Annotated in this window: 23 protein-coding genes and 5 tRNA genes (1 of these 28 only partly in view); 15 read left to right on the top strand and 13 right to left on the bottom strand. The window is 60.1% G+C overall.

Annotation, left to right across the window (positions count from 1 at the left end; genetic code table 11):
* Positions 1-190: 190 nt before the first annotated feature.
* The gene (locus ACYCCG_RS22505; RefSeq protein ID WP_003247100.1) at positions 191-1,402 is read right to left on the bottom strand and encodes a pyridoxal phosphate-dependent aminotransferase; all 1,212 of its coding nucleotides are present in this window, start codon (positions 1,400-1,402) and stop codon (positions 191-193) included.
* Between the two features lie 167 nt (positions 1,403-1,569).
* On the opposite strand from ACYCCG_RS22505, the gene msrB reads away from it, so the two are divergent.
* Both msrB and ACYCCG_RS22495 read left to right on the top strand, forming a co-directional pair.
* The gene (gene msrB / locus ACYCCG_RS22500) at positions 1,570-1,965 is read left to right on the top strand and encodes a peptide-methionine (R)-S-oxide reductase MsrB (protein ID WP_176685760.1); all 396 of its coding nucleotides are present in this window, start codon (positions 1,570-1,572) and stop codon (positions 1,963-1,965) included.
* 13 nt (positions 1,966-1,978) lie between these two features.
* Positions 1,979-2,467: a glutathione peroxidase gene (locus tag ACYCCG_RS22495; RefSeq protein ID WP_176685761.1), complete on the top strand. Its 489-nt coding sequence runs from the start codon at positions 1,979-1,981 to the stop codon at positions 2,465-2,467.
* Here the strand turns inward: ACYCCG_RS22495 and ACYCCG_RS22490 are convergent.
* Positions 2,457-4,814, bottom strand: a complete 2,358-nt coding sequence (locus tag ACYCCG_RS22490; RefSeq protein WP_209964345.1) for a hybrid sensor histidine kinase/response regulator — start codon at positions 4,812-4,814, stop codon at positions 2,457-2,459. The two genes, ACYCCG_RS22495 and ACYCCG_RS22490, sit on opposite strands and share 11 nt — an antisense overlap.
* 203 nt (positions 4,815-5,017) lie before the next feature.
* On the opposite strand from ACYCCG_RS22490, the gene ACYCCG_RS22485 reads away from it, so the two are divergent.
* Both ACYCCG_RS22485 and ACYCCG_RS22480 read left to right on the top strand, forming a co-directional pair.
* Positions 5,018-5,905 (top strand): ATP-binding protein, encoded by an 888-nt coding sequence (locus tag ACYCCG_RS22485; protein ID WP_459671813.1) that lies wholly within the window; start codon positions 5,018-5,020, stop codon positions 5,903-5,905.
* Entirely contained in the window at positions 5,906-6,388 is a 483-nt protein-coding gene (locus ACYCCG_RS22480) for a GAF domain-containing protein (protein ID WP_176685764.1), read from the top strand. It begins immediately after the preceding gene.
* 380 nt (positions 6,389-6,768) lie between these two features.
* Here ACYCCG_RS22480 and ACYCCG_RS22475 read toward each other — a convergent pair whose 3' ends face one another.
* The gene (locus ACYCCG_RS22475) at positions 6,769-7,536 is read right to left on the bottom strand and encodes a hypothetical protein (protein ID WP_209964349.1); all 768 of its coding nucleotides are present in this window, start codon (positions 7,534-7,536) and stop codon (positions 6,769-6,771) included.
* A 333-nt stretch (positions 7,537-7,869) separates the two neighbouring features.
* On the opposite strand from ACYCCG_RS22475, the gene ACYCCG_RS22470 reads away from it, so the two are divergent.
* The 5 genes from ACYCCG_RS22470 (at position 7,870) to ACYCCG_RS22450 (ending at position 8,431) form a co-directional block, all read left to right on the top strand.
* Positions 7,870-7,945 (top strand) — tRNA-Glu (locus tag ACYCCG_RS22470).
* Positions 7,946-7,947: 2 nt separating this feature from the next.
* A tRNA-Gly gene (locus tag ACYCCG_RS22465) sits at positions 7,948-8,023 on the top strand.
* Positions 8,024-8,115: 92 nt separating this feature from the next.
* Positions 8,116-8,191 (top strand) — tRNA-Glu (locus tag ACYCCG_RS22460).
* 3 nt (positions 8,192-8,194) lie between these two features.
* Positions 8,195-8,270: transfer RNA gene (locus tag ACYCCG_RS22455), tRNA-Gly, on the top strand.
* Positions 8,271-8,355: 85 nt separating this feature from the next.
* Positions 8,356-8,431 (top strand) — tRNA-Gly (locus ACYCCG_RS22450).
* 164 nt (positions 8,432-8,595) lie between these two features.
* Here the strand turns inward: ACYCCG_RS22450 and ACYCCG_RS22445 are convergent.
* The 4 genes from ACYCCG_RS22445 to ACYCCG_RS22430 form a co-directional block, all read right to left on the bottom strand.
* Positions 8,596-10,086: a hypothetical protein gene (locus tag ACYCCG_RS22445; protein WP_459671811.1), complete on the bottom strand. Its 1,491-nt coding sequence runs from the start codon at positions 10,084-10,086 to the stop codon at positions 8,596-8,598.
* 64 nt (positions 10,087-10,150) lie between these two features.
* The gene (locus ACYCCG_RS22440; RefSeq protein ID WP_339444331.1) at positions 10,151-12,343 is read right to left on the bottom strand and encodes an autotransporter outer membrane beta-barrel domain-containing protein; all 2,193 of its coding nucleotides are present in this window, start codon (positions 12,341-12,343) and stop codon (positions 10,151-10,153) included.
* A gap of 188 nt (positions 12,344-12,531) precedes the next feature.
* Complete coding sequence (locus ACYCCG_RS22435; RefSeq protein ID WP_459671810.1) at positions 12,532-14,541, bottom strand: hypothetical protein; 2,010 nt, start codon at positions 14,539-14,541, stop codon at positions 12,532-12,534.
* Between the two features lie 76 nt (positions 14,542-14,617).
* Positions 14,618-19,489, bottom strand: coding sequence for an RHS repeat-associated core domain-containing protein (locus tag ACYCCG_RS22430; RefSeq protein ID WP_459671808.1), 4,872 nt, complete (start codon positions 19,487-19,489; stop codon positions 14,618-14,620).
* A 195-nt stretch (positions 19,490-19,684) separates the two neighbouring features.
* On the opposite strand from ACYCCG_RS22430, the gene ACYCCG_RS22425 reads away from it, so the two are divergent.
* From ACYCCG_RS22425 to ACYCCG_RS22400, 6 genes are read left to right on the top strand one after another with little or no spacing between them, the layout of a single operon-like run.
* Positions 19,685-21,490: a hypothetical protein gene (locus ACYCCG_RS22425; RefSeq protein ID WP_209964363.1), complete on the top strand. Its 1,806-nt coding sequence runs from the start codon at positions 19,685-19,687 to the stop codon at positions 21,488-21,490.
* A 38-nt stretch (positions 21,491-21,528) separates the two neighbouring features.
* Positions 21,529-23,994: a hypothetical protein gene (locus ACYCCG_RS22420; RefSeq protein ID WP_459671806.1), complete on the top strand. Its 2,466-nt coding sequence runs from the start codon at positions 21,529-21,531 to the stop codon at positions 23,992-23,994.
* A 59-nt stretch (positions 23,995-24,053) separates the two neighbouring features.
* The gene (locus tag ACYCCG_RS22415) at positions 24,054-26,402 is read left to right on the top strand and encodes a hypothetical protein (RefSeq protein ID WP_459671804.1); all 2,349 of its coding nucleotides are present in this window, start codon (positions 24,054-24,056) and stop codon (positions 26,400-26,402) included.
* Between the two features lie 4 nt (positions 26,403-26,406).
* Positions 26,407-29,301 carry a hypothetical protein gene (locus ACYCCG_RS22410; RefSeq protein WP_459671802.1) on the top strand — a complete coding sequence of 965 codons (2,895 nt, stop codon included), beginning with the start codon at positions 26,407-26,409 and terminating at the stop codon, positions 29,299-29,301.
* Positions 29,298-29,792, top strand: coding sequence for a hypothetical protein (locus ACYCCG_RS22405; protein ID WP_209964375.1), 495 nt, complete (start codon positions 29,298-29,300; stop codon positions 29,790-29,792). Before ACYCCG_RS22410 ends, ACYCCG_RS22405 begins: the two co-directional genes overlap by 4 nt.
* A gap of 41 nt (positions 29,793-29,833) precedes the next feature.
* Complete coding sequence (locus ACYCCG_RS22400) at positions 29,834-33,697, top strand: RHS repeat domain-containing protein (RefSeq protein WP_459671800.1); 3,864 nt, start codon at positions 29,834-29,836, stop codon at positions 33,695-33,697.
* 48 nt (positions 33,698-33,745) lie between these two features.
* On the opposite strand, the gene ACYCCG_RS22395 is transcribed toward ACYCCG_RS22400, so the two are convergent.
* From ACYCCG_RS22395 to ACYCCG_RS22370, 6 genes are all read right to left on the bottom strand, one after another.
* Positions 33,746-34,840: a fimbrial protein gene (locus ACYCCG_RS22395; protein WP_459671798.1), complete on the bottom strand. Its 1,095-nt coding sequence runs from the start codon at positions 34,838-34,840 to the stop codon at positions 33,746-33,748.
* Positions 34,841-34,896: 56 nt separating this feature from the next.
* Positions 34,897-37,386, bottom strand: a complete 2,490-nt coding sequence (locus tag ACYCCG_RS22390) for a fimbria/pilus outer membrane usher protein (protein WP_209964386.1) — start codon at positions 37,384-37,386, stop codon at positions 34,897-34,899.
* A 33-nt stretch (positions 37,387-37,419) separates the two neighbouring features.
* Positions 37,420-38,172 (bottom strand): fimbrial biogenesis chaperone, encoded by a 753-nt coding sequence (locus ACYCCG_RS22385; protein WP_459671796.1) that lies wholly within the window; start codon positions 38,170-38,172, stop codon positions 37,420-37,422.
* A gap of 80 nt (positions 38,173-38,252) precedes the next feature.
* Positions 38,253-38,792, bottom strand: coding sequence for a fimbrial protein (locus ACYCCG_RS22380; protein ID WP_209964392.1), 540 nt, complete (start codon positions 38,790-38,792; stop codon positions 38,253-38,255).
* 218 nt (positions 38,793-39,010) lie between these two features.
* The gene (locus tag ACYCCG_RS22375; RefSeq protein WP_010952919.1) at positions 39,011-39,421 is read right to left on the bottom strand and encodes a PA2817 family protein; all 411 of its coding nucleotides are present in this window, start codon (positions 39,419-39,421) and stop codon (positions 39,011-39,013) included.
* Between the two features lie 69 nt (positions 39,422-39,490).
* Positions 39,491-40,843 carry the 3' portion of an acyl-CoA dehydrogenase gene (locus tag ACYCCG_RS22370; RefSeq protein ID WP_209964394.1) on the bottom strand. 1,095 nt of this gene lie beyond the right edge of the window, so only the last 1,353 of its 2,448 coding nucleotides appear in the window; the start codon falls outside the window, past its right edge — the gene reads right to left on this strand; it ends in the stop codon at positions 39,491-39,493.

Genomic DNA, 40,843 nt, shown 5'->3' with positions numbered 1-40,843 from the left:
GGCGCATGGCTCGATATCGCGTCGTACAAACAAGGCGATCGCGCGCGCCTGGCACAGGATGGACTGGCCCGAAACAAACGTAGGAGCGGGTTTACCCGCGAAGCGCCGCGCGGGCGGCGCTCGATCTACGCCCCACCATCAACCTTTCGTCGAACCCCTCGTCGAAACTCTCGTCGCCCCCCGTCGAACCCTACTGCGAATAACCCTTAAGGAAATTGCCGATCCGGCCAATTGCCGCTTCCAGGTCATCCACCCGTGGCAAGGTCACCACGCGGAAGTGGTCCGGCCACGGCCAGTTGAACGCCGTCCCTTGTACGATCAGCAGCTTCTCCGACAGCAGGAGGTCAAGGGCGAACTTCTCGTCGTTGAGGATCGGGCAAACCTTCGGGTCGATCCGCGGGAACGCATACAGCGCCCCCATCGGCTTCACGCAGCTGACACCGGGGATATCGTTGAGCAGTTCGTAGGTGCGGTTGCGCTGCTCCAGCAGGCGGCCCGGCGGTAGCACCAGGTCGTTGATGCTCTGGTAGCCGCCCAGCGCGGTCTGGATGGCGTGCTGGGCCGGCACGTTGGCGCACAGGCGCATGTTGGCCAGCATGTCGATGCCTTCGATGTAGCTGTGTGCGTGGTGCTTGGGCCCGGAGATGATCAGCCAGCCGGAACGGAAACCCGCCACCCGGTACGACTTGGACAAGCCGTTGAAGGTCAGGCACAGCAGGTCCGGGGCCAGCGAGGCGGTGCTGATGTGCACGGCTTCGTCGTACAGGATCTTGTCGTAGATCTCGTCGGAGAACACCACCAGGTTGTGTTGGCGGGCGAGTTCCAGCATGCCCAGCAGCAGTTCTTTGGAGTAGACGGCGCCGGTCGGGTTGTTCGGGTTGATGATCACCAGCGCCTTGGTGTTCGGGGTGATCTTGGCCTTGATGTCCTCGAGGTCAGGGAACCAGTCGGCCTGCTCGTCGCACAGGTAGTGCACCGGCTTGCCGCCGGCCAGGCTCACGGCGGCTGTCCACAGCGGGTAGTCGGGGGCCGGGATCAGCACTTCGTCGCCGTTGTTGAGCAGCGCCTGCATCGACATGACGATCAGCTCGGACACACCATTACCCAGGTAGATGTCCTCGATGGTGACGCCTTCGATTTCCTTCTGCTGGCAGTACTGCATTACCGCCTTGCGGGCGCTGAACAGGCCTTTGGAGTCGCTGTAGCCCTGGGCGGTAGGCAGGTTGCGGATCACATCCTGCAGGATTTCATCAGGCGCCTCGAAGCCAAACGGCGCCGGGTTGCCGATGTTCAGCTTGAGGATGCGGTGGCCTTCCTCCTCCAGGCGTTTGGCGTGCTTGAGCACTGGGCCGCGAATGTCGTAGCAGACATTGGCGAGCTTGTTCGATTTGCTGAACTGCATGATGGGATCCCGATTGAGAAAACGCGCTACGCCCCGCCGAAAGGTTTGAAAGGGCAGGAAGCGGGTGCCAGACTGAACGCCTGGCACACGAAGCCGACTAATATACGTGCCACCCGCGCCCCGGAAAAGACGGTGTGGGGTGAAATTCAGCCTGCCGAGGTCCCTACATGAAAAAGATCGAAAGAACCCTGGACGAATGGCGGTCGATGCTCGACCCCGAGCAGTACCAGGTATGCCGCCTCAAGGGCACCGAGCGGCCATTCAGCGGCAAGTACAACAGCGAGCGCCGCGATGGCATCTACCATTGCATCTGCTGCGGCCTGGCGCTGTTCGATGCGCAGACCAAGTTCGACGCCGGCTGCGGCTGGCCGAGCTTCTACGCGCCGATCGAGGACAGTGCGATGATCGAGATCCGCGACACATCCCACGGCATGATTCGCACCGAAGTCACCTGCGCCCGTTGCGATGCGCACCTGGGGCATGTGTTCCCTGACGGCCCACCACCGACCGGTCTGCGCTACTGCATCAACTCGGTGTGCATCGACCTTCGTCCGCGCGACTGACCGGAGCCCGATCATGGCTGCAACGATGCTGAACATACCCTGCGTGACCCTTGGCGGCGAGCACAAGACGCTCGGCGACTTCCCGGGCAAGGTGCTGTTGGTGGTCAATACTGCCAGCCAGTGCGGTTTTACCCCACAGTACAAGGGCCTGGAGCAACTGTGGCAGGCCTACCGCGACCGTGGCCTGGTGGTACTGGGCTTTCCGTGCAACCAGTTCGGCAAGCAGGAACCTGGCGATGCGCGGGAAATTGCGCAGTTCTGCGAGCGTAATTTCGGCGTGACTTTCCCGCTGTTTCGCAAGGTCGAGGTCAACGGCCCGGGCGCTCACCCTCTGTTCGTCGAACTCAAGCGGCGCGGCCCGGGCATTCTGGGTAGCCAGAAGATCAAATGGAACTTCACCAAGTTTCTGGTCGACCCGGCCAGTGGCCAGGTCAAGCGCTATGCCCCCACCACCAAGCCACAGGCCCTGGAGGCGGACATCGAGCGTTTGCTCAGCCGCTGAAGGGTACCCAGTGGTCGACCAGGGCCAGTAGCTCTTCGCGGCGGAATGGCTTGGCCAGGTAGTCGTTCATGCCCGCCGCCCGGCAGCGTTCGCGCTCTTCGGGCATCGCGTTGGCAGTGAGGGCGACGATTGGCAACGCGGGCCAGCGGCCGCTTTGGCGGATACGCCGGCTGGCCTCGTAGCCGTCCATCACCGGCATGTTGCAGTCCATCAGCACCAGGTCGAATTCCTCGCGCTCCAGCAGCTCAAGGGCCTCCGCGCCCTGGGTGGCCAGTTGCACCTGGCAGCCGAGCTTGGCCAGCATGCCCTTGGCCACCAGCTGGTTCACCGGGTTGTCCTCTACCAGCAGAATCCTCGCACGGCCTTGCTCCTGGGGAATGGACGGGATGGCCAGCGGGTGTTCGGGCTCATGGCCTCGCAAGGTGCGGCGCAGGGTCTGGTACAGGGCGTTGCGTGCCAATGGCCGGGCCAACTGGTGCAGCGGGGCCAAGGTCAAGGACTGCTCGTTGGGCAGGAAGTTGCCGTAGGCAGTCACCAGCAGAATCGGGGTATTCAATGCCGGGCGCAGCTCGAACAGGTGCTCGACGTCGTCGGTGATCAACAGGTCGATCGCTCCGGCATCCAGCGTGGCGCAACTGTCATGGCGCTGGTAGGTCAGGCCCCAGGCGGGCAGCAAGTGCTGCAACAGTTCACTGAGCCCGCTGCCGGCTGCGCTCAGTGCTGCCACGCGGCCATGCAAGGGCGCCGGCGGGATGGCTTCGGTGTGCACGGTCAACGGCAACTCGGCGGTAAAACAGCTGCCAAAGCCTGGCTCGGAGCGAATGTGCAGGTGGCCCTGCATGGCCTTGCACAGGTTGCGCGTCAGCGCCAGGCCCAGGCCGGTACCACCGTACTGGCGGGTGATGCCGGCACCGGCCTGGGTGAAGGGCTGGAAGATGCGCGCCTGGGCGTCTTCGGGGATGCCGATGCCGGTATCCCGTACCTCCAGACGCACACCGCCGACAATGGCCACCAAGCGCACATCGACGCGGCCAAAGCGGGTGAACTTCAGCGCGTTGGACAGCAGGTTGCTGACGATCTGCCGCACACGCGTGGGGTCGCCGAGCACGCTGCTGGGGAAGTCGCTGGCGATCAGGCAGGTCAGCTCCACGCTTTGCGCGGTGTTCTGCGACAGCAGGTTGGCGGTGTCTTCCACCATCGAGCCCATGTCGAACGCAATGCGTTCCAGTTCCAGTTGGCCGGCATCGAACTTGGACAAATCGAGAATATCGTTCAGCAGCTCTACCAGCACCTTGCCCGAGTCATGGGCGATCGCCAGTTGCTGGCGTTGCTCGCTGGGCAGCGGGTTGTCCAGTGCCAGGGCGATCATGCCGAGCATGCCGTTGAGCGGGGTGCGGATTTCGTGGCTCATGTTGGCCAGGAAGGCGGCGCGTGCCTGGGCCATGTCCAGCGCTCGGCTACGGGCTTGTTCCAGCTCCTGATTGGACAGGCTCAGGCTGCTGTTGCTGGCCTTGAGCTCGTTGGTGCGCGCCGACACGATGTCTTCCAGCTCGTTCAGATACTGGGTCAGACGGTTTTCCGCGGTGCGACGCTGTTCGATCTCGGTGGCCATGCTGACGAACTGCTGGTTGGCGACCTTCACCAGCACGCCGATTTCGTCATGCTCGTGTCCGTGTGGGCATTCCAGGCGAGTTTGCCGGGGTTTGCGCGGGTCGCTGCCGCTGAGTGCGCCGATCACCGTCACCAGCGGCTTGGTCAGCATCATGTAGAACAGCGCCAGCAGGATGCCGGTCAGCACCAGGCTGCGGGCAAAACCATTGAGCAGGGTGATGCCGGCACGGTCGAGAAAGCGGCTGCCGAAGGCGAAGGTGTCGATGTCCAGGTACAGGGTGCCCAGGTACTCCTCTGGCATGTGGGTCAGGTACAGGCGTTCCTTGAACTGGCGCTGCTCGCCGAACAGGAAGTCGCTGAGTGGCCGGTAGCGGTCCTGAAGCTTTGGCCGCTCGACATCGGCCAGTACCGTTTCGTTATTGTCGATCAGCCGTGCGCGGATGACGGCCGGCGACTGCAGCAGGCCGCGGGTCAGCTCCAGCGCCAGCTCCGAGTCGATGTTGTAGGCGATGCGTGAGGCCGGGTTTTGGCTGATTTGCAGCAACGCGCTCACTTCACGGTTGATGGACGCGTCTTCGCTGGCATAATCGATGCCGATCTGGATGAGACTGAGCAATGTTCCCAGGATGAAGCCGACCAGGACTGTCAACCGGGCTTGCTTGTATGACAGGCGATTGGTGAACTTGATATCCATGAGTCCCGAGCCGGTTTCCCGTTCCTTGCGCTGCGCAAGCATAGCCGAATAGCCCCGGCTGCTGGTGGGTCTGTCTGTTCATTTCAGTTGATCGCCAAGCGGGGGCCGCTTTGCGCCCCTTCGCGGGCTTGCCCGCTCCCACAGGTACAGCTTAGCCCCAGGCTGAACGCAGCCCTGTGGGAGCGGGCAAGCCCGCGAAGGGGCGCGCAGCGGCCCCCAAAAAACTGAAATTGTTAGGAGTCGTCATGGACGCTCGCTTGATCGCTTTTCTGGACCGCGCCGAATCGGTACTGGCGCGTCTTGAACCCCTGTTGCCGGCACAGCGCCCGCACATCGACTGGACCACCACACTGGCCGCGCGCTGGCAGCGTGATGGCCGCAGCGGCTACCTGCTGCCACTGGAGGTCAGCCTGGACATCCGTCTGACCGATCTGATCGGCGTCGACAAACAGCGCGACCAACTGGGCCGCAACACCCACCAGTTCATCAACGGCCTGCCAGCCAACCACGCGTTGCTGTGGGGCTCGCGCGGTACCGGCAAGTCGTCGCTGGTGCGTGCTTTGCTGGCTGAGCACGCCAGCGCCGGCCTGCGCCTGATCGAAATCGAACGTGACCACCTGGCCGACCTGCCGCGGGTGGTCGAGCAGCTGCAGAAGCTGCCGCAACGTTTCATCCTGTTCTGCGACGACCTGTCGTTCGAAGCCGGGGAGGGCGATTACCGGGTGCTCAAGAGCGTGCTCGACGGCTCGCTGGAGCAGGCCCCGGACAACGTGCTGCTGTACGCCACCTCCAACCGCCGCCATCTGGTGCCCGAGAAGGAAAGCGACAACGAGAACTGGAAGCGTGTGGACGGCGAGCTGCACCCCAGCGAAGCGGTGGAGGACAAGATTGCCCTGTCTGACCGTTTTGGCCTGTGGCTGTCGTTCTATCCGTTCACTCAGGACCACTTCCTGAATGTTGTGGAGCACTGGATTGACCAGTTGGCACAACCCGCGGGCCTTGTGTGGCAACGCACCGAAGAACTCGACATCCTCGCCGTGCGCTGGGCCACCGGCCGCGGTAACCGTAATGGCCGTTGTGCCTATCAGTTCGCCCGCTATTGGGTCGGGCTGCAATTGCTGGAGCAAAAGTAAATGATCGACCTCAATGCCAGTGGCGCCGGCCTCGACGGCTACAATCTGCTGGCGGCGCAAGTGCAGGCGCTGTTCGCCGACGAGCGTGACTTCATCGCCAACGCCGCGCAGTTTTCGGCGTTTCTGTATAACCAGGTGGACGACCTGAATTGGGCAGGGTTCTACCTCAATCGCAACGAAGAGCTGGTGCTGGGCCCGTTCCAGGGGCAGGTGGCGTGTGTGCGTATTCCGTTCAGTAAAGGTGTGTGCGGGGCCGCGGCGGCAACGCGACAGACCCAGCGGGTCGAGGATGTACATGCATTCCCGGGCCACATTGCCTGTGACAGCGCCTCCAACAGCGAGCTGGTGATCCCGTTGGTGAAAGACGACAGGTTGATTGGCGTGCTGGATCTGGACAGCCCGACGGTGGGGCGGTTCAGCGAAGCGGACCAGGTGGGGCTGGAGCGGTTGGCGGCGATCTTTCTGGCGTTGACTGACTGCTGATCGATGTTGCCTGTGCCGACCTCTTCGCGGGTGAACCCGCTCCTACGACGGCCTGTGTCCAACCAGGGATGTGTGTCCTCCCCGGTGTAGGAGCGGGTTTACCCGCGAATACGGTGGTGGCTGCAACGATGAATGCCCAGAAATATTGGCCAGCAGGCCCGGCCTCTTCGCGGGTGAACCCGCTCCTACGACGGCCTGTGTCCAACCAGGGATGTGTGTCCACCCCGGTGTAGGAGCGGGTTTACCCGCGAATACGGTGGTGGCTGCAACGATGAATGCCCAGGAATATTGGCCAGCAGGCCCGGCCTCTTCGCGGGTGAACCCGCTCCTACGACGGCATTGATACGCCAGTAGCGAAGAGGCCGGTACAGGTTAACCAATCAGTCGTAGATCACCTTCTTCTTCCAGGTCTCTTCCTCATCGGTCTTGAGCCCATCGGTCAATTCGTTGTGCTCGCCTTCCGCCGGGGCCATGCGGTCCATCACCTGGGCATTGGCCCGGGCCAACAGTTTCTCAAGATACGTCAGTTGCTCTTCATACACCTTCGGCTCGGGCTGCTTGCGCAGATATTGCACGCCGCGCTCGAAGGCCAGGCGCGCCTGGCCAGGCTGGCCTTTCTGCAGGGCCTGCTGGCCCAGGTTGTTGAAGAACTCGATATGCAACAACACCAGGATATGGCGGATCTCCTTGACCCAGTGTTTGGCCTCGGTCGTTGGCAAGAAGCCTTCCTGTGCAGCGCGGGTCACCTGATTGTGCAGCGCCTCCAGCAGGAAGCGTACGTCCTTGGCCTTGATCTCGGTGTGGATCGGGTTAGGGGGGTTGTTGACCGGGATCTTGTCGCCCAGGGCTATCAGCCCTTCCAGTTCGGCGATGCGCGCCTTGAATTCGGCATTGTGCTTGTCCACCGCCAGTAGGCGCTGGTTGAGGTTCAGCTCCAGGCGGGTCAGCAGCAATTTGAGGGCCGGGGTCATGAACTGGCCAGGGAACGTCTCGGTGATTTCGCCACAGCGACGCAGGCGGTCGGCGAACTCGATCTTCGTCCGGGCGCGCTCAAGCTTGCCATTTTCGACCACATTGTTGAGGTAGCCGATCACGATCAGCAACGCGATGCCCGCCACGATGAGCAGGGTGATCAGAAGTGGTGTCACCGTTAATGCCTCATGAATAGGTTTGCATGATTGAGTGTAGGAGCGAGCGTGCTCGCGAGAGGCCCTGACAGCCATTCTCTTTTTCTATCGGCAAACTGTGCCATGACTGGATGCTGGCACATTAATGCTGACTTGACGCCAGAAAATCAACGGCAAACCCCGGCAGGCGCACCAAAACAGCGCTGGGTGTACCCGGAAGTCATTGATTTAAATAAATTTCTACAAAGGGGTTGACGCCTTCCCGAACCATCCATAGAATGCGCGCCACTTGCAGCGTAAAGCACACAGCGAAACGCAGCAGGGAGTGAAAGCAGGCAGTAATGCCAGCAGCGTGTCCCCTTCGTCTAGTGGCCTAGGACACCGCCCTTTCACGGCGGTAACAGGGGTTCGAGTCCCCTAGGGGACGCCAATGCGGGAATAGCTCAGTTGGTAGAGCACGACCTTGCCAAGGTCGGGGTCGCGAGTTCGAGTCTCGTTTCCCGCTCCAGTTTCTCCGGCACTGCTTAGCGGCGGGGCAGGAAAAGAAAATCCAGGCTGAATCGTGAGGTTCATGTTCTGGTGCACTGAAAAGTGTTGTGTGTCCCCTTCGTCTAGTGGCCTAGGACACCGCCCTTTCACGGCGGTAACAGGGGTTCGAGTCCCCTAGGGGACGCCAAATGCGGGAATAGCTCAGTTGGTAGAGCACGACCTTGCCAAGGTCGGGGTCGCGAGTTCGAGTCTCGTTTCCCGCTCCAGTTTAAATACTGTGGCGTCTATGCGGTGCAGTGGTGGTGAAGGTCGTCAAGGCGCTTCACGCCGAAAGCGGTAAAGTTTCACAATGCGGGAATAGCTCAGTTGGTAGAGCACGACCTTGCCAAGGTCGGGGTCGCGAGTTCGAGTCTCGTTTCCCGCTCCAAATCAAGATTTACAACCTTCCACGGAAGTCTGTAGGTCCTCGAAAATAGACGCTTCGGCGTCTTTTTTCGTTTCAGTCAAAGCCATCGGGATGCATGGTCATCCCGACATTTGGCTTCAACTGCAAAAAACGCCACTCTTTCGGGTGGCTTTTTTTGCATTGGGCTAAGGCTTGTCTTCCAGATGGGCTGCCGCATCGGGAAATTTCAACCAGCTCAGCTTATCGTCGAACGACACTTCAACCGACACCCGGAACTGATAGTTGATTGCCAGCCTCAACAGCTCGGTTTTCGTGACGGTACCCAGCACCATTACCCCCGTTTCGCTGGATACAGGCAGCGCGGTGGCAATCGGCAGCCTGATTTCCCGAGTGACGTTGCCGCTCTCCACTCCGTCGATCCAGGCGTTGACGAATTGCGACGTATGCCGGAACGGCCAGCTTTCCAGGGTAAAGGTGGTGCTTTCGCCCAGTGTGCGCAGGTTCAGTGCGCGGTTGTGGATATCGCTGCACTGTACGATTGGCAGTCCTTCAATTTTCCGCACCGTGACATGGTGCGAAGGCGAGGGCGGCACGTCAGGGTTGTCGATTTGGTAATACAGTTCCACCCGGCCGTTCATGTGCGGCGGCACATATAGGCTGGGGATCAGGTATTCAAGTGCGCCTGGCGATATGGGCGTGTTGGTGGAGTAGCTGCCGAGCGTCCCGGGTTGGCCCCAGAATACGGTGACAGTTTCATTCGGCCTGATGTCGGCATTGTCGGGTATGACGAATGTGATGCCGTCGAATGCGTTGCCAGGTTCCAGCGTGCTGAAGTAATCGCTGCCCGTCGCCTCCTTGATGCGGGGCGGTGGCAATTCGCGTGGTGCCAGGGAAAGGTCGGACTCCAACGCGACCGCTAGCGCACGCTGGGGCTGTGTGCCAGCGCGGTCCTGCACTTCATAACGCACGTAACGCATGCCGTTGCCGGACTGGCGAATGAAAGCGCCCGGGAAGGTCAGCTCGAGCGGTTTGCTGGTGCCTCGCGGGCCCAGTGTTTCGATGTGCTCCTGGGTCAATGTCATCATGTCGACCATTTCCTGCCCGGCACCGTTTTCGCTGTAAAACCACTTCACGACATCGCCTGGCTCCGCACCAATGTACGAGGGGACTGTGCAGGCGAGCTTGTCGCCGTTGGCCGCGAGGTACTCCTCGGTGACACCTTCGCGAATAACGTAGTCGGGAAGCATCAATCGATCATCTGTGGGGAGCAGCGGCGGGGTCTTGTCGATGTAGATATCCAGTGGCCGTGAAGACACATGGGTATCGTTGTACAGCGTGACTGCGTAGTGCAGGCGGTGCGTGCCTTCAATAAGCTTGTCGACCGGTACCAATATGAACAGCTCTTCAGGTTCGATTGGCTTGCTGAAGGTCTTCTTGTCGACCAGTACGTCATTCCAGTAGAGAAAAAGGTATTCCTCATCTATTTCCGGGTGCGAATTTGCCCAAGGGTGGAACTCTACCCGCAGGGGGGAATAGGTTGCCCGGAACTCGACCGTGTTGGGTCTCCCCCCTTCAACATCGGGCACCACGCTTGGTACGGTTGGATGGACAAGAGGGGCCGAGTCCAGTTCAGGGGTTGGAGTTCTGCGGTTACCGGAGCGCTTGTTCTGTGTCATCGTCCTTCTCCATGTGTCACGCATGAATGCAAAAGGGAAGGCGCATTGGCCTTCCCTCGTTTTTTCACCAGTTGTAACGGACGCCGACGCTCACGCCCCATGGCTGTTCAAGCTTGCTGCCATGGCTATAGTCGAAGTCGGCGTGGGCCTGCCATTTTTCGCCCCAGGCGACCGCCACCCCTGCACCGAGTTCACCACGCGAACCGGCCAGGTTGTTGCCGAAGCGGTTGTCGTTGACCTTCACCTGGTTGTCGTTGACGAACTCATGAACTGCCGCCACCCGCAGGTAGGGTTGCACGCTACGGCCTGTGCCCGCGCTGAAGGTGCGCCCGACCGAGGTACCCACTTTGCCCAGCAGCGAGTGGGTACTGTTGCTGTTGGCGCGCATGCCGTTGTCCAGGCTGTAGTCCTTGCCCTGGACCACGAGCCCGGACAGTTGAGCGAACGGTTCGAGGAACCAGTCGTCGGCCAGGTTCAGATGACGCCCCACCTCCAGCGAAACGCCAGCACCCAGGTTGCTGTAGTCACCCTTGGTCTTGCTGCCGTCACTCAGGCGCACGTCGGCCTGGTTGCGGAAACGGTTGATGCGCGCCACGGTGTCGATGTAATAGCCGCTTTCGGGATCGAGCCAGGTGGCGTAGGCACCGGCGTGGTAGCTGTCGACGCTGGCCGACGAGCCGCGAGCGAGATTCAGGTCGGAATTGCTGTAGCCGGCCGTGATCCCCACCAGCCAGTTGCCGTCACCAGCTGCCAGGGGCGTATCTGCGCCGATCGACAGGCCTTGTTGCTGTTGCTGGTACGCCGCGCCAGACGTCGCCGAGACATTGAACCGGTTACCGTAGCTGCGTACCCAGCCACCGGCCTTGCCAGGGTTGCGGCGCACGTCGCCCATGCGGCTACGCAGCACGCCGAGCTCGCCGTACCAGATGGTCGGCACGACGTTGGCCAATGCCATCACCGTTTGTGTTCCGGGGCTGACCGTACGGGTGGTCGCGTCCAGGTACCAGTCGTTGTCGCCGCGTTGCACCAGGTCGTAGGAATAGGCTCCCAGGTCCACGGAGCCACCCAGCAGCGAGAATTGTGAATCGCCAGCAGCGGCATGTACTACATGCAGGCTGTTGTCTGTCAGCGGATCGTTGCCGCTGGCGCTGATCAGCAACTGGTGGTTGCCGCTGGCGGTGCCCGTCACGTCGAGAAAGTCCGACTGCGAGGTGCTGAAATCGGCCTCCATGATGAAGGTGCCGTTGCCGGTGAGGTTTTCTACGGAAAGGGTAAAGAATTCTCCTGGCCCGCCGAAGCGCACGGCACCGTCATCCAGAGACAGGTCGGTCACCTGGCTGTTGTCGACCAGGGTCCATTCGCCGCCGCTGTTGATTCCCAGGCTTGCAACGTTATCCAGCCGGCCTTTGAGGGTGGCGAAGTTTTCCAGCAGCACGTTGGCGGTGCCGCCGTTGGCGGCGACGATATCGCCCACCAGGTGGCTGTTGTTGACACGCAGGTTGGCGGCAGCATCCTCCGCCACCTGCAGCAGCACGCCGTTACCGCCATTGAGGCTGGCACCGTTGATGACGTCGATCTGCGCCGATGCTGCAAAGCCGGCCCCTCGGCCGACGGCGATCGCTGGCCCGTTGCGTCCCTCGATCAGGCTGTTGTCGACCACCAGCGTAGAGCCGCGGCCGTCGTCCTCAAGAATGCGCGCGCCATAATTGCCGCCGCTGATGGTGCTGCCGTCCCTGGCAATCAGGGTGCCGGCAACCAGTCGTGCGCCCTCGCTGCTGGCGCCCGTGCCGCGTAGTTCGCTGCGCTGCAGTTCGGCAGAACTGGCATTGATGGTCGCGCCTTGTACGCCGCCTTCGATCATGCTGTCGTTGATCAAGGCGCGCGAGCCGTTACCCGCCCCTGCAGCACTCAGCGCCAGGCCACGGGCGTCACTGCGGATGGTCGAGCGGTGTACGGTGGCACTGGCACCATTGAGCGCCAGGCCATTGCCATTCGATTCAGCGGTGACCTGGCTATCCGACAGGTTCACGGTGGCGCCCGCCTGGGCGGCGATCTGTAACGTCGTCGCCCCGGTGGCTGTCAGAACGGCTGGGCCGATCACCCGGTAGCTGTCGAGTGTGCTGCCGGCATCCAGCTGAGTATCGGCATCTATGAGGGTTTCTGCCCAGCAGGCACTGGCGAAAAACAGCGGGCCTGCCAGCACGAGATGGGCGGGTGGTGAACAGTGGCGAAGGGTGTGAAAAAGGCGGCTCGGCATTCAGGGAAAACCTCGAAGTGAACAAATTTTTGTAAGACCGTTCTGCTTTTCGTTGGAGAACAATCCGCATACCGCGAGGCTAAGCGCGTTAAGTCGCAAAAAATGTAAGGAAATTCCTACTCTTAAATGGAAAATTCCTGCAAGTGGATCGGCAGCGGACGATTGCCAACGCCGCTGCCGAGGCTTGCTCAAGGTTGGCTCAGGTCACACGAGCCCCCCGTACCCTGATCGGCGACGCTGATCTTGTTGGCCGTGGTATTGGAGGTAATGGGTGGCTGCGTGTTGATGACGTAGCTCACCTCGGCCCGCCCGCCCGACGGCGCGGCGTCATAGATGGGCTTGATGTGCTGATCGTACGGCTCGACTCGCGTGACGAAACCGTTCGCGATCTGCTCGGCGTTCAAGGTCACAGTCCAGGTTTTCTCTACGCCATCGATCAGGTTGCCATCCACAATTTGGTCATACACCACCCACTTCAGTGTCATGGTGGTGTTTGGCGGCACGTTGAAGCGGCTGCAGGGCGGTACCTGCACCCTGATCGCCGGGGCGGCGGAGGGGTCATCAGGGTCCCAGAGAGATTGGCAACTCAGCCAGAGCCGGTCCGTTAAACCCAGGAACTCGAGATCGTCGGGCGTCATGTCGATGGCCGATACCTCTACGAACTGTGGAAGCGACTCCTGTTCATTGAGCGCGTTTTCGTCGCCCCTCACGGTGTAATGCACAGGCAGCCCCAACTTGTTACCTGCAGCCTCGATATAACTCCACGGAATCGTGACGGACTTGTCGGCACCGGGTGCCTCATCGACAACCCAGCGTGCCGGGGTCACCTGCGTGCCGTCCCAGTAGAAGTCCACTACCTGGGGGGCAGCGGCGCCCTCGAATACCGTGAAGGTCAGCGTGGCGTCTTTGCCACGGTCGGCCGGGGGAATGAGGTTCGTATCGCCGCTGAAACTGGTGATTGTGGGGGCGAGCATCTTGTCGTTGACCGGGTCCGGCCAGTCGGGGTCGGGATCAGGGCGTTCCGGGCCAGCAACGGAAAAGTCGACAGCGAAGTCATCGGCCGCCGGTCCGTAGGCGGCGTGGCCACGTAGCACCTGATAGCTGACAGGTGTCGCTACCTCCCCGGGAGCCTTGCCGTATTCGTTTCGCAAGATATCGCTGGGAACGGATATCGATATAGGGAATGGGCGTGAGCCTACCTGTTCAGCGATCAGGGGCGTCGTGCCCCACTTGATCGCGATCTTGTCCTCTTTGCGGTAATTGGTGTAGGCCGGGATTTCCGCCTGCACACCCGCCTGTGCATCTTTCAGGCTCAGTACGCCGTCATCTGCCGCTAGCGGCACCTCTGGCGGCAGCAGGTCCTTGGGCTCTGGTGTGAGCACCACATCGACCGTCGCCGGTAACCGGATGCGACTGCGGTTCTGGGCTTTGTCGAACAGGTAGTAGACGATGTAGAACCTGCCATCACCCAGGCTGCGTACCACATCTGCCGGAATGGTTATCTTGCGGTCGTCTGTGACGGTGCCATCGACGACAGGGTTATCGTAGTCCGCATTTTCTTCAGGCCATTCCTTCAGATAGAACGCCTGGTAGGTATCTTTGGATGTACGGTCCGGGTACTCAGGTATACCCAGTTCAATCCCGGCCTGGTGGTTGGTCAGGTAGGCTTCGTTGATGATGTCCGTAGGCGCGGTCAGCGGGGGGGCGGGCTCATCCCCCCAGGGCGGAACACTGTCGCAGATCAGCTCGATGGGGTGTGAAACATATTGGTCGCCCTTGTGGTCGACCAGTTCGTAGCGAATCCACAGTTTGCCATTGCGTGGAATGGACGCCTGGGGAAAAGCCAGTGCTAACGGAAAGTCTCCTGGCACGAGGGGCGGGAGGAACTTTTCGACAGGGCCAATGGCCCTGAAGGTGTTTTCGGCGCCAGTCAAGGTGAACTGCAGTTGTAACGTCGAGTAGTCATTTGGATCATTGCCCGGTGGCAGGTCAGACCATGCGGGGATCTCGACGGTCAGGTCAGTTTTCAAGCGGTCTTTGTGCAGCGTGCCATCGTCACTGTCGATGATGCCTTGGACATTGGGGGCGGTCACCGGTAACGGCGCTGTCTTGACAGGGGCATCTTGCAACTTCAGATACTTGCGCCGGGCTTTGGTGGCACGGTCAGTTTGCTGCGTGCTGAACGTTAGTGGTTTCATTGTTGTCTCCAACAAATATGACTACATGAGGTGTTGAACTGCAGTGACGTGTTTCGTGTTAGTTGCTTCGGGTTATTTAGTGTCTGATTTCTGTATACGGTAAATATATTTTACGGCCGACTGGTATATCCTCGGCTGTGGGGAAGAAATGCTTGGTTTTTGAGACTGGGACGGGGCTTCTTGGGTGGATGATTTGCCTTGCCATTTTTATTTCGGATAGGGTTTTCCCGCTGTTTATTAGAGGGTCGTCGGTGATCGTTGTGACTGTATAACTGCCAGCGCGCCATGCAATATTTGGTATTTTTGCAACCAACTGCATCGCGCCCACCGCAAGCCCTAAGATAGCTGCCGAGTAATTCAGGATTGTCCCAATATTGTTCCGCGTTTCATGCCCCGAAAGTATCCCTTCCGTTTGTAGCGTCGTACCGGCGACTGACAACGTGGCTGCTGTCACCGTGGCCGCCAACTTGATGCCGGTGGCGAGCGATACGCTGGCAATCGCCCCGACGCCTGCCGAAAGTGCCGCACCCGTGCCACTGATGCCGCCACCTGCCGGCGCAGCTACGCCCCCCGTCACCACGACGGCCGCCACCGTGGCGATGGCGGCGAAGAGCATGCCCAGGCCCATGCCGATCCAGCCGATCGCCCCCAAGACCACGCGCGGCGAGATTCTGTGCCTCTGCAGATCTTCCAGCGATCGGCTCTGCCCGCTATAGCCGATGCTGTAATGCCCGGTCGGGTCGCGGAAGGTTATCGGGTTGCCTTGGCAATAGCCGTAGTAGTTCAGCCCCCCCGCGCCGAAGGGGCTGAGTGCGTCAGGGCTGTGAAAGCGCATCAGCACCGGGTTGTAGGCGCGGTAGCCGCTACCGAGCAGGTACCAGCCGCTGTCGGGATCGAGCGCTTCGCCGTTGTAGCCCAGGGTGCCGAGCAGTGGATCGTCGGCGTGCTGCTCGCCATAGGCGGTATAACGGACGGCGCGCGTGCTGCCGGCCTGGCTCTCGGCGATCACGCTGTGGCTGGCACTGGTGTGCAGCAGCAGAGGCGATTGCGCACCACTGCCTTTCTGCTGCTGGCCCAGCGCTTGTTCGTCATGATGCAGGTACAGGGTTTGCAGGCTGTCACGCACGGCCATGCGCAAACGCTGGCCGTCATGCAGCAGCAGCGTGCGCTCGCCGGCCTCGGGCCTGCTGACCAGCAAGCCGCCTGCGTCGTAGCCATAGGTGTCCGGGGCGCCGCTGTCGTTAAGGCCCAGCAACCGGTTCTGGCTGTCGTAGCGAATCGGCCGGGCTTGCTCGTCTCGGGTCAGGTTGCCATTGGCATCATAGCTGAACTCAGGATCGGGCTCGGTGCGCGGCGGTGTGTACTCGATACGCTGCAGCTGGCAGGGGTCGCGTTCGGCATGAATGAAAGTGGCGCGTTCAGCGGCCGGCCCACCTGTGAAGGAAGTGACGGTCAACTCGATGTTGTTGTAGGCATCGAAGTTGAACACCTGCATGGCGATGCTGCGGCCCAGCGCATCGCGAGGTTGGTCCGGCCCTGTGCAGTTGTACATGTTCAGGCGTGCATGGCTGTCGTAACCGAACTTTTCGACCAGTCGCGATACTCCGCCGACCTGCAGGGTGCGGCTGAGCAGGAGGTCATCCTTGTCCCAGACGGTTTCCTGCGTGCGTTCTGGCTGTCCGGGCTGACGCCAGGTGCGTTTGACTTCACGGTCCTGGTCGTCGTACTCGATCTCGGTTTCCAGGGCCTGTGCGCTGGCTCGGTCATGGCTTGTGATGAGTTCTATGCGGCCCAGATCATCGTATTTGAACTCGGCCTGCAGCTGCCCCTGAAGTGTTGAGACCAGGCGGCCCTGGGCGTCGTATTCATGGGTGGTGTCTTCACCATAGGGTTCGTGGGTGTTCTTCAGACGATCCTGCAAGGTGCTGCTATGAATACGGCTCCAGGTCTTGCCGTCGCGCTTGTTCTCCCAATGTTCGGCGGTCAGCTGGTTGGCTTTGTTGTATTCGAAGCGCCGCGCGCATTGCCGGTTGTCGTCGCTCAGCAATCGGGCGCTGACAGGGTCGTAGGCGAAGCTGGCGTGGTCCTCGGGTGCGGTGTTGCTGATCGGCTCATTGGTCAGCTGCAGGTTGTAGTCCAGCTCGATGGTCTCGCCAGCGGGGTTGATGCGTTGGCGCGGTATCGATTCACCGTCGCGGAACAGGAAGTACTCCGTCCGGTCACCAGTGGTGGTACCTATCAGGCGGTCCAGGCCGTCGAAGTACTGCGCACCGATCTGGCGGGCGGGCAACTGCACATTCGCCGGGGTCACCACCAGGCGGGTCGGCAGGTCTTCGGCAGAGTGTTCGGCGTAGGTGCGGGTGAGCAGGGTTTTATTCGGTTGCTCGGTCGTGAGCATCCGGCCCCAGGCGTCGTAGCTGAATGCAGTGGTGTGGTTGCGCTCATCCGTTTCGGTGAGCGTGCGTCCGAGGCCGTCATAGCTGTAGCGGCGTTCGCCAATCAGCTCCCCCAGCGCATCCAGGCGCTTGCGCAGTACCGGCTTGTTGAACAGGTTGAGCCAGGTCTCGGTCTTGCCACTGATGGCCCGTGCCTGGCGGGTGGATCGGACGTTCCTGCCGTTGCGGTTCTGCACCTGGGTTCGGGATTCCAGTCTCCCGCCTTCGCGCCAGCTGTAGCGAATGGCGCCCTGGTGATTGGCGTTGCCGATCGGGTCCAGTACGTTGTGCTGCTCCACGTCATCCGGGCCGATGGTGCAGCATTGCTCGCCCCAGTCGTCGTACCGCGTTTTTGTTACCAGGTGCAGGTACTGCTGGGCTTGCAGCCAGTCGGTAACGCTCTCCTGTACCCGGTTGCCGTAGGCATCGTACTGGATGGCCAGGATTTCGTAGAAAGCGCCCGGCCTCGCCTCGAGCACGTTGTCACGGCTCTCACGTGTCGGCCGTCCGAGGCCGTCCAGCTCGGTTTCGGTGGTGATGCCGCGAGCGTTGGTGACTCGGGCGCGGGCAATGTCGGCATCGCTGGCACAGAGTTCGTAGTCGTAGCGTTTTTTGGCCTCGAACGGTGTCTCTGGCGAAACCCTTTCCTCGGTGACTCGGCGCAGGGCGTCGTACGCCCATTGTGTGTGAACCCCGTTCTCGTTGAGTTCGTAGAGCTTCTCGCCATGCAGCAGCGAGCGCCGTTGAACGGTGGACCGTTGTGCGCCGTCGTAACCAAAGAGGGTCTTGCGGGTCTCCAGTACCTGATGGCCGGCCAGAGGGTCTAGCAGTGAATTGAACTGGTACTGGGTGGTGGTTTCCAGCTTGTTGCGCTTGACCACCTCCTGATAGCGGCGGCCATGCCGCAGGCTGGACTTGGGGGCGTCGAGGTAATAGTAAGTTTTCTCTTCCAGGGGGTGCGCCGGATCGTGCGCATGCGTCAGTGTTTCACTGTGCTCGACAATCATGGGGTTGAGGGTGATGGCGTTGCCTGCCAGTGGCGCCAGCGCCTTGTAGCGGTAGTGCTGAGTGAGAACAGGGGCTTGCCCCCGGCCGCTGCTCGCCGGGGTGGTGGTTTTGCTCTTCAGGTGACGAACGAAACCATTGGCATCACCGGGGTAGCCATCTTCCGCTTGCGTGCCATACCACTCTTGGGTCTCGGTCACGCCGTTGGCGAGTTTGCGCCAGATGATGTTGCCCGATGTATCGTAGGTGGTTTCGACGGTTTCAAGGCGGCTGCGCGTGATGTTGTCCGCCAGCGACCAGCGTGTCTGTTCCCTGATCGGCATTTGCAGGGTCGACACCTGTTGATCGAAGGGGGCGTCCTTGATGTTGTACTGCTTGGTGACTTCATGTACGCAGTTGTTCTGCACGGTTCTGGTCGAGGTCAGCAGATGGAAGCGGTTGAAGGTGCGGGTGATGTCGCGCAGTGCCGTTCCGTCCTCGTCGCGCAAGGTTTCGACCGTTTGATACTCAAAGTCGTACCGTTTCGACTCGTACAGGTTGTCCAGCCCATTGTCAGACCAACCGATCCCGGCGCCGTAACCCAGAAAGTTGTTCGAGCCCGGGTAGGTATAGGTTCGCTGGAACGCAGGTTGGCCACCGCGCGGTTCGATGACGTGCCGGGTCACGCGCGGCAGGGCTGGCCGGGCGTCACCGGGGAACAGATGGCCACGGTCCTGGTAATAGAGATATTCACGGGCACCGGTAGGTGGCTCGACCTTGCTCACGCACAACAGCCCGTTCACCAGGCGGTACTCCAGGCGCCAACTGGCCAGCTCACGGGTTGGCAGAACAATCGATGTGACCCAGTCCGTGTTGATCAGGTTCATCGCATAAAGGGCAACGGGCTGGCCGTTGTCACCCTGATAAGGCCGCTCGCGCAATTCGATACGGCCATCGTTGCGTTCGATTTCCAACAGGATCTCACGCTCGTCGCTGATCGAGCTGAGCATCATGTAAGACGAGTTGAACGGTTGGTACTGGAGGTCGATCCTGTGCCCCGTGGCCGAGTAGATCTCCACGGGCAGGGCGATACGCCCGATCGCGCTACCCATTTCTTCGAGGATTTCCACCAGGCCTGAACGGTGCACCACGCGATAGCGCGCGTTGCCGCCTGGCCCGGCAGGTTCGCGGTAGAAGTGAAAGTGCGCCAGCCGTTGCTCCTGCATTTGCAAGCGTGAACCCGAACTACCGGTCACTTTGAATGATTCACCGCTGTACGTGGTGATGACCTGTGTATGCGGTGCGAACTGCGTCAGTGACAGATTCCATCCCCGCCCCCAACCCGAATCAATCGTATTGAGCGGGTTGAAGTTTAGGCTGAGTTCAAGCTCGGGGCCGGAGAAGTAATTGGCGCCCAACTCGGGAAGTTTGATGGACAGTGTGTATTGTCCGGTGCGGCTGTCGACACCGCTTTCCATGAAACTCATGAAGTTAAGGGCGTTGGAATGCAGTGAAGATTCCGTACTCATAATGAACGTTCTCACTCTGCTTGTCAGGGGGCGGGCGCTGTAAGTCAGGGGCTGCGCGTGCCGAATACGTGTCGACAGTAGTGGAAGTTTCGTGTGTTGACACCTGTCAGTTTTGCTAGGTGTTCAGGTTCCGGGGCGGTGTTATATCTATGCCAACTCTCGAATCGGACATGTGCAAGGCGGAGATATTCATACATGGACATGCCAGATGTTTCACACCTTAATGAACGTATGAACTCTGTCGACCTGGACGCGCTTGGCAGTGCCGATCTGATGACTTGGATTAGCTATCCCGGCATTGCCGAGCACGACCTGGTATATATCAACTGGCGGGGGTGCAAGGCCGACAACAGTGCCGAGGACCTCTTTGGCGAACGCGAAGTATTGAGCCTGGATGCCGGCCGCGGGGAGATCCTGATCGATAACGCACTCGTCACCGCCTTGCGCGGTGGCCAGGTGTTCTATTCGTTCACGCGTCTGGACAACGCCGGCAATCCTGTGGGGCCTGAGTCCAAGCGTCGTTTCTTCTTCGTTGACCGGCCCGCTGAAGGCATATGGGCTTTGCCGGTCGCCCACTTGCAAGATGCTCATGAGGGGGTGATCGACGTCAACCTGCTCAAACCTGAAGGCATATTGCTGGCAACAGCGCCCTATGCCGCCATGGCCAAGGGTGACAAGGTTTTCCTGAGTTGGGAGCCCTGGTTCACCGAGTCCTTGCCAGGTGAGCCGTTCGAGCAAGTACTGGAAGTGCAGGAGTCTGATCCTGGCCGACCACTGCTGTGGCACCTGGATATCGGCGTGGTCTTCATGTATATCGGCGGGTTCGCCTTTTTGCACTATCGCATCGAATTCGCCGATGGCACCAGCAGCCGGTCGCCAGTGCAGCGCTTCGACATCGTTTCGCCCGCCGCCGGCGACCCACCGCCGGCACCTTTGCTGGCGGCGCCACGTATCCCCGGGGCGACGGATGGCGCGCTGGATCCTGATGACGAAACTTATCGCGCCGGCCTTCTGGTGGAGGTGGACCCCTATCCGGAGCTGGAATTGGGCGATTCGCTGGTGCTCTATGCCGTAGGGCCGGAGGTGACGCTGCGCAGCCTGCGTGTGGATGCGAGTTCGGTGGACAGCAAACGCTTGACCTTCCACCTGGAGCGGGAGTGGCTGCAGAGCGAGGTCAACCGCGGCAAGCGGTTCGCGTTCAGCTATGAGTTTTCGCGTCAGGGCGTGCAGATGCGCTCCCAAGTGCTGGATCTGGTCTTGCAGCGCAAGCTTTACCTGCCTTTACCGATAATCCCGGACGCCACGCAGGAAGACGGTGACGCGTCGTACCAGGGCGTGGTCCATCCGAGCAAGTTGGAGTCTGGCGCCGAAGTGCGAATCCCGGCTGAGGCCGAGCTGGGTGATGGCGAGGAGCCGGCGCTGACCGTCAACCTACATTGGGAAGGGCACGGCAGCACGGGGGCGGCCATCATTCCCCGGCCGTCCACTGGTGACACACGCCTGTTCACGGTGCCGCGGTCGGCCATGGCCGCCAATCTGGGTAGACGTCTGTGGGTGTACTACACCGTCACCCGCGCCGGTGAACCGCCACGCACATCAGAAAAGTTCGAGCTGCGGGTAAGCGATTTCGATCAGCGCAGCTACCCGATACTTCAGGTCAAAGGTGCCGAGAACCGGGAATTGAAACTGCACGAAGTTCCAGTGGATGGCGCTTTGTGCACGCTGACTTTTTGGACGTTCATGGCAGAAGGGCAATTGCTGGGTATCGAGGCGCTAGGCCGTTCGAAATCTGGCCAGGATGTCACGCATATTCTGCGTCCCCCCACCGAGGCGGTGACATACGACGAATATTCTGATGGCGTTATTGAAGCCTATCTGCCCAAACAGTTTCTCGGAAACCTGGAATTGGGCAGAGATTTCAGGTTGAGCGTATCTGCAAGTTTTGATGACGGCGAAACCTGGCGGGCATTTCCAATCGTTGATCTTAAGCTGGTTTCTTAAACAGACGCGCCTGCGTGTATGTAAATGTGAGGTGATTTATGTCGAGCAATTCGAAACAGGATTTGCTGGAGTGGTTGCAGTCTGACTACCGGATGTTGGGGTGGAATACGATTTTCGCTATCCAGAAGGACAAGGCGGACACTTTGTTGACCCAGGAATATATACGGCGCTTCAAGACCAGCTCTTACCTTGACCCTATCAACGGTGAGACGGCGCCGGACAATGGTTACAAGGTTTATATGCAGAACTTTGTTCTGGATCACCCGCGGTTGTCATTCGATAATGCCGATATCACCGGTTCGCGTGCCAGCCTGCGTATGAAAATACTCGGCGGCAACCAGGTAGGGTTGAAGCAGGTAGGGGACCATTGGTACCCACAGCGGATCGATCGGATAGAGCCACTGGTCGGGCCAGAGCTGCGTCTGCGGCTGGAACTGTCCGACGTGCCTGGCTATGTCGCCGACAATGGCGCGTTGACGCTGGACTTGCACAACAGTGATGACTTTGTGGTGACCTTCTCGGATTCCAGGCGCGTTCGCGAGCTGGGGGGGGACTTCTTCAAGGAGCTGTTCCGCGGGTTGCCGGACCATCAACGCGTCTGGTCATTCGGCAGCATCGAACATGGCGAAAATGACCTGATGCGGCCCGAGTCGTTCATCCTGCGTACCCAGCGTAACCCCTCGGTCGCCCTGGCCCCGATGGAGAGCGATGATGCCGATGACGTGGACGGTGCGCTCGTGGGGCTGGTCGCCATGGGGCCCAGTAACGGGCCGCAGAATATGCCTGGCCCGGAATACCGTTACTTGATTCCCGATGACAACGGTGATTACTCGGCGACGGTACTGCTTGATAAGGCCTGGGTGGCGTTGGCTACCGTGTTAAGCAAACTGCCATTGGAGTTTTTCACGAATGTTGAATTTAAATTTGAACGTGCAGAAAACGGTGATCTGACAGCGACTGCCATTGCAGGTGTAATACCCTCAGAGACAGCAAGTCATGTTGAGCCTTACCATGAGGCATACTGGCGCGGTAGTGTTGATTGCCGGGCGTATATCGATTTAATTACCGATGAGCTGCCGCTCAAGGATGTGCTGAAGTTTCGTGTGTCAGGGGACCGTGTGTCCATGGAACTGGTCACCGTTCATACAGCCACTGCGGATTTTACCCGATATGAAGAAATCGTCGCCACGCCGCATTCCTGGACGTGGGGGCACGCGTGCGTGGGGCTCTGGCATGCTGAAATCGATGTGAAAATAACGGCTAGCTGGCAGATACAAGACCTGCAAGGCGCTACGTTGAAACTTGAAGACTATAAGCACAAAATATACCCCAAAGAGGACGGTTCGTTTAAATTTGAAGGTGATCCCTACGAGGGCCAGATCAGCGCGCTGAGCTTCTTCCATGTACTGTGGGGAGTTGCAGCGCCGAATGTTTCATTTGTCTCGCTGAGCACCGATCGCGGCCCCCTTGCCGCAGCAAGAGCCGCACTCGCCAAGGACCTTCGTTCAGACCTGTACATGGAGGAATTGATCGATAAGACCATCAAGCTGAACTTTGGTGGCGCGATACTCGCAGGTGAGCGGCACATGCCCCGCGACATTGCCTGTTTTGGCATCGTCGCTCCACAGCTGACCACCTTCGCCGTCACCCCTCTGGAAAAAGTCTTGACCCACGGCAGCACGTTGCAGCTTGCCACCGTCCCGGCGCAAGCCAACGTAACCTGGTCGGCCGAGTCGGTAGAGGGCTCCACGGATGACCCGGGCCATTTCGACCAGCACACCCATGGCCTGTATCTGGCGCCCGGGGCCGCGGGCATCGAAGGTGAATTTACCCGGGTGCGTGTCACTGCCACTGATCCAGGCTCAGGCTTTGCCAGCTCGGCCCTGCTCACCGTGGTCAAGAACGCGCTGCAGGTCAGCCCATTGCTGTCGGTCTGCCAGGTGGGCGATGAGGGTGTCAGCCTCAAGGCGGACAGTGTTGTTGAAGGACCGCTGCAATGGCGCATCCTCGGCGCTTCCCCCCATGGCAGGCTGGCGCAGGAATCGGGCACGGCCAATCGCTATGTCCCCGGCGAGAACCTGCCCGACAAGTCATTCATCGTCGAAGAAGTCGAGGTCCGTAACAACTTGACCGATGAGCACCGGACGCTGTGCATCGTTACCCAGATGACCCTGAAACGTCCCTCTGATGTGGTGGTGGACAAGCGCGATGAACAACACGCCAGGGTCTGGCTGTCGATCCATTTCAGCGGGGTGTCAGGTGTCGACCAGTTGACGGTGGTGCATGGCCCGGGGCAGATCGATATCGATGAAGACGGCAAGCCTTACTACCAGGCCGACGCCGCAAGCCCCGCACATTTCTGCGTGGTTAGCGCCGTCTGGAGGCTTTCCCCCGACTTACCCATCACGCTCGAGGGCTTCATCGTGCTGCCGCTGCCGCTGGGGCAGCACAGTCAAGCCTATCAGGCCCTTGAGCAGGCAGCGCAACGGGCAACGCGCAGGTAGTCAACCGGCGTTCACCTAAACCCATACCTTTCAGCACTCCAGTTGAGCGGGGCCACATCATGCCTACCAATTACCTCTCGGTCATCACGGCCTGGATGAAGCATAACCACAAGCACCTGAACTGGGACCTGACGTTCGCCACGCGTCCCGAGGCCATCAACGACCTGCTCACGTTGGCACATTGCAGCCAACCAGACAGTGCCCTGGGCGATATCGAAGGTGAGATCGCCATGCCAAATTCCGATGTCACCCACATCCTGACGGGCTACCGCATGGGGCCGCCCGCACTGGTGGATATGCAAGCGAACTACGCGTCACCCAAGGTCCGGCAAAGCCTGGCCTTGGAAGGCGGGAGCCATCTGGTCATGGACAAGACCGAGGGGCTGCTGAGCCTGTCGGTTCATGACCTGCTCGACCCGTTGCCGGTCACTCAGACACTGCTGCTGAGCACCGATGCCCAGGGTGTAAGCGCCGACCTGCGTGAAGGCACGGATACCGAGCTGGACCTGGGCGGTGGTTCGCCACTGACCGCCGGGCGATTCTTCAAGGAAGTGCTCAGCGGGTTGGGCAGCGCCCGGCAGGTCTATCCCTTGGTGGACTTCAAGGCGCTGTCTGGCAACCCCTACCTGGCGGTTCGGCACAGTGAAGTACGCACCCACGTCAGCAAAGCCGACGGCAAGTCCGCACTGGTGATATTCGCGGGTATCAACAATGGCTCTGTGGGCAACCTGCCCAGTGAGCAGTCCGATTACCCGTTCCTGCTCCCCGATGATCTTGCGCAACCGGTCGACAGCGCACTGTTGCTGACATCGCGCTTCCTGCACCGTGCAGCTTACGCCACGGGCCTGGCGCAGATGCTCGAGGGTGGCGCGTTCGATGCCCGGTTCGATGAAGACAATAACTTGCAGCGGCTGGATGCCACGGCCGGGCTGTTGGAGGTGTACCCCAGCACTTACGAGAGCGACAAGTATCAGTTTGCCTGCGAGGGTTTCAAAATTGCCGTGGACGCAGGGGCGCCGGCCGGCGATCAGGGGCGGGCTGCCCTGGCGGATTTCCAGCCCCTTCTGAGTGTCACCTTTGAACACGATGAGGTCCGCCAGCACTGGAAGTCCTATTGCACGCTGACGTTCACCTACAAGCCCAAGCCAACAGGTCCCCTTTACAGTCGAACGGCAACGTTCCAGTTCGACCTGCAAACCGTGTTCACCCTGAATGCGCCTGCATCACCTGAGGAAAGCGCTGGCTGTATGTTGCTAGGGCAGGTTTTGTGGCCGTGGCAGGCGGCCGAAGTGATGGAGGTCAGTGGCCTGCCCAGCGACACGCCACCGGCACTGCGAGAGGAGATTTATGCGTTTGTCGCCTTCCTGATCAAGCAGGCGGTACTTGAAGGGCTGGCCAGGGAGTTGACCGCCATGATCCCGGAACAGGTGATGGGCGGTCTGTCGTTGGTAGACGGCAAGCGCCTTGTACCGTTCGACTTCCAGTTACCCGATGGAATGGCTGTGTTCGCCAGCGGCTATGGCACGGCCGGCATGCGCATCGTCGATCGCCCCGTGACGCTGGCACCCGGGCAGCGGCATACGTTCAGCGTTGAACCGCCGCGTGAAGGGCTGACATGGTCCCTGGAGGCTTTGCCAGGCACTGTCGGTGATCTGGGGCGCATCGACCCCGCCAGCGGTGAATACCGGGCACCGCCTGCGCACGCCATGGCGGGGGAACCCGTACGGGTCCGGATCATCGCCACCGACCCGGGTACCAACAAGCAGGCCAGCAGCATGGCCTCTGTGGCGCCCGCGACATTGACGGTCAATCCACTGATCCGGGTCTGCTACTTCGACGACACACTGACCCTCACGGCGGGTGCGCTGACCGGAGACCTTGACTGGTCTGTGGTCGACGAGGGCGAAGAAGGACGGGGCTCGGTCGTCGCGCAGGGCGATGGCCGGCGTTGTACCTATACCGCAGGCAGCAAGGTGGATGCCAACGTGGCCTACGTGCTCGATCAGGTCAGGGTACAGAACCGGGAGACCAGCGAGTCGCGTTCAATCTATGTGCTGGTACGCCAGCGGCGGCCTGAACTGGTGATCGACGTCGAGCAGTTGCCCGATGGCGACCTGCAGTTGACGGGTATTTTCGAGGGTGTAGGCCAGCCAGACACCCAGTGGGCATTGCCTATTGCAGGGACTGGCGAGATCGATGAGGCCACTGGCCGCTATTCCCCTGCAGCTGCCGACGCCGATGCCCGTTTCGCGCTGATTACCGCCAAATGGGCGATTCCAGGTTCTGTCTTCATCCTCGAAGGCCACCTCATTCTGCCGCTGCCCCTTTCCTTGCACTTCGACGCCGCACGGCGCGCTGCCAGCCCGACAGGCCTGCGTGTGGCCACATCACCATCCATTGGAGGCTGAGACCATGTCCAATTCACTGGAAGAACTGCTCGAGCTCATGAAAAAGGGCTCAGTAACGCTAGGCTGGGGGGCGGTTGCTGCCTACAGCCGTGACCGGCTCAACCGCTTGCTGGAGCAGCAATACCTGACGCGTTTCAAGGAAAACCGCTACCTCCCGCCTTTCAGTCACACGTTCGCAGGCGTGGGGGTGAAGGAGGCCGTGAGCGTTAAGGCGCTGGAGTTCGGTACGCCCTTGCTGTCGTTCAGCAATGCGTCGACGAGCGATGCCAAAGCAACCCTGACCATGAACATCATCAAAGGTACGGTGAACAACAGTGGCAAGTTGGTCAGCAGCGTCGAGATCACGGAGGCGTCGGGGTACTGGCTGCAGATGGAGGTCGACCTGGAGACCGTGCGCGGTGAGGTTCACCCGTACGGCCTCGTTGCGCTCAACCTTGCCAAGGGGGGGCGGTTCACCAGCAACCTGTTCGACGATAAACCCGACCTCGCTCAGCAACTGATCGACGCACTGCAAGCCTGGATAGGTGAGATGCCTGGCCGTTGCGCCAGGTTCGAGCTGGGCACCGTGGACTTTTCCGGTTATGGCCCGCTGACACCTACAGGCTTCATCCTGCGCACCCAGGCGGCACCTGGTGCGCGAGTACGTGATGCCGTCAACTACGGCGATGGCGCAGTGCTGGTGTTCATCCGCCTGCGCGATAGCCTGGTCGATGGTCAGCCGCCAGGCACAAGCTACCCGTATCTGTTGCCCGACGGCGATTACTCGGCAACGCTGGTGCTGAACAAGGACATGCTTGGCCATGCCTCCGACGACGGCCTGGAGCTGCTCGCCCGACTGCTGTTCCCTGAGCTCAATGCCTTTGTCAAGAAGGTGGACAGTACGCCGCTGGACCGCGTCATGTTCGGCAATATCGACCCGTTGCGCACGCAGCTGACGGTGAAACCGACCTTGGGCACCGTGGTGACGGCCGGCAAGACGCAGCAGTTCCGGCTGTACGACGGCAAGGATCAGGTAATCACTGCCAGCGCCTGGTCGGTGATCAACCCGCAAAGCCATGATGACGCAGGGCATGGTTCGATCGATGGAAATGGCCTTTTCACGGCCCCGTCACCGGAAGTGATCGGGCAAGAAGTGCAGACATTCATCATCAAAGCTGAATACAAGCAGGGTGAGGAGACTTACCATGCCGCAGCCCGCGTGCTGGTGATCTCCGAGCCGGTGCTGGCGATGCCTTCCTTCGGCGCATATCGCCCGCAAGAGAGTGCGAACGGGATCGACCTGTGGAATGCAGGTAAAGGCAACGTCAGCTTTGAAATGCTCGGGCAGCCGCTGGGCCAGATAGCCAGCCTGGGCAATGGGCGCGCGCGCTTTGTGCCTGATCAGCAAGCCGGTCGGCGGATTCTGGGCGTGCAACAATTGCAGGCCAGTTCAACGGCAAAGGGCTACAACGCGCTTGTCCTGGTGAACAGCCAGCCACTGGTTTCGGTTGACCCACCTTTCGTACCCAGGCTCGGCCACGGTGAGACCACCCAGCTGAGCGAGGTGAACCGCATCATGCCCAACGAAACGCGGCGTTGGCGGATGCTGGCGGGGCCGGGCAGCGTCTCTCCATCGGGCCATTTCCGGGCTTCTGAGCTTGCTGTTTCGCAACCCAACGTAGTGACCTGTGAAGTGGTGCGCAACGGTGTCGTGTTCGCGGCGGGCTACAGCGTGGTGAAAGAGACCGCGGTCAAAGCAGTCAGCGGCTGGGTGGATCTGCAGCGCTTTACCCTCACGGTCGGCAAGAGCCCTGACGGTGTGACCGGCACTGTGGGTTCCAATGGTTACCAGCAACTGGAACTCGAGGTCACCGTCGAAACCATGCAGGCGAATGGCCAGGACTACAAACTGTGTCTGGACGAGATAGCCTCCATCGCGCTGTACGACAGGTCGGGGATGAAAATTCCTTTTCTGTGCGGGGACGGGATTGACTCGGGCTCTGGCAATGTCTGGCGCACAAACCTGAAGCCGAACGATTTCATCCGAGCCAATGAAAGTCTCATGGCGACTGAAGGGCACGGACCGCAGCCCGCAGCGCCACGAGGTGCGGAGGACCGAACCATCCGCCTGCAGCTGTTCTTGCACCGCCGCGGAACCACTTTCTCGGAAGTTTTTTACGCCGGTTTCCAGGCAAAGAGCGGGCGGTTTTTCTACTCGAATGACACCCCCCATCAGAATGCCCAAATCGAGGTCAAGGTACACACGCCGGCCGCCTACAAACCCACAGACTACACGTTGGTTCGCAAGCGAGTGGCGGGGGGCGGCGGTGACTCCGGTGGGGCAGACCCGGAGCACGAAGATTTTGACCTGCACCCGGTGACAGACGATTACTGGGTGTTGGACTACCGCGGCGGGACCTTCTACACGGCCGAATTCGTCAAGGCCAGCGAAAGTGATAACGACAAGGATGTGAATACCTCAATGGTGCGTTGGGAAAGTAGTTATATGGCCGAAAGTTTTTTCAGTTATACCGGGTACATTTTTCAGGCCTATGGCGAGAAAGAGCCTAAGTTCGTCTCGTTCGATCCCAGCTTGAAGGAAATATTATGGGAAGGCGCTTTTGCGCGGGAGGTGAGCACGCAGTATGAAGCCGGACCTCTGACAATTGCGAACTTCCGTAACTACAGAGTAGTGTTCGGCTCGATCTGTTCCAGGCCTGCCTTCAAAAAATTGTCCAAACCGTTACGTGTGCAATTGCGCGATGCTCAAGGCAATCTGCATCTGGTCCAAATCGATTATCTGGCCCCTGACACCATCGGCGATCGTAACGTCCTGGTCCACAGTGTGCCCGCGCGACCGACGGCCAGTGACGGTTCGATCATCCGGCTGAGCAATCACGAACAAGGAGCAAGCGCATGAAACGTTATTGCATGGTAACCCTTCTGACCGGTTTGTTTATCGGCTATCAGGGGCTGGGTCAGGCAGCACCTGTGCCTCCTAAGGGTACGATAATGTTCGCACAGAAAATGGACGCCCCGCAGATGCCCGGTGGCAAGCAGTGTTCGATTGCAGTGGAAGTGGACAAGCCCGTTACCGAAAATATGTCAGATACCGCATGTGGTAATGATGTCGTTAGCTTCTTCAGGTTCAATAATATCCCCTCATCGACACTTGTGAAATTGTCCGCGGATAAAGACTGTAAACATTGGGACTGGATATTTATCGTCGCTGCAATAAAAGAACCCGCCACCACGACCTGGGTGGGTATCCCAGACCTGCAGGGGTTCCTTAATGGCTCGATCGTGGTGCCGGGAATGATGCTTGATACTAACGGATATATTAAAGGTCATATCGAAGGCAAGCTGTCTTGTGTACAGATCTATCCAGCCTTGACCCAGCCCAATCCCTAGTTGCCCCGTAAGTGCCTTTGATATTTTGATGGAGCTAACTGATGAGCACATCCACTTCAGTGCATTCCAATGCCTTTAACTTTTCTTCCTATATTGAAAGCGGCGTTGATCCTCGCACCGGGCAATACACCGTGTCGATCAGGCTGCCTGAACTGCAAGGCAATGATTTGCAAGGCCCAGGTTTCGAGCTGGCGTTGTTCTACAGCCCTTTGAATGGCGAGGACTCCGGATTCGGCAAGGGCTGGAACCTGCAACTGACACAAGTACGCAAGCACATCGTGACGCTGAGCAGTGGTGAAACGTACAAGATTACTGGTAAGTCTTCGGTTACCGGGCGGCTGGAAATGAAAGAACAGAAGCTGCGGCAGTTCGATCTGTATGAGGATCCCCCTGGGCCCGGTGGGGCCGCACGTTTTCGCGTGGAGCACCGCTCAGGGTTGGTCGAGGTGCTGCAAGTGATGGGCTCGGGAGAGGGCGAAGTCGCTTTGCCCGTGGAGCTGCATTCACCGCTGGGGCACATGTTGCACCTGAGTTACCTGCCCTTCGGCAAGGGTCACATGCGTCTGAGCGAGGTCCAGGATGAAAGTGACGTGCTGCTGAGGCTGCAACGCAGCGACAACAGCCGTGTCGAACTGCTTTGCTACCCTTCCGGTGGTGATGATGGTGGCCCGCTGGCCCGGTATGCGATGACGTTGAGCGAAAGCGACAACCGGGTCAGTGAGATCATCCTGCCCACGGCCAATCAGGCCCGCTGGCGCTTCACTTATGAGGACGTGTTGGGGTACTTGTGCGTACGTGAGTGCACAACACCCTATGGTGGGGTGGAGCGCGTGTTCTACGAGGACGCCGGGCATGAGTTCCCACGCAGCGCAGCACGTGACAATCTGCCTCGGGTTACCCGCCATGAAACGGATCCACGCTTTGGTCAGGCGGCGAAAGTGGTGCGGTATGAGTACCCCGGCACGCACAACTTCATCGGCGGTGGCAGCAGCATCCCGTGGTCTGATGAGGGCCTGGACAATCTCTATGAGGTGTCGGAGGACTATACCTACAAGTCACTTCAGATACAGGAAGTGCGCAGGCAGCCGGTGCGTACGATCACGCGTACATTCAACCGCTTCCATTTGCTTACCGAGCAAGCCACCGCTCAGGGTGACAAGCTGTTGCAAGCCTTGACCCGTTACGCTGACAAGGCTGGCACGTTCGAGAGCCAGGAGCCTTATTTCCAGCTGCCCCATGACGAAACCCAGCGTTGGTCGCTGATCAGCAACCCCACCAGGCAGCGAGAAGAGAAGCGAGTCACCCGCTATGACAGCCACGGCAACGTGTTGACTCGCCTGTTGCCGAATCAGGTACTGGAAACCAATGTCTGGTACTCGGCCGAGGAGGAGGGTGATGAGCACGGTTTCGTGCGCAACCTGAAGACCCGGACCGTGCAACCCGCAGCGACAGGACACGGGGCGGCTGCCACCTTGACCCAGGCGTTCCAGTACCGGGCGCTGACCCCGTTGGGTAGCTACCTGAAGCAGCCCTGGCGCTTGCTGGAAAGCGAGACCCTGAGCGAATCAGGTAGTACGCCTGGTACGTTCCTGGAAAAAGTCAGCAAGCTCTACCAGGAAGAATCGGCCGAGCGCTTCAGCTATGGGCGAGTCAGGCAGCAAACCGTCAGTTACCCCGGTGTCGATGGGGGCAGCCCGTTCGACACCCTGACCCATTATGGCTACTCCCTGCCGGACGATGAGCGTGCACTGCAGACGTTGGAAAAGCTGGTGGGTGTTGACGGTGAGTCCAAGACCATCACCTTGCGACATTCCCTGGAAACGGGCGAGCCGCTGCTCAACCTGGACGACAACGGTGTCGAAATCCGATACTACTACGACGCTTTGCGTCGGGTAACACGCGAGGTCGTGGCGCCAGGCAAGCCTTTCGAAGCGGAACGCAATTACAAGTACTTCCTCTGCGCATACGACAACGAGCAGGCCCAGCAATGGGCCTATGACGTGAAGCAAGTCGAGACGCACACACTGCTCGACGGGCTCAGCCGACCCATCTTCGAAGAGCGCGCAGACAAGGACAGCGCGACGTATGCTGGTGCTTTGCGGCCTATCTACCGCGCACGTTACGACGAACTGGACCAGCTGGTCGAGGAAACCGAAATCGACTGGCTGGGTGATGGTTTGCTGGAATTGACCAGCCACATCAGTTACGACGACTGGGGCCAGAGGTACGCTGTCCTGAATCCGGATGGCACGACTCAAGTCGAGGAGATCGACCAGGTGGCGAGCAAGGACGGTCCGGTGCATCGCGCCTGGCGTGAGGTGGAGCACTCACGGGTCAGCGGCATCAACGAGACGTGGTACAACCTGTTCGAGAAGCCGGTGCGGATCGAGCGATTTGCCCTGGATGGAAGCACCACTATCAGCTTGCAGGTCAATGACTACGATGGGCTTGGCCGGCTGAGCAGGGAAGCTCAAGGAAGCGGTACAGGCCAGCGTGTGGTTGAGTATCGTTACGACGCTTTCGACCGTGTCCGCGAGGAACGCCTGGCAGATCGAGTCAACACGGTCTATCGCACCTATGCCGGGCACAGTCGCAATGACCTGCCGGTCAGCATCAAGGTGGGTAACACCGAAAACGCCGCCGTGTTGTTGGGCGAACAGGTGTTCGATGGCCTTGAGCGGCGAACCGTGGCCATCACTGGAGGGCGAGCCCAGACATTCGAATATGATCCAGGTGAGCGGCAACCGCATTGGGTGGAGGCGCCGGATGGTACCCGGATCGAGTACCAGTACCGGCCAGCGTTGGGTGAAGAACCCGTCCTTCGGGTCCTCTCCGGCAAGGAAGCGAAATACGAGTATGACCTGAAAAATGCCAGGCTTACCCATTGCGAAGAGCCTGGGGATGACGAGAATTCCGGTTACACATTGGACCGTAGCCATTTCCTGAGCAACGGCGAGGTCAAGCGCGAGTCGCGTACGGTGGATGGTGAAGTGTTCAGCATGGCCTACGACTACAGTTTTTGCAGTCGCTTGCGTGCCTATGTGGATGTGCTGGGGCAGACACAGCTCTATGATTTCGACGATGTCGGGCGCCTGGAAAAAACCACGCTGCACGCGCCTGAGCCCAAAAGGACTCGCTACCGGCTGCAGCGTGCGCCTGCCGGGCAACTGCTGCTGGAGTCGACGTTCGGGTATGACCGCCAAGGACGCATGGCGTCCATTACCACCACCGATGCAAGCACCGGGAATGCTTTGGCAATTCTGCTCGAGTACGATGAATTCGACAGGGAGATCCTGCGGACCTTCGATTTTGGTGACACCTTGCAAACGTTGGCACAGGACTATGATGAGTTCGATTGTTTGAAGTCCCGCATTCTGAAAGAGCGCCCGAAGGGCAGCGACGAAAGCCAGGCCACGCTGTTGCGGCATGAGACTTACCAGTACGATCGGCGCGGGCGGCTGCAGATATACACCTGTGATGGCCCTGAAGCGCCCGTGGACCCCTCCGGTCAAACCATTGCCAGGCAGATATTCGGCTTCGATGGCCTGGACAACATCCTCTCGGTGATCACCTACCGCCCGGACGGGTCGTGGCAGCGGACCTTGTACGAATTCAAGAATAGCGATCCGGCACAAATGAGCCGTATCATTCCGCCTGATGCGCTACTGGAGACCTATGACGTCGATCACGACCTGGAGGAGTTGTTCAAGATCGTCAAATACGATCCGCAGTTGGCTATCGATTTGCATTACGACGGCAATGGCAACCTGATCAGTGATGAGCAGGGTCGGGTACTGACGTATGACGGGCTCAACCGTTTGCTCAGGGTCGAGACCCCGGACGGTGAACGCTGTCGCTACAACTATGACCCAGAGAACATTCTGTCCGGCACGGCCCCTGGCTAAGGGCACCGGGGGGCGACGAGGCCGGTATAGGGACCGGCCTCGTCGCATTCAGCGGTAGCGAATGGTGAAGTTCAAGGCGCCCTTGGCCAAGCCCGGGCGCAGGTTGCTGTTGGGTTCTGTCTGGAAGAAGCGAGCCTGAAAATTCAAAGGCACGTTATTGCTTGTCAGGGGTACCAGGTCGATCTCTTTGTTCAGGGGCATCGAGACCCCGTTGTACAGCATCTGAATACCTATGCCACGGGCTGCGGAGTCGTCGGTCAGGCTGAACACGTTTTCATCCGCAGGGCCAATCGGTCGAGAACCATTGATGCCATCGAGTTCGATGGTCGCAAGGGTCTCGTTACCCGGGTCAGGGTCCACCTGGCAGTTGCTCAAGCGGACCTGGAATGCTGCAGGAGGCGTGGTGAAGCCTGGGCCCGTGAAGTCGTTGACGCTCCATTCGCCAAGGTCCACCGGGTTGGCACTGACGTCTGCTGAAGCATCGCACTGGGTCTGGATGACCATTGCCCTGAGGGTGTATTCCAGAACTTTGCCAAAGCCTCCCCAGTCCAGATGGCCGGTCACCAGTACGCCATCCAGCTGATGCTCGCCGGGCGGCAGATCGCCGGTCTTGACCAGCGTGATCCTGTGCCTGAACGTGGCTAGCGTGGCCGGGCCCAACTGGGTCTGCTCGTAATAGGCCGTGAACGGCACCCTGGGCGGCCTGCTGTCGGGGATGAACTGGTCGGTGCCACCGAGGAAGGGGTGCAGCAACTCTACGATCGCTCCGATGCCTGGGATGTTGGTCCTGAGGACGGGGGCGTCGAGCAAGCGCCCATCAACCGCAGGCAGCGGAGGATGTACCCCGCGGGCGGCCTGGAAGTTGAAATTTATCCGCTCGCCGTAGGTCCTGCACAGGAGGGCAAGGTTGTTCTGGTCGAGAGTGGCTTCGAACAGCTCTGGGGTGCCGATCGTTGTGCCGATCCGCGCATCGCGTGGCACATAAAGGGTGTTCAGGTCGCGGACATGGACCTTGAGGTTTGCGCTGATCAGCGGTTCGAACTCGCAGCGGGTCTGGTCTACCGGCATGGCCATGGCGTTTGCAGCCGGCCATGCCAGGGTGGCGAGCAGCGCCTGGAAAAGGGTCTTGTTGATGCTTTTCATGGGGGTCCTGAAAGACGCGGTACGGCCGTGGGTACGGCTGCACCGCGTGAAGGTTGCTAGATACAGGTCAGGGTTTGCTGGCGATAGCCGTCGACGACGGGAGCGTCCAGTCCATCGAGATGCACCCGGCAGCCGGCGTTGGGCTGGTCGCCCCAACTCACCTGCAGCGGTTGCTCCTGGCTCGGGTTGGTGAGCATTACCAGGCCCGCCTGCCCGACCATGCCCAGTTGGGTACCGTTCTCGGCCAGCACCTGGGCCCCAAAAGGCAGCGGTTGACCCTGGGTATCGTGCAGGGTCAGTACAAGGCGTGAAACGCGGCGTGCCTCGAAGCGGTGCTTTACCACTGCACCCTGGCGAGGCACTACCTGGGCGATGCCGTTGTCGATTTCCACATCAGGATCGAGACGGTCGGTTTCCAGGACCACCGAATTGGTCCGGTACGGTTGCAGGTAGGGTAAAAGTGCATAGCCGCGTGAATTGGTGCGCGTACCCGTTGCGTTTTGCAGGCCCACATTGGCCACGCCAGGGACTTCGATCAAGGCCGCGGTATCTCCCAGGTATCGGCCGAACTCCAGCCCGTCAGCATGCAGCAGCACCGCACCACTGGCATTCAATGACAGGCTGCGGTAGTTGTGGGCTTCGGTATAGCCAGCACTCACGCTGGCATAGGGCGCCTGATGGCCGAGTGACAGTGCCGCTGTCTTGCGGGCGTGTTCGTCACGGCTCAGGCTGGTGCTGTAGCTCAGCGCGCTGTCACTGCCGCTGAGCGTGGCGCGCTGGCTGTAGCCGTTGGCGTTGTGCTGCAGGTCGAAGGTCGCATTGGCGCGGTGACCGAAATGCAAGGGTACCGTCACGCTCAGGCCGAACTGACGATCACTGCCGTAACGGTCGGTCAACGATTGTGAGGCGAACAGGTTGTAGCCCACACCCCGATGATGGGTATTGAAGTTGAACTGGTATTGCCGTTGGGTGGCATTGCTGCGCCAGTAGTCCTGTTGCGACAGCGTCAGGGTCAGCGAGCTGGTCCTGCCCAGGCTCTGGTGGACCGAGGCCTCCAGGCGGCTGCGGCGACTGCCGCTGAACGTAGTGTCTTGGCTGCGCTGGCGCACCACTTCATCGAAGTCACGGTAGCCTTGGGTCGAATAGCGATATCCGGCAAAGCGCAGGTTGGTTTGGGTGGTGAAGGCCTTGGCATACTTCAGGGCGTAACTGGAACCCTGCACCTCGCGCTCATGGGCATTGTCGATTGCGCTGGACGCCTGCGTTACATCGAAGGCCACTGCACCCAAGTGGCCCAGGTCCTTGCTAAACCCCAGGTTGCCCGCGCGGTAGAATTCGCTGGCCATCAAGCCGCCGTAAACGGTGGTGTCCCAGTAGGAGCCTACGGCCAGCGTGCCTTGCCAGAGCAGCGGGGTCTCGAGGTCGCTGGAGGGGTTGTAGCGCCCGACCGTGGCACTGTAACGCCATACGCCTGGGCGCAGTAGATTGCTCATGGTCGAGTACGGCTGGATGAAGCGGCGGACTTGGCCATCGGCCTCGGTCACGACGACTTCCAGCTCGCCGCTGCCTGCGGTACTCAGGTCGTCGATGGCGTAGGGGCCGGCGCTGACGTACGTCGAGTAGATTGGATAACCATGCTGCCAGATCTCGACTTTCGCCCGGCTCTGTGCCACGCCGCGAATGATCGGGGCATAGCCGCGCTGGTTGTCGGCCAGCATGCCCATGTCCGAGGCCACGCGCACGCCTGATATTGGCACCGAACGGAACACTTCCCTGTCCGTGAAGGTTTCGCCAATCGTCAGATTGGCGAGGGTACCCGGTATATCGCGCTGTGCGTAGGTCTGTGCCCGGGTCCATTCCGTCTTGCCCTGGCTGCCCTGGCGCCAGGACTGGGTGCTGCGCAGGCGCCATTCGCCCAGGTTGATACCGCTGTTCAGGTACAGGTCGTTGCTGCTGTAACGGTCAGAGGAGCGATTGCGGCCGTTCAGGGTGGAGGCCTGATAGTTGATGAAAGCGGCATTGATACCACTGTCCCAGCGGGAAGGGTCGACCTGGTTAGCGGTGTTCCGGCGCATGGCGATCTGCGGAATCGAGATGGCCAGGTGCAGCTCCGCAGGGGTGAAGACGATTTGTGCACCAGGAACGACGGCCAGCAAGTCCAGGCAGGCACTCGCCTGATCCTCTGGATTGGCCAGAGCGTCCAGGCGCATTCCCCATTCGCCAAGCAGCCTGGCTGGCAGGCATGGCTGCAGCTCACCATCCGGGCCTGGCTGGAAGTCCAGCTCATGCTGGCCGGCAGGTTCAAGATTGACCTGTACCTCTACCCGGTAGCGGCCAGGCGCGAGCCCCTGATCGCTGGTCAACATGCTCAGCGACCAGGCACTCGCTGCTTGCGGTTGGCCAGGCACTTGGCGCAGGAAGCCGCTCTGGAACCCGGAGTCTGCCTGGGAGTAGGGCGCTGAGAGCAAGGTGGAGCTACCCAGCAGGCACAGCAATGCGCTGCGCTGGCGGCGCATAATGCGCCAGCGTAGTGGGGGGAGGACCATGATGACGATTCCTGTTTGCGTGCGAGGCAGGCCCTAGTTGGCCAGTTGAATAGGCGCGCTCAGCGGTTCGGTGAAGCCACCGTAGTCATTGACGATGGAAAAACGGGCCTGCAGGCTTGAGGCGCGAGTGATGCCGGTCAGCGGGTAGGCTTTTTCGCCAAAGGGTTCCAGCATGGCGGTGTTTTTCAAGGTGGTTTGCTGGCCTTGGCCATTCACCTCCAGGCGGTTGAAGGTGATGTGGAAAGGCGATGGGTTCTTGACCACCAACTGCTCCACCCCGTTACGTACGCTAAAGGAAAATGTCAGCGAGTTCAGGTGATCGGTCGGCGTACCCTTGAGTGTGTGCGGCCGATAGAACAGTTTGATGCGTGTGCGCAAGGCGATGTTGAGTTGATTGCCCGTGTCGCTGCTGACTTGCGGAATCTCCTGCACGTTGAAGAAGAACAGCGACTCGCGGTCGTGCGGCAGTGTATTGGGCAGTCCAATTATCTTTAGAAGTTGTTCACTGTTGGGGTTGATCTTGAACAGCGGTGGGGACGTTGCAAAGGGGACGCTGGTCGTATTGTCGTCGGCGTCCGTATTTATCCAGGCCTGCACGGCATAGATGCTTTTCGATGGATTTCGAACAACGACGGATGTACTGCGTTTGTCGCCGTTGAAAACGAGGCGCGTGTTGTTTAATGTCAAGGCGGCATGACTGCTTACCGAGAGGGTAAGCATCAATAAGGTCAGGCAGGCGCAAGCAACGACGCGGGCGGGTATCGTGAATGTTGACGGATTGGTCATCGGGTAACTCGCTGCATCCAGACGCACAACTACGCCTGGATGGTTTAACCGTGCAAGGACTGCACAGAATTTATGCGTAATTATTGATAGTCGACGGTGTAACGAACCTGGGCGGATGCAAGGCCGTGCGTCACGGTGCTGGCAGTGGAACGGTAGTAGGCGTCGAACCGGAGGTCGGTTGGGCCTGTCGCGTTGAGTGGGTAATCAACCGAGGTTCCACCGGGTTTGATCGAGGCCTTGGAACTGTCCCTGATGACAATCGAGATGTTTTCTGCCGTGCCGGCACTGGTACCAATGCTGAAATAGTCGCCGCTGGCATCAGCGGCACCGTCAAACTTCACGAAGGCATTGTCTTCGCTGATGCCACAGACTGTTTTGTCGGGTACGCGGATGTTAAAAGATGCGCCACGGACTTCAACGTTGGCATCGGGGAATCGCCCCATGGGAATTTCGCCCATGGCGACGCGGTCACTGACATTGCCGTCACCGGGATTGACGATCTCGATAGGGCACGTTTCGGGCGTGATGCGGCCTTCAAAGAATATCGAGCCGGAAGCGAATGCAGCATTGCTTGCCAGGCCAGTAAGCAGGCCGAGGGATAGTACTAAGGACTTCTTCATGACATAACCTGATTGGGTAAATGGGTCAAGTTTCAGTGCGGGGGTGGGCTGGGTCTTTCCCGTTTCCCATTTTCGCCCCGGCGCTGATTCTATTTGTCATGAGATTTATCGGGCTGTAGGAATAAGCCGGACAACTTTGCGATCTTTCGCTTTGTTACAAAACTTGAGGTGTAGGCTTCCACAGGTGCCCTGGCGTTACCAGGGCACGTGAAATCAGGTTAATGGGTACTGCTTGGGCCACTCTGGCTCAGCAGTTGCTTTTCCAGGTTCCAGTCGAATGGCTCTGCGTTCAACTCGGCCTCGTGGCGACGCTCTTCAAGCTGCTGATAAAGCGCCAGCTCCTCGTCTGGCATGAAGTGCAGGCAATCGCCAGCGAAGAACCACAGCAAGTCACGCGGCACCAGATGAGCGATCTGCGGGTAACGCTGGATCACCTGACACATCAGGTCCTGGCCCAGGTACTGGCTCTCAAGCGGATCCTGCGGCAATAGCGTCAGCAGTTCGTCGAAGCGTTCGAGGAACAGGGCGTGGCTTTCTTCTGGCACCTGCTCTGCTTCACCCAGCGCCACCAGAATGGTGCGCAGGTGCTGGAGCAGTTGCAGGTGATATTCCAGGTAGGGGTTGGCCATGGAATGGGTCCTCGGTATGGCTGAAACGGGGGGGCGGAGTATACGCCGCCCCCCGTTTCTCGCGAAGGGTCAGCGCACCTTGCCCGGTTCGGCGAGCAACTGCGCCTTGTCGAAGGCATCGACATCGATCACCTTGCGTCGAGCCTGTTCGGCTTCGTGCAGCCGCTGGCCCTCGCCGGGTTGCAGCACGCCTGCCTCGACGGCGGCGTCGATACCGGACTGGCCGGGGGCTGGCTGGACTTTGCCTTCCTTGACGGCTTGGTACAGGGACTTGCTCAACTGTGCCGTGTCTTCGAGCAGGTCACTGGCCCGTTGCAGATCCGCGACCGGGTCGTGTTGTGCCTGCGGGCGGTAGCAGCCGGCCAGCAGTTCCTCCAGTGCCGGATCGCCCTTGCGCCGGCCGATCAGCTCGGCCACCTCGGCATCCAGTTCATCACCGGGGCCTTTATGGCGGCGGCCGAAGGGGAATACCAGCACCCGCAGCGCGCAGCCGACGAAGCGGTTGGGGAAATTGTCGAGCAGGCGGTCCAGCGCACGCTCCGTCTGGGCCAGGCTTTCTTCCATGGCCCAGCGCAGCAGCGGCTGCAGGTATTCGGGCGAGCCTTGATCGTGATAGCGCTTCAGGGCGGCGCTGGCGAGGTACAGATAGCTCAGCACATCACCAAGCCGGGCGCTGAGGCGCTCGCGACGCTTGAGCGCCCCACCCAGCAGCATCATCGAAAGGTCGGCCATCATGGCAAACGCCGCCGCCTGGCGGTTCAAGGCGCGGAAGTAGCCTTGGCTCAGGGCATCGCCCGGCACCCGCTCAAAGCGACCCAGCCCCAGGCCGTAGACCAGGGTGCTGGCCGCATTGCCGGCGGCGAACAGGATGTGTTTCATCAGCAGGTCATCGAATTCCTTGAGTGCCTGATCGCGGTCTTCACGCCCGGCCAATGCCATTTCCTTGAGCACGAACGGATGGCAGCGAATGGCGCCCTGGCCGAAGATCATCAGGTTGCGCGAAAGGATGTTGGCGCCCTCGACCGTGATGAAGATCGGCGCACCTTGCCAGTTGCGGCCCAGGTAGTTGTTCGGGCCCATGATGATGCCCTTGCCACCGTGCACGTCCATGGCGTGCTGGATGCATTCGCGGCCACGCTCGGTCAGGTGGTACTTGAGGATCGCCGACAGCACCGAGGGCTTTTCGCCCAGGTCCACCGCCTTGGCGGTCAGCAGGCGGGCACTGTCCATCAGCCAGGCGTTGCCGCCAATGCGTGCCAGTGATTCCTGGATGCCCTCGAAGGCCGCCAGTGGCACGTTGAACTGCTCACGGATATTGGCGTACTGGCCGGTGACCAGGCTGGTGTACTTGGCAGCCCCTGTACCCACGGCAGGCAGTGAGATGGAGCGGCCCACCGACAGGCAGTTCATCAGCATCATCCA

It is taken from the genome of Pseudomonas sp. VEM90, assembly GCF_054611535.1.
This window is presented reverse-complemented; position numbering and strand designations above follow the sequence as displayed.

What these genes read in the sequence shown, in the direction of transcription:
- ACYCCG_RS22505 (WP_003247100.1), bottom strand. Translation starts at nt 1,402, where the DNA reads ATGCAGTTCAGCAAATCGAACAAGCTCGCCAATGTCTGCTACGACATT.
- msrB (WP_176685760.1), top strand. Translation starts at nt 1,570, where the DNA reads ATGAAAAAGATCGAAAGAACCCTGGACGAATGGCGGTCGATGCTCGAC.
- ACYCCG_RS22495 (WP_176685761.1), top strand. Translation starts at nt 1,979, where the DNA reads ATGGCTGCAACGATGCTGAACATACCCTGCGTGACCCTTGGCGGCGAG.
- ACYCCG_RS22490 (WP_209964345.1), bottom strand. Translation starts at nt 4,814, where the DNA reads ATGCTTGCGCAGCGCAAGGAACGGGAAACCGGCTCGGGACTCATGGAT.
- ACYCCG_RS22485 (WP_459671813.1), top strand. Translation starts at nt 5,018, where the DNA reads ATGGACGCTCGCTTGATCGCTTTTCTGGACCGCGCCGAATCGGTACTG.
- ACYCCG_RS22480 (WP_176685764.1), top strand. Translation starts at nt 5,906, where the DNA reads ATGATCGACCTCAATGCCAGTGGCGCCGGCCTCGACGGCTACAATCTG.
- ACYCCG_RS22445 (WP_459671811.1), bottom strand. Translation starts at nt 10,086, where the DNA reads ATGACACAGAACAAGCGCTCCGGTAACCGCAGAACTCCAACCCCTGAA.
- ACYCCG_RS22440 (WP_339444331.1), bottom strand. Translation starts at nt 12,343, where the DNA reads ATGCCGAGCCGCCTTTTTCACACCCTTCGCCACTGTTCACCACCCGCC.
- ACYCCG_RS22435 (WP_459671810.1), bottom strand. Translation starts at nt 14,541, where the DNA reads ATGAAACCACTAACGTTCAGCACGCAGCAAACTGACCGTGCCACCAAA.
- ACYCCG_RS22430 (WP_459671808.1), bottom strand. Translation starts at nt 19,489, where the DNA reads ATGAGTACGGAATCTTCACTGCATTCCAACGCCCTTAACTTCATGAGT.
- ACYCCG_RS22425 (WP_209964363.1), top strand. Translation starts at nt 19,685, where the DNA reads ATGGACATGCCAGATGTTTCACACCTTAATGAACGTATGAACTCTGTC.
- ACYCCG_RS22420 (WP_459671806.1), top strand. Translation starts at nt 21,529, where the DNA reads ATGTCGAGCAATTCGAAACAGGATTTGCTGGAGTGGTTGCAGTCTGAC.
- ACYCCG_RS22415 (WP_459671804.1), top strand. Translation starts at nt 24,054, where the DNA reads ATGCCTACCAATTACCTCTCGGTCATCACGGCCTGGATGAAGCATAAC.
- ACYCCG_RS22410 (WP_459671802.1), top strand. Translation starts at nt 26,407, where the DNA reads ATGTCCAATTCACTGGAAGAACTGCTCGAGCTCATGAAAAAGGGCTCA.
- ACYCCG_RS22405 (WP_209964375.1), top strand. Translation starts at nt 29,298, where the DNA reads ATGAAACGTTATTGCATGGTAACCCTTCTGACCGGTTTGTTTATCGGC.
- ACYCCG_RS22400 (WP_459671800.1), top strand. Translation starts at nt 29,834, where the DNA reads ATGAGCACATCCACTTCAGTGCATTCCAATGCCTTTAACTTTTCTTCC.
- ACYCCG_RS22395 (WP_459671798.1), bottom strand. Translation starts at nt 34,840, where the DNA reads ATGAAAAGCATCAACAAGACCCTTTTCCAGGCGCTGCTCGCCACCCTG.
- ACYCCG_RS22390 (WP_209964386.1), bottom strand. Translation starts at nt 37,386, where the DNA reads ATGGTCCTCCCCCCACTACGCTGGCGCATTATGCGCCGCCAGCGCAGC.
- ACYCCG_RS22385 (WP_459671796.1), bottom strand. Translation starts at nt 38,172, where the DNA reads ATGACCAATCCGTCAACATTCACGATACCCGCCCGCGTCGTTGCTTGC.
- ACYCCG_RS22380 (WP_209964392.1), bottom strand. Translation starts at nt 38,792, where the DNA reads ATGAAGAAGTCCTTAGTACTATCCCTCGGCCTGCTTACTGGCCTGGCA.
- ACYCCG_RS22375 (WP_010952919.1), bottom strand. Translation starts at nt 39,421, where the DNA reads ATGGCCAACCCCTACCTGGAATATCACCTGCAACTGCTCCAGCACCTG.